This window comes from Pseudomonas sp. (assembly GCF_048265905.1).
GTDB lineage: Bacteria > Pseudomonadota > Gammaproteobacteria > Pseudomonadales > Pseudomonadaceae > Aquipseudomonas.
In genome coordinates this window covers 460,165-501,315 of record NZ_JBLXAP010000002.1, presented here as the reverse complement: position 1 = coordinate 501,315, position 41,151 = coordinate 460,165, and the positions used below count along the sequence as shown (strand labels likewise).

At 55.1% G+C, this 41,151-nt stretch carries 40 protein-coding genes (1 of these 40 only partly in view); 19 read left to right on the top strand and 21 right to left on the bottom strand.

The features are described 5' to 3' along the window. Positions 1-388 (top strand): TRAP transporter large permease subunit (locus tag ACN0UH_RS05510; RefSeq protein WP_417661096.1); only part of this gene is annotated, 388 nt, incomplete at its 5' end. 84 nt (positions 389-472) lie between these two features. On the opposite strand, the gene ACN0UH_RS05505 is transcribed toward ACN0UH_RS05510, so the two are convergent. Then, positions 473-2,107: an acyl-CoA synthetase gene (locus ACN0UH_RS05505; protein WP_417661095.1), complete on the bottom strand. Its 1,635-nt coding sequence runs from the start codon at positions 2,105-2,107 to the stop codon at positions 473-475. Between the two features lie 288 nt (positions 2,108-2,395). Here ACN0UH_RS05505 and ACN0UH_RS05500 point away from each other — a divergent pair, with 288 nt between their 5' ends. Continuing rightward, positions 2,396-4,303 (top strand): beta-ketoacyl synthase, encoded by a 1,908-nt coding sequence (locus ACN0UH_RS05500; protein WP_417661094.1) that lies wholly within the window; start codon positions 2,396-2,398, stop codon positions 4,301-4,303. A 140-nt stretch (positions 4,304-4,443) separates the two neighbouring features. Here the strand turns inward: ACN0UH_RS05500 and cysQ are convergent, their stop codons facing one another. Next, positions 4,444-5,265 (bottom strand): 3'(2'),5'-bisphosphate nucleotidase CysQ, encoded by an 822-nt coding sequence (cysQ, locus tag ACN0UH_RS05495; protein WP_417661093.1) that lies wholly within the window; start codon positions 5,263-5,265, stop codon positions 4,444-4,446. Continuing rightward, a complete protein-coding gene (gene nudE, locus ACN0UH_RS05490; RefSeq protein WP_417661092.1) occupies positions 5,262-5,828 on the bottom strand; it encodes an ADP compounds hydrolase NudE in 567 nt (188 codons plus the stop codon). Before nudE ends, cysQ begins: the two co-directional genes overlap by 4 nt. A gap of 148 nt (positions 5,829-5,976) precedes the next feature. On the opposite strand from nudE, the gene yrfG reads away from it, so the two are divergent. After that, a complete protein-coding gene (gene yrfG / locus ACN0UH_RS05485) occupies positions 5,977-6,639 on the top strand; it encodes a GMP/IMP nucleotidase (RefSeq protein ID WP_417661091.1) in 663 nt (220 codons plus the stop codon). A 112-nt stretch (positions 6,640-6,751) separates the two neighbouring features. Here yrfG and lysM read toward each other — a convergent pair whose 3' ends face one another. Next, on the bottom strand, positions 6,752-7,192 hold the full coding sequence (gene lysM / locus ACN0UH_RS05480; protein ID WP_089360338.1) for a peptidoglycan-binding protein LysM: 441 nt from the start codon (positions 7,190-7,192) through the stop codon (positions 6,752-6,754). Positions 7,193-7,399: 207 nt separating this feature from the next. On the opposite strand from lysM, the gene ACN0UH_RS05475 reads away from it, so the two are divergent. The 5 genes from ACN0UH_RS05475 to ACN0UH_RS05455 all read left to right on the top strand — a co-directional run bounded on the left by ACN0UH_RS05475 (position 7,400) and on the right by ACN0UH_RS05455 (position 12,943). Further along, positions 7,400-8,296 carry a LysR family transcriptional regulator gene (locus ACN0UH_RS05475; protein ID WP_417661090.1) on the top strand — a complete coding sequence of 299 codons (897 nt, stop codon included), beginning with the start codon at positions 7,400-7,402 and terminating at the stop codon, positions 8,294-8,296. 119 nt (positions 8,297-8,415) lie between these two features. Beyond that, entirely contained in the window at positions 8,416-9,252 is an 837-nt protein-coding gene (gene fdhD, locus ACN0UH_RS05470) for a formate dehydrogenase accessory sulfurtransferase FdhD (RefSeq protein ID WP_417661089.1), read from the top strand. Beyond that, positions 9,249-11,585: an FdhF/YdeP family oxidoreductase gene (locus ACN0UH_RS05465; protein ID WP_417661088.1), complete on the top strand. Its 2,337-nt coding sequence runs from the start codon at positions 9,249-9,251 to the stop codon at positions 11,583-11,585. The genes fdhD and ACN0UH_RS05465 overlap by 4 nt, the downstream gene beginning before the upstream one ends. A 303-nt stretch (positions 11,586-11,888) precedes the next feature. After that, entirely contained in the window at positions 11,889-12,368 is a 480-nt protein-coding gene (locus tag ACN0UH_RS05460) for a hypothetical protein (protein ID WP_417661087.1), read from the top strand. A gap of 152 nt (positions 12,369-12,520) precedes the next feature. Next, positions 12,521-12,943 carry a glycine zipper domain-containing protein gene (locus tag ACN0UH_RS05455; RefSeq protein WP_417661086.1) on the top strand — a complete coding sequence of 141 codons (423 nt, stop codon included), beginning with the start codon at positions 12,521-12,523 and terminating at the stop codon, positions 12,941-12,943. A gap of 76 nt (positions 12,944-13,019) precedes the next feature. Here the strand turns inward: ACN0UH_RS05455 and ACN0UH_RS05450 are convergent, their stop codons facing one another. From ACN0UH_RS05450 to ACN0UH_RS05435, 4 genes are all read right to left on the bottom strand, one after another. Next, positions 13,020-13,454, bottom strand: coding sequence for an acyl-CoA thioesterase (locus ACN0UH_RS05450; RefSeq protein ID WP_417661085.1), 435 nt, complete (start codon positions 13,452-13,454; stop codon positions 13,020-13,022). 39 nt (positions 13,455-13,493) lie between these two features. Beyond that, positions 13,494-14,657, bottom strand: coding sequence for an iron-containing alcohol dehydrogenase (locus ACN0UH_RS05445; protein WP_417661084.1), 1,164 nt, complete (start codon positions 14,655-14,657; stop codon positions 13,494-13,496). A gap of 69 nt (positions 14,658-14,726) precedes the next feature. After that, entirely contained in the window at positions 14,727-16,517 is a 1,791-nt protein-coding gene (locus ACN0UH_RS05440; protein WP_417661083.1) for an acyl-CoA dehydrogenase C-terminal domain-containing protein, read from the bottom strand. Next, on the bottom strand, positions 16,514-17,752 hold the full coding sequence (locus ACN0UH_RS05435; protein WP_417661082.1) for a 3-hydroxyacyl-CoA dehydrogenase NAD-binding domain-containing protein: 1,239 nt from the start codon (positions 17,750-17,752) through the stop codon (positions 16,514-16,516). The genes ACN0UH_RS05440 and ACN0UH_RS05435 overlap by 4 nt, the downstream gene beginning before the upstream one ends. Before the next feature lie 102 nt (positions 17,753-17,854). Between ACN0UH_RS05435 and ACN0UH_RS05430 the strand changes: the two genes are divergently transcribed. Together ACN0UH_RS05430 and ACN0UH_RS05425 are read left to right on the top strand one after the other, a co-directional pair. Beyond that, complete coding sequence (locus ACN0UH_RS05430) at positions 17,855-18,754, top strand: LysR family transcriptional regulator (RefSeq protein ID WP_417661081.1); 900 nt, start codon at positions 17,855-17,857, stop codon at positions 18,752-18,754. 131 nt (positions 18,755-18,885) lie between these two features. Beyond that, positions 18,886-19,140 carry a hypothetical protein gene (locus tag ACN0UH_RS05425; RefSeq protein ID WP_087518586.1) on the top strand — a complete coding sequence of 85 codons (255 nt, stop codon included), beginning with the start codon at positions 18,886-18,888 and terminating at the stop codon, positions 19,138-19,140. Between the two features lie 6 nt (positions 19,141-19,146). Here the strand turns inward: ACN0UH_RS05425 and ACN0UH_RS05420 are convergent, their stop codons facing one another. Continuing rightward, positions 19,147-19,587 (bottom strand): DUF3465 domain-containing protein, encoded by a 441-nt coding sequence (locus ACN0UH_RS05420; RefSeq protein ID WP_417661080.1) that lies wholly within the window; start codon positions 19,585-19,587, stop codon positions 19,147-19,149. Positions 19,588-19,766: 179 nt separating this feature from the next. Between ACN0UH_RS05420 and ACN0UH_RS05415 the strand changes: the two genes are divergently transcribed. The 4 genes from ACN0UH_RS05415 to ACN0UH_RS05400 are packed head-to-tail and all read left to right on the top strand — an operon-like array spanning position 19,767 to position 23,228. Beyond that, a complete protein-coding gene (locus ACN0UH_RS05415; RefSeq protein WP_417661079.1) occupies positions 19,767-20,912 on the top strand; it encodes an ABC transporter permease in 1,146 nt (381 codons plus the stop codon). Then, positions 20,909-21,697 (top strand): ABC transporter ATP-binding protein, encoded by a 789-nt coding sequence (locus ACN0UH_RS05410; protein ID WP_417661078.1) that lies wholly within the window; start codon positions 20,909-20,911, stop codon positions 21,695-21,697. The genes ACN0UH_RS05415 and ACN0UH_RS05410 overlap by 4 nt, the downstream gene beginning before the upstream one ends. Further along, entirely contained in the window at positions 21,697-22,611 is a 915-nt protein-coding gene (locus ACN0UH_RS05405) for an MlaD family protein (protein WP_417661077.1), read from the top strand. The genes ACN0UH_RS05410 and ACN0UH_RS05405 overlap by 1 nt, the downstream gene beginning before the upstream one ends. Further along, a complete protein-coding gene (locus ACN0UH_RS05400) occupies positions 22,608-23,228 on the top strand; it encodes an ABC-type transport auxiliary lipoprotein family protein (RefSeq protein ID WP_417661076.1) in 621 nt (206 codons plus the stop codon). The genes ACN0UH_RS05405 and ACN0UH_RS05400 overlap by 4 nt, the downstream gene beginning before the upstream one ends. A gap of 4 nt (positions 23,229-23,232) precedes the next feature. On the opposite strand, the gene ACN0UH_RS05395 is transcribed toward ACN0UH_RS05400, so the two are convergent. The 6 genes from ACN0UH_RS05395 to ACN0UH_RS05370 form a co-directional block, all read right to left on the bottom strand. Next, positions 23,233-25,164 (bottom strand): RecQ family ATP-dependent DNA helicase, encoded by a 1,932-nt coding sequence (locus ACN0UH_RS05395; protein WP_417661116.1) that lies wholly within the window; start codon positions 25,162-25,164, stop codon positions 23,233-23,235. An 876-nt stretch (positions 25,165-26,040) separates the two neighbouring features. After that, positions 26,041-27,384 carry a DUF1329 domain-containing protein gene (locus ACN0UH_RS05390; RefSeq protein WP_417661075.1) on the bottom strand — a complete coding sequence of 448 codons (1,344 nt, stop codon included), beginning with the start codon at positions 27,382-27,384 and terminating at the stop codon, positions 26,041-26,043. A gap of 448 nt (positions 27,385-27,832) precedes the next feature. Next, positions 27,833-28,546 (bottom strand): tRNA (guanosine(46)-N7)-methyltransferase TrmB, encoded by a 714-nt coding sequence (trmB, locus tag ACN0UH_RS05385; protein ID WP_417661074.1) that lies wholly within the window; start codon positions 28,544-28,546, stop codon positions 27,833-27,835. A 135-nt stretch (positions 28,547-28,681) separates the two neighbouring features. Further along, positions 28,682-29,476, bottom strand: coding sequence for a thiazole synthase (locus tag ACN0UH_RS05380; protein WP_417661073.1), 795 nt, complete (start codon positions 29,474-29,476; stop codon positions 28,682-28,684). Between the two features lie 120 nt (positions 29,477-29,596). Beyond that, positions 29,597-29,797, bottom strand: a complete 201-nt coding sequence (gene thiS / locus ACN0UH_RS05375; protein ID WP_087518595.1) for a sulfur carrier protein ThiS — start codon at positions 29,795-29,797, stop codon at positions 29,597-29,599. A gap of 127 nt (positions 29,798-29,924) precedes the next feature. Beyond that, positions 29,925-30,302, bottom strand: coding sequence for a DUF423 domain-containing protein (locus tag ACN0UH_RS05370; RefSeq protein WP_417661072.1), 378 nt, complete (start codon positions 30,300-30,302; stop codon positions 29,925-29,927). Between the two features lie 67 nt (positions 30,303-30,369). Here ACN0UH_RS05370 and mtgA point away from each other — a divergent pair, with 67 nt between their 5' ends. Then, positions 30,370-31,104, top strand: coding sequence for a monofunctional biosynthetic peptidoglycan transglycosylase (gene mtgA, locus ACN0UH_RS05365; protein WP_417661071.1), 735 nt, complete (start codon positions 30,370-30,372; stop codon positions 31,102-31,104). An 11-nt stretch (positions 31,105-31,115) separates the two neighbouring features. On the opposite strand, the gene ACN0UH_RS05360 is transcribed toward mtgA, so the two are convergent. From ACN0UH_RS05360 to ftsY, 5 genes are all read right to left on the bottom strand, one after another. Beyond that, positions 31,116-31,733, bottom strand: a complete 618-nt coding sequence (locus tag ACN0UH_RS05360) for a hypothetical protein (RefSeq protein WP_417661070.1) — start codon at positions 31,731-31,733, stop codon at positions 31,116-31,118. 57 nt (positions 31,734-31,790) lie between these two features. Further along, positions 31,791-32,645: an RNA polymerase sigma factor RpoH gene (gene rpoH, locus ACN0UH_RS05355; protein ID WP_087518599.1), complete on the bottom strand. Its 855-nt coding sequence runs from the start codon at positions 32,643-32,645 to the stop codon at positions 31,791-31,793. 111 nt (positions 32,646-32,756) lie between these two features. Beyond that, positions 32,757-33,773, bottom strand: a complete 1,017-nt coding sequence (gene ftsX, locus ACN0UH_RS05350; RefSeq protein WP_417661069.1) for a permease-like cell division protein FtsX — start codon at positions 33,771-33,773, stop codon at positions 32,757-32,759. Continuing rightward, the gene (ftsE, locus tag ACN0UH_RS05345) at positions 33,773-34,441 is read right to left on the bottom strand and encodes a cell division ATP-binding protein FtsE (RefSeq protein ID WP_010489490.1); all 669 of its coding nucleotides are present in this window, start codon (positions 34,439-34,441) and stop codon (positions 33,773-33,775) included. Before ftsE ends, ftsX begins: the two co-directional genes overlap by 1 nt. A gap of 79 nt (positions 34,442-34,520) precedes the next feature. Continuing rightward, positions 34,521-35,825: a signal recognition particle-docking protein FtsY gene (gene ftsY, locus ACN0UH_RS05340; RefSeq protein WP_417661068.1), complete on the bottom strand. Its 1,305-nt coding sequence runs from the start codon at positions 35,823-35,825 to the stop codon at positions 34,521-34,523. 374 nt (positions 35,826-36,199) lie between these two features. Between ftsY and ACN0UH_RS05335 the strand changes: the two genes are divergently transcribed. From ACN0UH_RS05335 to ACN0UH_RS05320, 4 genes are all read left to right on the top strand, one after another. Continuing rightward, positions 36,200-37,555: a M16 family metallopeptidase gene (locus ACN0UH_RS05335; RefSeq protein ID WP_417661067.1), complete on the top strand. Its 1,356-nt coding sequence runs from the start codon at positions 36,200-36,202 to the stop codon at positions 37,553-37,555. Continuing rightward, positions 37,548-39,011 carry a M16 family metallopeptidase gene (locus ACN0UH_RS05330; protein WP_417661066.1) on the top strand — a complete coding sequence of 488 codons (1,464 nt, stop codon included), beginning with the start codon at positions 37,548-37,550 and terminating at the stop codon, positions 39,009-39,011. The genes ACN0UH_RS05335 and ACN0UH_RS05330 overlap by 8 nt, the downstream gene beginning before the upstream one ends. Further along, positions 39,011-39,604 carry a 16S rRNA (guanine(966)-N(2))-methyltransferase RsmD gene (gene rsmD / locus ACN0UH_RS05325; RefSeq protein WP_417661065.1) on the top strand — a complete coding sequence of 198 codons (594 nt, stop codon included), beginning with the start codon at positions 39,011-39,013 and terminating at the stop codon, positions 39,602-39,604. Before ACN0UH_RS05330 ends, rsmD begins: the two co-directional genes overlap by 1 nt. A 93-nt stretch (positions 39,605-39,697) precedes the next feature. Then, positions 39,698-40,714, top strand: a complete 1,017-nt coding sequence (locus ACN0UH_RS05320; protein ID WP_417661064.1) for a hydrolase — start codon at positions 39,698-39,700, stop codon at positions 40,712-40,714. Here ACN0UH_RS05320 and ACN0UH_RS05315 read toward each other — a convergent pair. After that, positions 40,687-41,151 carry the 3' portion of a TetR/AcrR family transcriptional regulator gene (locus ACN0UH_RS05315; protein ID WP_417661063.1) on the bottom strand. The gene runs 195 nt beyond the window's last position, so the window shows 465 of its 660 coding nt (coding positions 196-660); the start codon falls outside the window, past its right edge — the gene reads right to left on this strand; it ends in the stop codon at positions 40,687-40,689. The two genes, ACN0UH_RS05320 and ACN0UH_RS05315, sit on opposite strands and share 28 nt — an antisense overlap.

Below are 41,151 nucleotides of genomic sequence, written 5' to 3'. Positions count from 1 at the left end.
CGTCACCTCAGCGGTGACCGGTATGCCGCTGACTCAGGTAATCCGCGCCGCATGGCCTTGGTTGATGCTGCTGCTGGTCGCCGGTGCATTCATGGAGCCGTCGGCGATCATTCTGATCCTGGCGCCGATCCTGTTCCCGATTGCGGTGCAACTGGGCATCGACCCGATCCACTTGGGCATCATCATGGTGGTCAACATGGAGATCGGATTGATAACCCCGCCGGTGGGCCTGAACCTGTTCGTCACCTCAGCGGTGACCGGTATGCCGCTGACTCAGGTAATCCGCGCCGCATGGCCTTGGTTGATGCTGCTGCTGGGCTTCCTGATGGTGATCACCTACATCCCAGCCGTTTCAATGGCACTGCCAAACTGGCTGGGTATGAACTAGGTCAAACGTATCGATTGCAACTCTTCAGCCCGGCCATGCGCCGGGCTTTTTTATCCCATCAATAACCTCAAGCGAGCACTCAAACTACTTCGGCAAGTTGCGTGCTTGTTCGCGTAGAACAAACTTCTGCACCTTGCCGGTGGAGGTTTTTGGCAGTTCACAGAACACTACTTTGCCCGGCACCTTGAAGCGCGCCATATGAGTCTGACAAAACCGCAGCATCGATTCTTCGGTTGATTCCGTTCCCGGTTTCAAAGTGATAAAGGCGCAAGGCGTCTCGCCCCACTTCTCACTTTCCATTGCCACCACCGCTGCCTCCAGCACATGGGGATGACGGTACAGAATGCCTTCCAATTCAATCGAAGAGATATTTTCGCCACCGGAGATGATGATGTCTTTTGAGCGGTCCTTAATCTCGACATAACCATCTGCGTGCCACACAGCCAGGTCACCTGAATGAAACCAGCCACCGGCAAAGGCTTCCGCTGTGGCCGTGGGATTTTTCAGGTAGCCCTTCATCACCACGTTACCGCGCATAAATATCTCGCCGATGGTTTCACCATCTTTGGGCACCGGCTGCAGGGTTTCGGGTTCAGCCACCATTAATTCATCCAGCAATGGCGCACGCACGCCTTGGCGTGATTTCAGCTTGGCTTGTTGTTCAGGCGACTGCTGATCCCATTCGGATTTCCACTCACAGGCAACGCTTGGGCCATAGGTTTCAGTCAGGCCGTAAACGTGAGTCACTTTAAATTCGAGCGCTTCCATCGCCTCAATCACCGCTGCGGGAGGGGCAGCGCCAGCCGTCAGTACTTTCACCGGCTGGGTTTTCAGCGCCTTCAGCTCGGGCGCGGCATTGGCGAGCATGTTCAACACAATCGGCGCGCCACAGAAGTGATCAACCCCGTGCTCGGCCAATGCCGGGTAGATCGCATCTGCGCGCACATGACGCAAACACACGCTTGTGCCGACATAAGCCGCCAACGCCCACGGAAAACACCAACCGTTGCAATGGAACATCGGCAGCGTCCAGAGGTACACCGGAAAGCGTGTCATGTCCCAGCACATTGCGTTCGACAGCGAGTTAAGGTGCGCGCCACGGTGATGATAAACCACACCCTTGGGATTGCCCGTGGTGCCCGAAGTGTAGTTGAGAGCAATGGCCTGCCATTCGTCCGCAGGCAAGCTCCAGGCATAATCCGCATCACCCTCAGCGAGCAGCGCTTCGTAATCAAACTCGCCGAGCAAAGAGCCCTCAAGATACTCAACATCATCAATGCCAATAACGAGTGGCCGCTCCGCCATTTGCCCCAACGCACGCTGCACTGTTTCGCTGAACTCCTTGTCGACCAGCAGTACTTTTGCCTCGCCATGCTGAAGGATGAACGCTATGGTTTCAGCATCAAGCCGGGTATTGATAGCGTTCAGCACTGCGCCGCACATTGGCACACCGAAATGCGCTTCGAACATGGCTTGGCCGTTAGGCGCAATAACCGCAACCGTGTCACCAAGACCGATCCCGCGCTGCGCCAAGGCCGAAGCAAAACGTACGCAGCGAGTGTAGGTTTCACCCCAGGTTTGGCGCAGAGCGCCATTAACCAGCGCGAGCTTCTGTGGATAAACTGACGCCGCTCGCTCAAGAAAACTTAACGGGCTTAATGCTTGAAAATTAGCCGCATCGCGCGGCATACCGAATTCATAAGGATTGCTGCTGTTCATTATTATTCTCCAGCGAAACCAGAAATAGCGCTTGTTTACACAACGCCTAGCCACACCGACAGAGCGGTCAATATCGCATGCGTATCACTCGAGTATTAACCCTAACAGGGGTAAGGTATTGTTGAACCGCTACATTGGTCGAAAACAGTGACTTACAAGTCAGCAAATGCGTCAGCATAGGCATCCGAAAATTTAAACACTGCTGCGCGCTCTCCGCGCATTCAAGACAGACTTCATTTCTTCAACTGTGTCGGTCTTGGTTTACCTATTCAAGGAGTTACCTGCGCCATGTCTCGTTTACCCGTTATTGTTGGTTTTGGTGGTTATAACGCAGCAGGACGCAGCTCGTTTCACCATGGGTTTCGCCGTACCGTAATCGAGTCGATGGACCTTGCCAGCCGTCAGGCAACTATCGCCGGACTGGCGGTGCTGATGAAGCTGATCAAAGTGGTTGATGGCCACTACCTGTCTCTGGAAGATGAAGCCCTGAGTCTCGAGCAAATCGATGAGCAGTTCTCGGCTTACATCTTTGCCTCAACATTGGTGCGCCGCATCGAGAAAAAGTACCTCGATGTCGATGCCGCCCATTGGCAAAAAAGCATCACCATTGATGCCACCGCCGGTAACCCGTTGAGCTTCATCACCCTGCGCAAGCAATTGCCGGAGCCGCTGCCGTCGGATTGGGCAGTTGAAGACCTGAGCCCAAGTGAAGTGCGGGTCACGCTTTATGATAGCTGTGATTTTAAAATCGACAGCTACCGCGCATTGCCGGTGAAATCAGCCGGTCAATTGCCTAATGGCTTTGAGCCAAGCGAACTCTATAACGCGCGATTCCATCCGCGCGGCCTGGCAATGACAGTCGTCGGCGCAACCGATGCGCTGCGCTCCACCGGGATTGACTGGCAAGTAATCAGCAAGCATGTCGCGCCTGATGAAGTCGCAGTGTTCTCTGGCAGCATCATGAGCCAACTTGATGAAAACGGTTATGGCGGCCTGATGCAGTCACGCCTCAAGGGCGGCCGCGTCACTGCCAAACAGCTGCCGCTGGGCTTCAATAGCATGCCGACCGACTTTATCAACGCCTACGTATTGGGCAGCGTTGGTACCACCGGCAGTATTACCGGCGCCTGTGCCACCTTCCTCTACAACTTGCAGAAAGGCATCGAACACATTCAGTCGGGCAAAGCGCGGGTCGCGTTAATCGGCAACAGCGAAGCACCGATCACCCAGGAATGCATCGAAGGCTATGGCGCCATGGGCGCATTGGCCACCGAAGAAGGCTTACGTCAGATCCAAGGCACTGACGATGTCGACTTCCAGCGTGCCAGCCGTCCATTTGGCAAGAACTGCGGCTTCACTCTCGCGGAGTCGTGCCAGTACATCATGCTGATGGATGATGAGTTGGCGATGAAATTGGGTGCAGACATTCATGGCGCCGTGCCGGACGTGTTTATCAATGCTGACGGTTACAAGAAATCCATTTCGGCACCGGGTCCGGGTAATTACCTGACCATGGCCAAAGCCGTCGCCTGCGCCAGCCAATTGCTCGGCAGCGAAGCGGTGCAAAAGCGCAGTTTCGTCCACGCTCACGGCTCCAGCACGCCAGCCAACCGTACAACTGAGTCTGACTTACTCAACCGCATCGCCAGCGCCTTCGGCATCGAAAGCTGGCCAATCACGGCGGTCAAGGCCTTTGTCGGGCACTCACTGGCAACCGCCAGCGGCGATCAGGTTATTTCGGCGCTGGGCACCTTCAAATATGGAATTCTGCCGGGCATTAAGACCATCGATGAAGTGGCTGACGATGTGCATCAGCAGCACCTAAGTATCGCCACCCAAGACCGCGACCTGGGCCAGCAGGCGATGGATGTATGCTTTATCAACTCCAAGGGTTTTGGCGGCAACAACGCCAGCGGTGTCGTACTGGCACCGCATATTGCTGAACGGATGATGCGCAAGCGTTATGGCGAAGCAGCATTCAATGCCTATTTACAGCGTCGCGAGAAAACCCGCGCCGCTGCCGCCGAATACGACCGCAAGGCCCTGCTTGGCCAGTTGGACATTATCTATAACTTCGGCAAAGACCTGATCGACGACAGCGAGATTGAGATCGGCCTCGAGCAAATCATCATCCCCGGATTTGAACAGCCTCTGACGTTCAAGAAAGACAACCGCTACAGCGATATGCTTGATTAGGCAGCCAGTGGTGGTGGAGATTTTCATCCACCACCACTTGTAGCGCTCTGCGAACGCCCGGATAACTAAACAAACCCAGGCGCTTCGCTGCCAGTTCCTTGCTGGACAAGTTTCGCGTTGTCCATCCTACGAGAAGGGTGCTAGCTCAGCTTGCGGGCCAAACTCAGGAGCTGGCCGCGCCACTGCGCAGAAGCAGGCAAGGCGAGAAAGAATGGGTTGAGCAGCGACTCCCGCGCCTCATAAGTCAGCGCATCGCCTTGCAGGGTCAGCACTTCGCCGCCAGCGCCTTCAAGTACGCCCTGAGCGGCTGCCGTGTCCCACTGCGAGGTCGGTGCCAGCCGCGGATAACAATCGGCAAGCCCTTCGGCCAGCTGGCAAAACTTCAGCGAGCTGCCGACACTCACCAACTGCAAATCACCAACCTGTTCAGCCAGACCGGTCAGCAGACTTTCTTGCTCCGGACTGGAGTGGCGGCGACTGGCGACCACAGTAAAGGCGCTGACTGGCGCCACGCGTACATGGATGGCTTGGGCCTCGCCCTGAGCATCTTCGCGCCAGGCGCCAAGCCCGGAGCCGCCGTAGAAACAAGTGTCGTTGACCGGCATGCCGACCACGCCGAAAACCACTTCACCCTTTTCAATCAGGGCGACGTTAACCGTAAACTCTTCACTACCGGCAATAAATTCCTTGGTGCCATCGAGCGGATCAACCAACCACCAACGGGTCCATTGCGAGCGCTCGCTGAGGGCGATATTCGCCGCTTCTTCCGACAGCACGGGGATGTTTGGTTCCAGCGCCTGCAAACCATCATTGAGAATATGGTGAGCGGCAAGGTCCGCCGCGGTGACTGGCGAAGCATCGGCCTTTTCTGTGACCTCGACACCTGCGCGCCAGTGCGGCAAGGTCGCCTCTCCAGCCTCGCGAACCAGCTTTACCACGGCTGCAATCAACGCATCATTCACTGAGTAAACTCCCCACGCTGGCTCAAAATATCACGCGCCAGATATAGCGCAGCCAACGCCCGCCCTTCGCTGAACAGCGGATGCTGGATCAAACTCGACAGCTCGCGCAGGCTGACTTTATCAACGCGCATGGGTTCGGGCTCATCACCGGGCAGGCGTTCTTCATAAAGGTCACTGGCCAGCACCACCTGAATTTTCTGGCTCATGTAGCCAGGTGACAAACTGAGTTCCGCAAGCAGTTCAAGCTTGCGTGCGCCGTAACCAGCTTCCTCTTTAAGCTCGCGATTGGCGGCATCGAGCACATCTTCACCGGGCTCAATCAAGCCTTTGGGCAGCGACACCTGATAGTCATCGGTGCCGCCGCAATATTCCTCGACCAGCACTGCATGTTCGTTATCAAGCATGGCCACAATCATCACCGCGCCATAACCCACGCCTTTGCCGACCAGCCGCTCGTAAGTACGCTCCACGCCATTGCTGAAACGCAGTTGCAGTTCCTCAACATGGAACAAGCGACTGCTGGCGACTATTTCTCGGGCGAGTACGGTGGGCTTCTGACGCATGAAGAGAGCTCCTAAACTGTTCTTGCGAGTTATCATACCGTGCTTGGTCGGATTATCAGCCCCGAAGATTGCGTAATCACGACTCTCGCTGGCTAAGCTTGCGTGAATCACCTTTCCCGAAAACTCACCGACCGACGATGAGCCGCAAATGACTGCACTGCCTTGGCACGAAATCGACACTGTTTTGCTGGATATGGACGGCACCCTGCTCGACCTGCACTTCGACAATCACTTCTGGCTGGAGCATTTGCCCCGGCGTTACGCTGAACACCACAAGATCAGCCGTGAGCTTGCCGATGCCGAGTTGATGCCACTGTTCAAGGAACATGCCGGACAGTTGAACTGGTATTGCACCGACTTTTGGAGCCGTGAGCTGAAACTGTCGATTCGCGATCTTAAACGTGAAGTAGCCGAACTGATCGCCCTGCGCCCAGACGCCGATACCTTTTTGGAAGCTGTACGCAGTGCCGGCAAACGAGTGGTGCTGATCACCAATGCACACCGTGACTCACTGTCACTCAAGCTTGAGCGCATCGAATTGGCAGGCTATTTCGAGCGCATGATCAGTTCCCATGATTATGGCTTCGCCAAAGAGAACCAACAGTTCTGGTTCGCACTCAAGCAGGATCTGGTATTTGATCCGGCGCGTAGCCTGTTCATTGACGACAGCTTGTCAGTGCTGCGCAGTGCCGCCCAGTTTGGCATAGCCCATCTGCTCGCCGTACGCGAACCAGACAGCCGCCAAGGGCCGCGAGACACTGGGGAATTTGCCGCTGTGGAAGATTACCGGACAATATTGCGGGGGTTGTAATCAAGCGGTTCACGCCACTTTGCATCATGACCTGAACTAGGCGCGCTTGAGACGTTCAGCACTCAAGCGCGCGAGCTACAGCCAGCCTTGAGGCTCGGCCAGCAGCAACTGCTTACTCCTGTGGAATACGCAGCACCTGACCCGGATAGATTTTGTCCGGATGGCTGAGCATTGGCTTGTTAGCCTCGAAAATCTTGTTATAGGCGTTGGCATTGCCATATTCAGCTTTGGCAATCGCGCTCAAGGTGTCGCCTTTCTTGACCGTTACAAAGCGTGCTTCAGGCGCTGGCGTTGCAACAGTAATCTTGTCTTCAACTTCAGAAACGCCTTCAACGTTGCCCAGAGCCAAGAGAATTTTCTCTTTCTCTTCCTGGCTGGCGACTTCACCGCTGGCAATTACCTTTTCGCCCTCAACGCTCAGTTGAATCGCAGGATTACCCAAGCCTACCTTTGCCACATGCGCTTGCAGCGACTCAGCAGCTTGCGCCTCCTGGCCAACCACTGACTCCCAGAGCTTTACCCCGGCTTCTTTGACGAAACTGAAAATACTCATCGCTATTCCTCTTATTCCTTGGAAAGTTTCCGGGCTGAAAATGCCCGGAAACTCAAGTCTAGCCCGAAATCAGCACGGGCATGACCCGCTGATCTGAAGAATTATGAAGATTGCCCTGCTTGCGGCGCCGAGCCTGGGCATTCACCAAATGATTGATTGAACTCCATCGACAGCACACTAGAATCGAATGCCAAACAGAGGTCTGTGATGGATATTAAACAACTCAAATTCCTTATCGCACTGGATGAAACCCGACACTTTGGTCAGGCTGCCGCTCGCTGCCACATTACCCAGCCGACCTTATCAATGCGCCTGCGTAATCTTGAACAAGAGCTGGGGCTTGAACTGGTTCAGCGCGGACAACGCTTTGAGGGTTTCAGCGAGGATGGCAAGCGTATTCTGGCTTGGGCGCGCACGGTCATCGCCGCCCATGACGGGCTTTATGCAGAGGCCGCTGCCTGTCGTGGCCAGTTGGTCGGCACCCTGCGTCTGGGCGTGGTGCCGCTTGCAGGCTTTGACCCGATGCGTTTGATAAAGCCGTTCGCCGAAGCACATCCGGGGCTGCGCTTTCAGCTATTTTCACTGAGCAGTGAGCAGATACTTGAGCGCTTGAGCAGCAACCAGATAGACCTTGGCTTGTCTTATATCGAGCACCTTGATCGTCAACACTACCAAAGCCTTGAGCTGGCCGAGTCGCGTATGGGGTTGTTATATGACCCACGCTATTTTCAACTTCCCAACCAACACCTGAACTGGGAAGACCTCACAGAGTTGCCGCTGGGGCTACTTTCCAGCGGGATGCACTTTCGCCAATCCATCGACCATAACTTGCGTTCACGCGGCATCACACCGGTGCCGCGACTCGAAACCGACGCCGTCCACCAATTGCTGCAAGCGGTCAGCGCTGGCACCTGCTGCGCAGTGATACCACTCAACAGCGGCATCAGTGATTTCACCGCGAACCTGATACTGACACCGATAGAGGACGCCCACACGCTCGCCCCACTCGGGCTCATAATACGCGGCAAAGGCCAACGCTCAGCACTGGCCCAGGCTTGCTTTGATCAAGCTAAAGATCTGTTATTAAAGGAACAATTAGCTTAAACGACAACCGATAGAGCGCATCGATCAAGGCATCAGCAATAGCGATTAGACGCCCATTGATTAAAGCAATAGGCTTACTGCAAACCAACGCACCGCTAACCTCTCTCGGGGAACCCTGTATGCCCCCTGCCAAGCCGAGCAAAGACACTGCTGAGATCGCAACTTCGCCAACCGATTACAGCTACGCCGAACTGACCGCAGACAGTGCCACTGATGCAGTGACGCTGGCCGACGAATGCGCGCTGGCCATCAGCTACAACGGTATCAACCATGCAGTGATGATGGTCTCACCGTCCTTCGTTGAAGACTTTATTGCCGGTTTCAGCCTGAGCAATGCCTTGATTGACAGCATCGACGAAATTTATGACATCCAGCTTGATCGCAAAGGGGATGCCCTCAACGCCCAAGTGACCCTGAGTAACCGTGCATTCTGGGCGCTGAAAGAACAGCGTCGACAACTGGCGGGCACCAGCGGTTGCGGCCTGTGTGGCATAGAAGCATTGGATCAGGCATTGCCTGCACTCAAGCCATTGCCAACCAGCCCGTTACCACCAGCCGAGCATCTTTTTGAGCTGCGCCAGCGCATCAGTGAGCAGCAACAACTGGCTCGCAGCAGCGGCGCGCTGCATGCAGCGCTGCTGGTTGATACACAAGGCGCAATCAGTCTGTGCCGCGAAGATATAGGCCGCCACAATGCGCTGGATAAACTGATCGGCGCCTTGCATAACAACGCTGCTGACAAGCAACACGGTTTCGCGGTCATCACCAGCCGCTGCAGTCTGGAACTCATTCAGAAAGCGATTCGCGCTGGAATCCACACGCTGGTCAGCTTATCAGCCCCAACCGCGCTCAGCGTGCAGTGGGCACAGCGACACAACCTCAACCTTATCCACCTGCCGCATCACAGCCCTCCAAGGGTTTTCAGCCCAGCACCGACAAGGGTACCAAGCCGATGAATATGCAGGTTGCACCCCCGCGCTACAAACCTTACACAGGCCCGGCGGCAGGCTGGGGTGCATTGCGTAGCGTGACGCGATTCTGGCTGGACAGTAAGCAACCGCTAAAGAACCTGCGCGCCCTGCTCAAGACCAACCAGAATGGCGGCTTTGACTGCCCCGGTTGCGCCTGGGGCGACTCCCCGGAAAGCGGCGCGGTTAAGTTCTGCGAAAACGGCGCCAAGGCGGTTAACTGGGAAGCCACCAGCCGAGCAGTCAACGCCGAGTTCTTCAAGCGCTACAGCCTCAGCCAGCTTCGTGAACAAAGTGACTATTGGCTCGAATACCAAGGCCGCCTGACTGAGCCAATGCGTTACGACGCAGCAACCGATCATTATGTGCCGATTGCCTGGGACGACGCATTCAAGCTGGTCGCCAAGCACCTCAATGCACTCGACAACCCGAACCAGGTGGACTTCTACACCTCGGGCCGCGCCAGCAATGAGGCGGCGTATCTTTACCAGCTGTTTGGTCGTGCGTTCGGCACCAATAACTTTCCCGACTGCTCAAACATGTGCCACGAGGCCAGCGGTGTTGCCTTGGGCCAAAGCATTGGTATTGGTAAAGGCACCGTCACCTTCGATGATTTCGACAAGACCGATGCAATTTTTGTGTTGGGCCAAAACCCGGGCACCAATCACCCGCGCATGCTCGAACCGCTGCGTGAAGCGGTAAAACGCGGTGCCCAAGTGGTGTGCTTCAACCCGTTGAAAGAACGCGGGCTTGAGCGATTCCAGCATCCGCAAAACCCTATTGAAATGCTCACCAACGGCTCTGAGCCGCTTAATACCAGCTTCTTTCGCCCAGCGCTTGGCGGCGACATGGCGGCCATGCGCGCCATTGCCAAGTTTTTATTGCAGTGGGAGCGAGAAGCCGCAGAAAACAACCTGCCGCGAGTTTTCGATCATGCCTTCATCCAGGCACATACTCATGGAATCGACGATTACATACACATGCTCGACGGCACCACTTGGCAGTCACTGACTGAACAATCTGGTTTGCCCTTGCAAGAGCTGGAACAGGCTGCGCGCCTTTACCGTCAGGCAGATCGGGTGATTATCTGCTGGGCAATGGGCATCACCCAGCATCGTCACTCGGTTGCAATCATTCAGGAAATCACCAACCTGCAACTGCTGCGCGGCAACATTGGCCGGCCGGGCGCGGGCCTGTGCCCGGTTCGCGGCCACAGCAACGTTCAGGGCGACCGCACCATGGGCATCGACGAACGCCCACCAACTGAGCTGCTTGATGCACTTGAGCAACGCTTCAAATTCCGCGCACCGCGCGAAGAAGGCCACAACGTGGTTGCAGCAATTGACTCTATGCTGGCTGGCAACACCCGAGTATTTGTCGCTTTGGGCGGCAACTTCGCCCAAGCAACACCCGACACGCCAGTCAGTCACAGAGCCCTGCAAAACTGCGGATTGACCGTACAAATCAGCACCAAGTTCAACCGAAGTCACCTGACCATTGGCAAGGAAGCGCTGATTCTGCCGTGTCTGGGTCGCACAGATATCGACCTGCAAGCGACTGGCCCGCAGGCAGTTACGGTTGAAGACTCCTTCAGCATGATTCATGCGTCTTACGGACAATTGACTCCACTTTCAGCGCAGATGCGCTCAGAGCCTGCGATCATCGCTGGCATTGCCAAGGCCACGCTGGGTGACAATCCGGTCAATTGGGATGAACTGATTGCCGACTACCGCGAAATCCGCCAATTGATTGCCGACACCATCCCCGGCTTCACTGATTTCAATCGGCGATTGGAGCAGCCAGGTGGCTTCTATCTGGGCAACTCAGCGGCGCAGCGCCAGTGGCAAACCCGCTCAGGCAAAGCCAACTTCAAGGCCAATCCATTACTTGATGATTTAATTCCAGAGCAAGCCAAGCGCAGCGGCCAAACGGCTGATCTAATCATGCAGACTTTACGCTCGCATGATCAATACAACACCACCATTTACGGTTTGGATGACCGCTATCGCGGCGTCACCGGCCAACGTAACGTGATATTTGCCAACGAAGCAGACATTATCCGCCTGGGCTTCAAGCCGGGGCAGAAAGTCGATGCAATATCGCTCTGGGATGACAAGCTTGAACGCAAGATTGTGGGTTTCACCCTGCTCGCTTTTGACATTCCTGCGGGTCAGGCTGCTGCTTATTATCCAGAAGCCAACCCACTGGTACCGTTGCATAGTTACGGCAGCGGCAGCTTTACTCCGACCTCAAAATTCATCGCCATCCAGTTGTTTGCAAGCGCGGTCGATAAACAAATAATTCAAAGCAAAAGCGCTTAACGCTTTGCTCTGGAACTGCTGTAAAAAAGCCTGAGTAGCGATTATTCGGGCTTTTTTTATCTGCGCGTTCAGGCCAATAAACCAACCCGCGATAATGGCAATTCGACCTCAAAAACAACCGCTGAATAGCCATTATCCAACCTGAGCAATCAGTCTCAGACATCCGCAAATACAACAAAGTTCTTCTTTGAAAACATATATTTACAATGTATACAAAATCCGGGTTATTGGTCGGATTTAGCTTGCACAGTTGGTTGCACAACAAGAGGATCGCGGCATCAACAACCATTGAGTGATTGTCGTATGAAGTACTCCTCAATTATTTTTCTGACCCTGAGTATGAGCAGTGCCAGCGCCTTCGCAGGTGGCACTGAAGCGGGCATCGGTGGTGCACTGGGCGGCTTATTGGGCGCTGCAGTCGGCGAGCAAATGGGCGGCAGCACCGGCGCAGCGATTGGCGCGGGTGTCGGCGGCGCAGCTGGCAGTGCCGCAGGTGCAGATCGACGCAACCGCACAGAAGCAGCCATTGGCGGTGGCCTTGGCGGTGCAGGTGGCAACGTTGCCGGACGCAGTGTTGGTGGCACCAGTGGCGGCTTGATTGGCGCTGCTTTGGGCGGCGGAGCAGGTGGCGCGCTGGGCAACTATTACGGCAACGAAAGCCGTGCTGATGACCGTGACGGTTATCGCAGGGACCATCATCACCGTGATCGCGACCGTCGCAGCTGGAAACGCGACAAACATCGCCACAAAAAGCACTGGAACCGCGGCTGGCGCCGTCGCTAGAACTGTATAGCGCAGTCTGATGCAGTACTCGCCAGGAACTTTTGCGGCCTTTTGCCATCAAACTGTCAACTAATGCTGTGTGGACCACCTTATGGATGAGACGCAGCCAATGCCCGCAGTGTTTGCGGCGCCTGAATTTCGAGGTTAGTTCTATGCGTACATTAATCACTGCAGTAGCGTTTAGCGCACTGACAGCCCCGATGGCTTTCGCCGATGACGGCAAGGTTGCTATCGGCAGCGGCGTCGGTGGTGCACTGGGTAATGTTATCGGCCAACAGGTTGGTGGTAGCACCGGCGCAGCGGTTGGTGCAGGTCTCGGCGGTGCAGCCGGTGGCGCCATGAGCTCACGCGACGGCAACAAGACCGAGTCAGCACTGGGCGGCGGCTTAGGCGCTGCTGGCGGTTCAGTACTTGGCAATCAGATCGGTGGCAGCACCGGCTCAGCGATTGGCGCTGGCCTAGGCGGCGCAGCCGGTGGCGCACTGGGCAATAACTTGGCAGACGATGACCGCGATCACGATCGCAATAAAGGCCATGGCAAGAACAAACACAAGAAGCACAAAAAACATCACTAAGCCCTTGTAAGGACTTGGCCCCGCATACAAAAAGCCCGCATGATTGCGGGCTTTTTAGTGGCTGTCAAAACAGTGCTTATTCGGTCAGAAGCTCAGCCAATGCAAGGCGTAACGGCTCAGGAATTGACACCGGACGATTGCTTTGGCGGTCGACAAATACATGCACAAAACGTCCCGCCGCGCAGGCCAGTTCTTCGCCCTGCTTGAACACAGCCAGCTCATATTGCACCGAACTATTGCCCAACTTACCTACGCGCAACCCGAGCTCGATCTGATCCGGAAATGCAATTGAGGCAAAGTAGTCGCAACTTGAACTGACCACGAAACCGACTACTTCGCCACTGTGAATATCCAAACCACCAACCTCAATCAAGTAGCTATTCACTGCACTGTCGAAGTAGCTGTAATAGGTGACGTTATTGACGTGGCCATAGATGTCATTGTCATGCCAACGCGTGGTGATCGCTTGTAAGTGCCGGTAATCCGTTCGCAGGTGTTGGGCTTGGTTCATGCAAAGTCCTTATCCGAAATAGCTATTTACGCGAGCCAATCAATACGCAGACTGATAAATCGCCAAGGCGTGCTGTTCAGTCATCTCACGCGGGTTATTGACCAGCAAACGTTGTTGCAGCATCGCGTCACGCGCCAGTTGCTCCAGCATGTTTTGCGCAACACCGGCATCTCGCAAGCGGGTTGGCAAACCACTGCGCTCACTGAAGTCTGCCAGTTCCATAATGAACTGCTCGGCTTGATCCATCGCCACGCCCGCGCGTAGTTTCTCACCCAACACCAGCGGCGCCAATTCAGCATAAAGCGGCGCTGCAACGCTGGCATTGAAACCCAACACATGCGGCAGCACCAATGCATTGCTCAAGCCGTGAGGGATATGAAAGTGACCGCCCAATGGATACGCCAGCGCATGCACTGCAGCAACCGGTGAATTGGCAAACGCCTGCCCTGCCAAACATGCACCCAGCAACATTGCCTGGCGGGCTTCGCGGTTGCTGCCGTTGTGCACAACTTCATCGAGGTTAGCCGCCAACAGCCGCAACGCTTCACGCGCCAGCATGTCTGAGAGCGGATTCTTCTTGTGCACGCTGGTGTAGGCTTCAATCGCGTGCACCATGGCGTCAATGCCCGTGGCGGCGGTCACCGCTGGAGGCAAGCCCAGGGTCAACTCCGCATCCAGCAGGGCTAAATCCGGAAGTAGCAACGGCGACACCGCGCCCATCTTGGTGGTTTCGCCGGTGGTAACAATCGCCACAGGGGTGACTTCTGAGCCGGTGCCAGCGGTGGTTGGTACCTGAATCAGCGGCAAGCGCTGGCCCGTCGCATTGCCGACGCCGTAGATGTCAGACAGTTGTTGCGTGTTATGCGGATGTGCCAGCAAGGCGATCAGCTTGGCGACATCCATCGAGCTGCCGCCACCAAAGCCAACAATCAATTCAGCCTTCAGCTCACGCGCTTGGGCAAGTGCGGCGTCAACTATTGCTTCGGGCGGATCAGCGACCACTTGATCAAACACCTCGAATGCAACCTGTTCACTGGCAAACCCCGGCAATACCGTACTCAACAAACCGAGCTTGGTGATGCCAGGGTCCGTCACGATCAATACACGTTTGGCGCCACGCTCGCGGCATAACTCCGCCAGACGATTGGAAGAACCTGTCTCGCAGATAATCTGTGCGGTTGTCGCAAAGCTGAATGGGCGCATGATCGATGTCCTCTTATTATCTGTTCTAGGCGTGCAGCACCGTGTAGCGGCGCTGCCTGGCGTTAGCCATTAAAACGCAAAACTGCTCTCAGGCATGGCCATCAGACAGTCGGCACCGCCCAATAACGCTTCACGGTGCATGCTCGCGCGCGGCAACACACGTTGCAGGTAAAAATTCGCACTGTGCAATTTGGCCTGATAGAACTCAGCCTCAGTAACACCAGCATCAAGTTGGTCTTGCGCGCGTGCGGCAGCCTGCAACCAAAAGCCCGCCAACAACACATAAGCCGAATACTGCAAGAAGTCCACTGAGCACGCGCCAATCTCCTGCGGATCGCGCTGGCATGCGCCAATAACTTGTTCGGTCAGTTCACGCCACTCAACAAAGCGTGCCTGCACGGTTGCAGCCATGGCTTGCAGTGTCGGGCGCTGCGCTTGCACAGCACACAACTGGCTGAACTCGTCACACAGCTCGGCCAACTGCTGGCCGCCGTCACCCAACAGCTTACGACGGATGTAGTCCAACGCCTGAATACCGTTGGTACCTTCATAAAGCTGAGTGATACGACTGTCGCGCATTAACTGCTCAATGCCCCACTCACGAATATAGCCGTGCCCGCCATACACCTGCACCGCGTGACTGGCGACCTCTTGGCCCATGTCGGTGAAGAATGCTTTGACGATAGGAATCAGCAGCGCCACCCGCTTACCCGCAGCTTTGCGCTCGGCGGCATCCGGGTGTGCATGCTCCAGATCGAGCAAGCGCGCCGTGTAGGCAGCCAACATACGTGAGCCTTCGACCAGGGTTTTCTGGGTCAACAACATGCGTCGCACATCCGGATGCACGATGATCGGATCAGCCGCTTTTTCAGGCGCAGCCGGGCCGGTCAGTGCCCGTGACTGCAAGCGATCGCGAGCATAGCGCAGCGCCCCTTGATAAGCGGCTTCAGCAACACCCAACCCCTGCAAACCAACCTGAAAACGCGCGTCATTCATCATGGTGAACATGCCCGCCAAACCTTGATTCGCTTCACCGATCAACCAACCGGTGGCGCCATCAAAATTCATCACGCAGGTCGCCGCGCCTTTGATCCCCATCTTGTGCTCAAGCGCGCCACAACTCAGCGCGTTACGCTGACCAAGACTGCCGTCTGCGTTAGCGATGAACTTGGGCACCAACAGCAAACTGATGCCTTTGACCCCGGCAGGCGCATCAGGCAAGCGAGCCAAGACCAAATGGACGATGTTTTCGCTGAGATCCTGCTCGCCGCCGCTGATGAAAATCTTATTGCCGCTCACCCGATAGCTGCCATCAGCCTGTGGTTCGGCCTTGGTCCGCAGCAAGGCCAGGTCGGTACCCGCCTGAGGCTCGGTCAGGCACATGGTGCCGGTCCATTCACCGCTGACCAACTTGTGCAAGTAAGCCTGCTTGAGTTCTTCACTGCCGTGCACATTGAGCGCCAGCACTGCACCTTCGGTCAGCCCCGAGTAAATCCGGAATGACAAACTCGCGCCCATCAACATTTCATGAAAGTTGCAGGCCAGCAGCTGCGGCAGCGCCTGCCCGCCAAAGTCAGCCGGGCCGGTCATGCTCGCCCAGCCGTTATCCACATATTGCTGGTAAGCCTCGCTGAAGCCATCCGGCGTAGTCACCTTGCCATCAACCAGACTGGCACCCTGTTCATCACTGTTGCGATTAAGCGGTGCAATCACCTCGCTGGCATAGCGTGCAGCTTCTTCAAGCACACCATCAACCAGTTCGCGGTCTAGGCCGTTACCCAGTGTTTGGCAATGTGCGCTGATGTCGAATAACTCATGCATGACAAAGCGCATATCACGCAGTGGCGCTTGATAACTCATAACGAACCCTCCTGCACATCAGCGAAGCCTTTATTGCTCGCAGCCAGTTGCGAAATCAACTGTGCGGGACGCCAATGCTCGCCACGGTTTTCCTGCAAATAGCGCAGACGCGCCTGAATATCTGCCACGCCCTGGCTATCGGCCCAGCTCATTGGCCCGCCTTTGTCAGCGGGGAATCCGTAACCGTTTAGATAGACCAAGTCGATATCGTGGCTGTTGGCAGCGATATTTTCCTGAAGAATTTTCGCCCCTTCGTTGACCAGCGCCAGCAAGCAACGCTCAAGGATTTCTTCTGCACCAATATCACGGCGCGTGAAGCCAAGTGTCTCGGAGACCTTGAGCACCAGCGCATCAACCTCAGGATCATGTTCAGCCTGACGACTGCCTTCGGCGTAACGGTAATAGCCCATGCCCGCCTTCTGCCCAAAACGGCCCAGCTCGCAAAGGCGATTATCAACTTGCACGGCAGGCTCATCCTGGCCCTTGCCCGCCAACTCGCGGGCGCGCCATTCGAGGTCGATACCGACCACGTCGTACATACGAAACGGGCCCATGGCAAAGCCAAAACCTTGCAGCGCAGCGTCTACCTGATGTGGATATGCGCCTTCAAGCAGCATCATCCGCGCCTCTCGCACGTATGTGTGAAGCATGCGATTGCCAATAAAACCGTCGCAGTTTCCAGCCACTACACTGACTTTGCCGATGCGCTTACCCAGCGCTAAAGCGGCGTCCAGCACCGCCTTGCTGGTTTTCTCACCACGCACAATTTCCAACAGCTTCATGATGTGCGCAGGGCTAAAGAAGTGCAGCCCCAGCACATGGTCCGGGCGCTGGGTCACAGCAGCGATTGCATCGATATCCAATGCCGAAGTATTGCTCGCCAGAATCGCGCCCTGCTTGAGCGTGGCATCCAAGGTGCGAAAGATTTGCTGTTTAAGTTCGAGGTTCTCGTACACCGCCTCGATCACCAGATCGGCATCAGCCAGCGCCGCGTAATCCGCAACCGGGGTAATACAGGAGAAACGCGCAGCCGACTGTTCGGCACTGATGCGTTCTAATTTGACGTTGTGTTCGTTGGTCTTCGCGACCACCGCCAGCGCCTGATCCAGCATTTGCGGGTTATTGTCGAGCCAAAGTACCTGGATGCCGGCATTCGCCAGACTCATGACAATCCCCCGGCCCATGGTCCCGGCACCAATAACGGCGACGCGCTGAATATCAAAAACACTGCTCATGCTTATCCCCCTTGTAATTGAGCGAGCTAAAGATCGCCCACCACCATAAGCAACACGCTACTATTATTGAAATTTAGTGTTGTGATACATAGTATTCAGCCAATGAATATACTCAGCTTCGACCTCAACCTGCTGCGGGTGCTGGATGCACTCATGCGCGAGCAAAATGTATCGCGGGCCGCTGAACGCTTGGCATTGAGCCAGCCAGCGGTAAGTAATGCGCTCAATCGCTTGCGGGTTTTACTTGATGACCCGCTGCTGGTTCGAACGGGTAGAAGCATGCAGCCAACACCTCGGGCGCAAGCACTTGCCGGGCCGATTCGCATGGCCTTGCAACAAATCGAGCAAAGTTTGACTGCGGGACAAACCTTTGACCCCGCCAGCAGCAGCCAGCACTTCAACATTGCGCTGACCGACTATGTCGAATTGATTTGCATGCCACAGCTGATGCGCAAGCTGAGTGACACGGCTCCGGGCATCCGTATTGATATTCATCATCTGAATCCGCGCTTGCCTGTCGAGGCGCTGGATAGCGGCGACCTGGATTTGGTGCTCGGCCGCTTCCAGGATATTCCAGCGCGCTTCAGCCGCCAGCACTGGGCCAGTGAAACCTTGCAGCTTGCCGTGCGCAAAAATCATCCGTTGGTCACTAATGGTGTTGATCTGCCGTTGTTTCTCAAACTGCGCCAGTTGTGGGTCCACGGTGGACAAACGCGCGGCATGGTTGATCAATGGTTAAATGAACAAGGGTTACAGCGTGACGTGGTTTACACCACTCCGAACTACCTGCAAGCAGCGCACATTGTTGCCACCAGCGATCTCGGCGCCGTGCTGCCCCAGCAACTGGCGCAGCACTTTGCAGCACTGCTACCGTTGCAGTTGTTCGACTTACCCTTCGAGCTGGAAGCCTTTCACCTCGAAGTGGTGAGCCTCAGCCAACGTCAACGCGACCCGGCTCTGCAATGGCTGATCGAGCAACTATTGAGTATTGCGGCTGACTAGTTATTGGCCGTATCGAGCGTGTAACACGACACTGTAATCGCTGCGCACAAGCCAGCTGCTGCGACTAGGCTTTGAGTACAACCAAACAAACCGAGCCCCAAGTCAGACACAACGTAAATGGAGTTACCTGAATGAAGCCGATCAAACATTTGTACCTGTACTTTCAAGACGGCCAGCGCTTGGCAATGCGTTTCCCCCAGCAAAGCTCAGATCCGGTCGAGGTTGCACGGGGAATTCGCAAGCAACTTGAGTCGCCGTTTTTATCCATCGAAGTCGATGGCGACTTACTGATGATTCCGCGTGAGAGCATCAAATACCTGCAAATCTCACCGGCGCCGGTATCTTTACCAGACCCCGTCATCTCCGGCGCAGAGATGATTGATTAGCCCCCGCTATTCGAAAGTCTTGCCGTCATGCTTGAGCCAACCATCAACATGACGGCGCCCGGGGTCACGGTGGGTCCAGTGCACGACGCCGCCCTTTTCGTTCCACTCATATTCACCATAAAACTCGACGCTGTCGCCTGCACGCAAGCCGTTTATACGCGGCGCCAAATCAATATTGTGGGCGACCAATACACTTGGCCCACCAGCAATTTTAAGGATAAATTTCTGGTGCCTTGAGCCTTTCAGATCATCGCGCAAAACCTTAATCACTTGGCCCTGACCCGCGACTTGAACATCGCTCTGCTGCCTGTTGTAGGCCTGCAATAGCGCGGCATTGGAGACCTCGGCTGAGTTTTGGCCGCTAAGATCCGGGATCGAAATCCCCTGCTCCTTGGCGAAGCCGTAGGCCAAGACCAATACAACAATCAGGTAAATAAATTTCTTCATCGTTATCTACAGTCCATGAGCCAGGCCGTATCCGGCCACGATCCTTTTGAATATTCAGCGATTCTAGCCTGCCAGCCAGATATTGCGCTGCAATTGGCGGGCAAACGCAGCTGAGCATTTATAGTGCCGCGCTGACTCTGTTACTGTTATCGACAAAGCGAGCAGGTTAAGCCAGACACATGACCCAAGCACCGTTTATCAACCCGCTTCAATTAGACCGCAAGGATGCTGGCTCTGGCTTGCAGATTGGCGGCGATTGGACGCTGGCGCATTTCGCTGCACTCGAGCCGCAAGTCATGCACGCACGTGAAGCTGTGGCTGCTGATACAACGATTGACCTTAGCGACATCAACCAATTGGATACAGCTGGAGCCGCTTTATTAGTCGAGTTGCTCGGCGAAGCGCGGTTACAGGAGCTTGAAACCAACTCACCACATTTGAGCGCCGAACGTCGGCAACTGTTGCAGAGCGTGGGGCACGCAATAACTGAGTCACGAAGAACCCCGCCAGCACCAAGCCCTTCAGCCATTACCGAGTTTTTTGGTCACATCGGCATGGCTGTCGATGACTTCCTTTGCAAGGCCCGCGAGTTGATCGGGTTCTTTGGGTTGACCGTCAGCACCATGCTCAGCGTACTGTTCAAGCCCAGTCGCTGGCGTATTACCTCGCTGACGTCACACCTTGAACAAGTCGGGCTCAATGCGGTGCCAATTGTGGCGCTACTGACCTTTCTGGTCGGCGCGGTCGTGGCATTTTTAGGTGCAACAATTCTGGCCGACTTCGGCGCCAGTATTTACACCATCAACTTGGTTGCGTTCTCTTTCCTGCGCGAATTTGGCGTGCTGCTCACGGCAATCTTGATGGCGGGACGCACAGCCAGCGCCTTCACCGCACAAATTGGCTCGATGAAGGCCAATGAGGAAATCGACGCGATCCGCACGCTCGGCCTCAGCCCGATTGAACTGCTGGTCGTACCACGGGTCTACGCCATGCTGATTGCCCTGCCCGTGCTGACATTCATTGCGATGATCTGCGGCATCGTTGGCGGCGCCATGGTCTGCGCCTTGACCCTGAATATCTCGGTCACCAGCTTTATCAGCATTTTCCACGAAAGCATCGAGCTGAAGCATTTTCTGGTGGGCATGGTCAAAGCGCCGATCTTTGCCTTTCTGATCGCCATTATTGGTTGCTTGGAAGGTTTTAAAGTCACCGGTAGCGCGCAGTCGGTTGGTGAGCGCACAACCTCCAGCGTGGTTCAGTCAATTTTCGTGGTGATTCTGCTCGATGCCATCTTCGCGTTATTCATGGTGGAGATGGGCTGGTGAGTAAGGAAACAGTGATTGAAGTGCGCGGGCTGTGTAACCGTTTCGGCGCGCAGAGTGTGCATGAAAACCTCGACCTCGATTTATACCGCGGTGAAGTGCTCGGCGTCGTCGGTGGTTCGGGTACGGGCAAGTCGGTGCTGCTGCGCTCGATTGTCGGTTTGCGCAAACCCAACGAAGGTAACGTCAATGTTTTTGGGCAAACCTTGCTGGAGCTGGACGAACACCAACGCTCATTGATCGAACGCCGCTTCGGTGTGCTCTACCAGCGCGGCGCGTTGTTCTCGTCACTAACCGTTACTGAGAATATTGCGCTACCACTGATCGAACACGCCAAACTCAGCCGCGCCTCGGCTGAGCGTCTAGCACGGGTCAAACTGGCGTTGGTCGGCTTACCCTGCGTGACCGGCGACAAATACCCGGCAGAGCTGTCAGGTGGCATGATAAAGCGTGCGGCGTTGGCCCGCGCCTTGGCGCTTGAACCAGATATTTTGTTTCTCGACGAACCCACCGCTGGCCTCGACCCGATTGGTGCAGCTGATTTCGATCAGTTGATACTGACCCTGCGCGACGCACTCGGCCTCAGCGTATTTCTGGTCACCCACGATCTGGACACGCTCTATACCATTTGTGATCGTATCGCCGTGCTCTCGCAAAAACGTGTGTTAGTCGCCGACACACTGGAAAACGTCGCCGCAACGGATGATCCATGGATTCAGCAATATTTTCACGGCCCGCGTGGACGCGCGGCCAAGCAGGCAGCGGATAACGCGCCACGGAGAGCTTAATGGAACCTCGCGCACATCATGTTTTGATCGGCCTGTTTACCGTGCTAGTCGTCAGCGCTGCACTGGTTTTTGCGATCTGGTTGAGCAAGCACTCCGCCGACCAGCAGTACAACGAATACAGCGTGGTTTTCAATGAAACAGTTAGCGGCCTTTCACGCGGCAGCGCTGTTCAATACAGCGGGATTACTGTCGGCGATGTCCAGCGCTTGTTCCTTGATCCCAAAGATCCGCGCAAGGTAATAGCCTGGATCCGTATCGCCAGCAACACCCCGATTAAAACTGACACCCGAGCTCGCCTGTCGATCACCGGCATTACCGGCACTGCGGTCATCCAAATGCACGGCGGCACCCCGCAAAGCCCACGTTTACTTAGTGAAGATGGCGAACGCGCTGAAATCATTGCTGATCGTTCACCACTGGCCAAATTGCTCGCCAATGGCGATGACCTCGTGTTCAACATCAATCACTTGATCAACCAAGCCAATCACTTGCTCAACGACGAGAACCTGACACAAGTATCCAAGACGCTGAAAAATCTTGAAGCAGTCACCGCAATGGTCGCGGAACAACGCGATACGCTGAACAAAACCGCGAAGGAAATCAGTATCGCCAGCACGGAAACAGCCATGCTGATGCGCAATGCCAATAGCCTGCTGAATAATTCAGGGCGCAAGAGCTTCGACAACATCGAGCGCATCAGTGCATCGCTGGAGCGCAGCAGCAGTAATATCGAACGCATCCTCAGCGAGAACCGTGATGCTCTCAGCCAAGGTATGCAGGGTGTCAGCAACCTGGGCCCGGCGATCAATGAACTGCGCGACACCATGAGCACCATCCGCTCGTTCTCACGCCGCGTCGAGGACGATCCGGCTTACCTACTGCGCAGCGATACCATTAAGGAGTTTCAACCATGAGCCGGTTTATAAGCGTCAGTGCCGTCATCTTCAGCGCGCTCATGCTCAGTGCTTGCTCTATCTTGCCGGAGCCTGAACAGCTGCATGTTTACCGCCTGCCAAGCGCCGAACCAAGCATCGGTTCAAGCGCAGCCAGTAGCGCCACGACTTTGCAGGTCAACCGCCCGAACAGTAACCAGATTCTCGATAGCTCACGCATTGTCGTGTTGCCAGATGGCGATCAGATCAGTACCTATCAAGGCGTGCGCTGGAGTGATCGCGCACCGACCATATTGCGTGATCGTTTGATCGACGGCTTCGTCAACGCCAACCGCTTTGCGGCGGTGAGCAGTGATGACAACCATTTGCAAACCGATCTGCAACTGGTCAGCAGCCTCCGGGCATTTCAAAGTGAATACCGCAATGGAGCGCCGCAGGTGCAAATTCAACTTGATGCGCAACTGGTCGACAGCCGCCAGCAGATTGTCGCCAGCAAACGTTTTAGCGTCAGCCAAGCGGCGACAAACGCCTCCGTTGGCAAGGTGGTTGAAGCCTTTGGCGGCGCGGCTGACAGCCTATCAAGCCAAATTATCGAGTGGACGGTCAGCCAGAGTAATAAAGCGCCTAAACAACCTTAAGCGGCTATGCCGAGGTCTCGACCCACTCACGCACCTGAGCGTATTGATAATCTTGCAACGCCGCGAATCCTGCCAGGTTGCGCGCCTTCAGCTTGGTCAGCAACGGCACGCTGATACCGCAGAAAAAACGGGTTAAGCATTCGCTACTCGGCGCTCCTTCCTTCGAACCCTGGTAACGCTGAATAAACTCACCGCCTAACGCACTAACCGACTGTTGATCGAGCGGCGCTAATACTGGCGGCTCAGGCAAGCGGGCAATCTGGCCTTGGCACACTGAACAATGACCGCACTGCAACGGCGCCTGCTCATCCCCAAAGTAGCTGGCGAGCCGCTGGCTGAGGCATGTATTACTGGCAAACAAGTCAAGCATGGCGTGAATACGCTTGATCTCGCTGTGCTCTTGTTGCTTGAAGTAGCGGTGCAGCTCTGCGCTTAGTTGGCCAGGATCAAACGCAGGATCAAGCAATGTATAAACCTCGGTCATTTGCTTGCTTTCAAGCTCGATCCAGGCGTTTTCCTGAAAGTAATCCAGTGCTTTTATCACGCGGGCGCGCTCGGCCTGGTGCTGCTGGTAAAGCTGATCGAAGTCGACAGTGCACCAAGTTCGCGCGCGCTTCGATGACTCGACCAATGCCTCAACAAAATCCCGGCGTTCACCCTCAAATTTGGCGCTTAGCTGTTCTGGCTCAATCAGATATTTGAAGCGATATTCCGCGAAGTAGGCATATTTAGGCGCGATAATTCGCCTAAGCTCCAGCTGCACCAACAACGTCTTCAAGGCCAGCAGACGGATATTGCTCTGTTCTGAAAGCGCATTAAGGGTCAGCTCCCACTGGCCATCAGTGCTACTGGTGAGCAGTTCGTCGAGCACCCAACGAATACCCTCAAGCTCCGGCGTGTCCCCGTAAACGAAATTTTCCAGCACATTGAGGCTGTCGCGGTTGGCCATTACCCAGCAATCTGAAGGCTGGCCATCACGCCCGGCGCGGCCGATTTCCTGGCTGTAGTTTTCCACCGACTTGGGTAAGTCGTAGTGCACCACATTGCGGATGTCACTTTTATCGATGCCCATGCCAAAGGCGATGGTCGCGACGATGCAGTTCAATTCCCCGCCCATAAACTGACGCTGGATCAACTCACGCCGCTCATGCGGCATTCCCGCGTGATAGGCACTGGCGGGAAAACCTCTCGCCGCCAGCAAATCAGCCACCTGCTCAGCGGTTTTCTGCTGGGTCACATAGACAATACTCGGTTGCCCGGCTTTGGCTGATAACCACTCAACCAAGCGCCGCTGCTTGTCAGCTCCGGCAACCGGTTCGACCAGTAAATTAAGGTTTGACCGATAAAAACCGGTGGTCACCACATCCGCCTCGGCTATCTCGAATTTCTGCTGCATATCAGCAATGACCGGCGGTGTTGCAGTCGCGGTAAGCAGCAACACCTGAGCAATGTTGAACTGGCGACGGTACTCCGGCAGCTTCAGGTAATCAGGCCGAAAATTATGCCCCCACTCCGATATACAGTGCGCTTCATCAACCACCAGCAGCGAAATCGGCACTTGCTGGATGAAGTTGCGAAAGCGTTCATTTTTCAGACGCTCGACCGAAATCATCAGGACTTTTAACTCACCACTCTTGGCGTCGCGCATCACCTGCGCAGCCTCTTCTCGACTCTGCGCAGAATCGATACTCGCCGCCTTGATCGAATGCCGCTGCAAAAATGCCAGTTGGTCCTGCATCAAGGCCAGCAGCGGTGAGATCACCAGCGTCAGATGCGGCAAATGCATGGCTGGCAACTGGTAACACATCGACTTACCCGAACCCGTCGGAAAGATTGCCGCGACTGAACGCCCCGCCATAATCGCCTTGATTGCAGCCTCCTGACCGGGGCGGAATTGCTGGTAACCAAAGGTGCGTTGCAAGCTGTCGTAAATCAACAATCTGTCCTCTTTTGTATATCTTCAGTTGGTTGAGCGCTAAGCGCGCCCATAGGCCAGCGAAAGCAGGGAATGTGACAGCTGCTGGTTCGCGCGCAAACCTATACGACGATCGGTCACTTGCTAATACGCGCTTGAACTCAAGCAAACCGCCCGTATTCACGGGCTTCGACAGCACGTTCAGCTGTTAAAGAAATATTAATTTTCTGGGTATGACTAAACCATCTAACGGCAAACGCTGCCATGGAGTAGATTGAGGTCATGAACAGTTGCACAGGAGCTTTATATGAAGGAATCGGTTTTTGCGGCAGCTTGACTGCTTTGAACTGAACCATCAACAAAGCGGGCCGAAGACCCTACGCACCTCATGCTCAGGCCTTGCTTGAGCCGGTACACGAGGCTAACGACCTTGCCACTGGTTGAGTATTGAAACCCTCAAGTTAGCCGACAACTGGGCCTGACAACTCCACGTAATGTGGTCATATCAATGTTCAGCACCAACAGTTTGTAGCGTCAAACCGGCATCTTGATGATGATTATCAGCCAATTTTAAGCCGGCAGTGCACAGACAAGTTGGATCCACTGCGCAGCGGCGAATGACGACGTTACTAAGTCTTCAGAGCACAGCACATAGGCAACACTTATAGCCGTGATGAGCGGCCCCTGTTTCACCTGTATCTCCATAGTTTCATCGCGTAACGTGTTAGGACTGTATCAGCAGTCACACACAAAAAGCCGCCTCAAGGCGGCTTTTCCGCGTCTGGCGATGCGCAAAATGCACCGCGCTTGAAACGAGCCGGTTAGATTAGGGCCCGTAAAACAAAACACCCTGCGAAGTTGAGCCTCGCAGGGTGCCGGATGAGTCGCTTAAACCAATCAGTTACCCGAGCGACGCAGCGCTTGCGGGGTGAAGTCACGAGGCGTCAGGCCAACCTTGAAGTTATACATGGGCTCATTGTTATCGAGGCCATCGACAAAGTAACGCTCACCTTTGAAGTCATAGATCGTTTCCAGCGTACTGCCAAACATCGGCACATCGTAGTAACTGATCGGATGGCTCTCTTGCAGGCCGCTCAACTCACCATCTTTGTTGTATAGATCAACCGCTAAAATTTGCCAGCTGTCTTCATCGATGTAGAAACGCCGTTTGGCATAAGGGTGACTAAAGCCCTTACGCAGGTCTGCTTCGACGATCCATACGCGGTGCAACTCATAACGCAGCAGTTCAGGGTTGATGGTGTTGCGCTTGAGGATGGTTTCGTAAGGAATACCTTTTTGATGCACCGCATAGCTGTTGTATGGCACCAGCATTTCCTGCTTGCCCAACAACTTCCACTCATAACGGTTTGGCGCGCCATTGTAGGAGTCGACGACGTCTGCAGTGGCCATGCCGTTGGTATCTGGCTGCAAGGTGTCATACGCCAACATCGGCAGGCGACGCACACGGCGCTCGCCACGGTTGAAGCGCCAGGCTTTGCGAATCGCCAAGACTTGATCAAGCGTTTCCTGCACGACCAGTGCCGAGCCTGCCAGCTTGGATGGCGCAATGACCTTGTATTTGTAATAGAACAAGGTGTTATCCAGATCTTTCGGCGTTACGCCCTCACGGCCGTATAGAAAGTACACATCTCGCTCAAGCTTGAGCAGGTTGTAGGCCCCGTTGGAGAGCACCGCCGCCTGGTTAGTCACAAAACTGATCTGGTCGCCACGGTATCGCATGATGTGGTTCCAGATGGCTTCTTGACCATTTTGCGGCAACGGGAACGGGATTCCCGAGGCAACGCCTAGCACGCCATTCCCCGCGGAAATCAGCTCGGCATTTACCGCGTTGTAACGCGTGGCATCGTAAATACGCTGAGGCGCAGCGGCGCTACGGTGAGTAGGGAAAACACGCAGATAGTAATCTGGATTGTTTTCCAGCAAGACTTTCAGACCCGCTGGCAACTGAGCTTGATACTGGCTTATGTTTTGGCTATTGACCCGATACAGCGGCTGCTCGCCAGCGTATGGGTCCGGGTGATGCATGCCCGACACATAGTTGGCTGGCGGCGTTGCTAGCCCACCCTCCCAGCGCGGGATGGAACCAGCGAGATTGCCGGCCACTTCCCCGCCAAGCGGAGTCAAGTCCTGGCCAAGCCGAGCAGCCTGAGCATTATCAACTTTAGCTTGCGCCTGCAGCGCCACTCCAGCCAACAACAGAATCGAAAGTTTTCGCAACACAGTACTCTCTCCCACAGCGCAGACTTCTTTCATGCACCGCTGTTTTTTATGCACAAGCAATGGCTTGGCTTTATTGGTCAGTCTTGGTGAGAAGCCATCCTGGCGCCGGGTTTTCCCGGTCTAACACTTCGTCCTTGAAATTGATGTTTTAGCTTTTTTGATTAACACCGCAGCCGCGAGTGCTAAAGGCAGACACATGCGACCCACAGCTAAAAGTCGGGCGCAGTTTACCCGTTCAAACAAGCATTTGCTTTGGGCGACCCATAAATTTATAGGACACCCACTGCGCAACCGTAGATACAGGGCCAGCAAGGCTTGAGTCACGGGGGCTGGCGCAGGCCAGTACAATTGCAATTTTTTGTAAATGCTACGATTTAGCCGGGTTGCTGAGGGTTAAGCACGGCGCCTTGCTGAGCCTGGTGAACAGCAAGGCTGCACTTGATACAGCTTAGTTCTGGCGTTCGAACTTGAGGTCCCAAACGCCGTGACCGAGACGTTCACCACGGCGCTCAAACTTGGTGATTGGGCGCTCTGCTGGGCGCGGAACGTATTGGCCATCATCCGCCATATTTCTGTAACCAGGCGCCACGTTCATCACTTCCAGCATGTACTCAGCATAAGGTTCCCAGTCGGTGGCCATATGCAGCACACCGCCGACTTTGAGTTTTTGCCGCACCAGTTCGGCAAATTCGGGCTGAACAATACGTCGCTTGTGATGACGGGCCTTGTGCCAAGGATCGGGGAAAAACAACATCAATCGGTCAAGGCTGTTGTCGGCGATGCAGTTACGCAGCACCTCCAAGGCATCGCAGCTATAGACCCGCACGTTATTCAGGTTTTGGGTCAGCAAACCATTGAGTAAGGCGCCGACACCCGGGCGGTGCACCTCAACCCCGATAAAATCATGTTCAGGCGCTGCGGCGGCCATCTCAAGCAAGGAATGCCCCATGCCGAAACCGATTTCGAAGGTCCGTGGCGCTTGGCGGCCGAATAAAGTATCGAAATCTTGCGGACCATCTTCAAGCTTTAAACCGAACTTGCTCAAGCCCTGATCCAGGCCCCGCTGCTGTCCTTCGGTCATGCGTCCAGCGCGCATAACAAAGCTCTTGATGGTGCGTAGCTTGGGCGAAGTTTCAGGCGTGGCCTGCGGGGAGTCAGTCATTTCGTACTCTTTAACTCGATCGGAATGCGTCTGTCGGCGCCAGGGCTATGGCTGACGCCGACAGGCAGATAAGGGAAAACGGAACTTAGGGGCCTTCTGAAAAAGGTAACGAGCGCCGTAGTTTTCAGGAGTTTCTTAGCGAATCATACCTTCCAGTGGCGACGATGCACTCGCATAAAGCTTCTTCGGCATGCGTCCTGCAAGGTAGGCCAGGCGGCCTGCTTCGATGGCGTACTTCATGGCTTCAGCCATCATCACCGGATTTTGCGCATGAGCAATAGCGCTGTTCATCAGCACGGCTTCGCAGCCTAGTTCCATGGCAATGGTGGCATCAGATGCGGTGCCGACACCGGCATCAACCAGCACTGGCACGGTAGCTTCTTCAAGAATGATGCGCAGGTTATACGGGTTACAGATGCCCAAGCCGGTACCAATCAAACCGGCCAGCGGCATTACCGCGATACAACCCATCTCGGCCAATTGACGGGCGATAATTGGGTCATCGCTGGTATAAACCATCACGTCAAAGCCATCTTTGACCAGAATTTCAGCGGCCTTGATCGTTTCGATCACGTTAGGGAACAAGGTTTTCTGATCAGCCAATACTTCAAGCTTGACCAGATTGTGACCATCGAGCAGTTCGCGAGCCAACCGACAGGTGCGCACAGCTTCGGCAGCATCATAGCAACCCGCGGTATTCGGCAGGATGGTGTAACGGTCTGGCGAGATCACGTCGAGCAGGTTTGGCTCGCCCGGATTTTGACCGATATTTGTGCGCCGCACCGCTACGGTGACAATCTCTGCACCAGAGGCCTCGATGGCAACACGGGTCTGTTCCAAATCCTGATACTTACCGGTGCCCACCAGTAAACGCGATTGATAGGTACGGCCGGCGAGCGTGAAAGGCTTGTCGTTACGAACTTGGCTCATCGAAAACTCCTCGTGCGGGTTGCGCTCTTTGAAGCCAGTCAAGACTTGCTGATGGCTTGCCTTTGAGCACCTGACAAAAATTGGCTGGGTGCGGACACTAACGTAGTAGCAAGGAAGTACTTAGCCGCCACCAATCGCGTGAACGACTTCAATCCGATCACCTTCAGATAACACCGTACTTGCGTGTTGACTGCGAGGCACAATATCCAGATTGAGCTCGACCGCAACGCGGCGGCCCGTCAGATCCAGCTGAGCAATCAGCCCAGCGACAGTCTGGCCATCGGCAAGCTCAAGCGGCTCACCATTCAATTGAATGCGCATGACGTAGCGGTCACAAATTTAGAGGGGTCAGCATTCTAGCCCGATCAACCGCGATGACCAAGGCTAAACAGTATCATTCATCCTCTTTTCTGACGTACGAGTCAGCTTGCAGTCATGCTCAGGTTTCTCAGTTCGGTGTTAAGCGCCAGGCTGCCAGGCCCAGGCATAGCCAACCAAGCAAAAAGGCCAAACCGCCAAATGGCGTGATGATGCCCAGCTTGCCAATTCCGCTCAGGCTCAACAGATACAAACTGCCGGAGAACAGCACTATACCGACGGTAAAAAATGCACCCGCCAACGTAACCCAACGCCCAGGCGCATAAAGCGCAAGCAGCCCAACACCGAACAATGCCAATGCATGAATCAACTGGTAATGAGTGCCGGTTTGAAATACAGCTAAATACTCAGCGCTGAGGGTTTTCTTCAAGCCATGGGCGGCAAACGCACCAAGGCCTACGCCACTGAAACCAGCTACAGCTGACAAGATTAACCACAAACGAGCCATCGAACACTCCAGACAAGACCTGTACGATCGTTATAATGGCTCGCAAACTCAGCCGGGCCAAGCACGCATGTTGCAAACCATTCGCCGCATCCTGATTAAATCCCTGCTCTGGTTCACGGTCGGCTCGGCCTTGCTGGTCCTGGTTCTGCGCTGGGTGCCGCCGCCGGGTAGCGCACTCATGGTCGAGCGCAAAGTGCAATCGTGGATGGATGGCAAACCCATTGATCTGCAGCGCACATGGCGGCCATGGCAAGAACTGCCTGATGATTTGAAGATTGCAGTAATTGCTGGCGAAGACCAGAAATTCGCTGATCACTGGGGTTTTGATTTAGCGGCGATCCGCGCAGCGATCGAGCACAATCAGGAAGGTGGCAGCGTGCGCGGCGCCAGCACCTTGAGTCAGCAAGTGGCGAAGAACCTGTTTCTTTGGTCTGGCCGCAGCTGGTTGCGCAAAGGCATCGAGGTTTGGTTCACCGGGCTAATTGAATTGCTCTGGCCAAAACAACGAATTCTCGAAGTGTATCTAAACAGCGTCGAGTGGGGCGATGGCGTATTTGGTGCACAGGCTGCAGCAGAGCATCACTTTGGAATTGGAGCGCCCTATTTGTCTGCCCATCAGGCGAGTTTGCTGGCGGCAGTGCTACCAAACCCGCGCCAATGGAGCGCCAGCCGGCCAACAGCATATATCAACCGTCGGGCAAACTGGATTCGCCGACAAATGCGTCAGCTCGGGGGCAGCCATTACCTGAATCAACTCAGCGCATCAAAGCCGCAGTGGCTGGCCGCCGCGCTGAACAAATAGACCTAGCAGCGCTATGGCGTAAGCAAACGCTGCGGCACCGCATATAACAGGTCAACATCGTCATCAATGGTATGCGCGGTCAAACCCAGCTGTGGGAAAACCAAGGCCTGACCGCCCTCTTTCAGTTCAAGACGTAGTTTAGGTTGGCCCAAGCTGCTGATTATTTGCTGCGTGGTGACGCTGCCCAACGGCTTAAGGCCAAGGTAAATGATTTGGTAATGCCCGAGCTGTCTGACCAGTTGAGTATTCAGTGGCTGCTCTTCACCTTTCTCGTCGACACCCGCTGCGGCCATCAGACTGACCAGCTCATCATCGCTCAACGCAACCCGGGCCTCGACAGTCCAGACTTGATCATCCGCCTCCAGCTCACCCCGATAAAGCAGTCGGGAACCGTCGAGACGCGGCTGCAACCACAGCTCACCCTCTTCCTCAACTTCATCACTCAGACGCGCCAGAGTCAGTTGATCAGCAGCCAATGGGTCAAAAATATCGGCCTGCCATTTCTGTAGCCATGCCAGCGGTTCGACCATTTGTGGGCCGCGCATCAGCCACGCGCCCCAGCTAAAAAAGATAACCGCGACACCTGCAAAAATTAACCAGTGCTGGGCTCGCAACGGCGGCAACTTCATACTTTTCCTCAGACAGAAAAAAGCCGCACTGATGTGCGGCTTCCTGAATCGCTATGTTTATGCGGCAATCGAACCTTTAAGCTTGCTCATCGCATTCTTCTCTAGCTGGCGAATTCGCTCAGCAGAGACATTGTACTTGGCAGCCAGATCATGCAGTGTGGCCTTCTCTTCAGACAACCAACGCTGATAGAGAATATCGCGACTACGCTCATCCAAGCCGTCCAACGCTTCATGCAAGTTGGCTGTAGAGCTGTCACTCCAGTCAGCGTTCTCGAGCTGTACCGCAGGATCGTAGCGGTGATCCTCAAGGTACTGCGCTGGCGTCTGGAATGCGCGGTCATCGTCATCGTCCGCCGCAGGGTCAAAGGCCATGTCATGGCCAGTCAGACGACTTTCCATTTCACGCACTTCACGGGGTTCAACACCCAGGCTTTCAGCTACTGCGTTGACTTCATCATTGTTCAGCCAGGCCAGACGCTTCTTCTGGCTACGCAGGTTAAAGAACAGCTTACGCTGAGCTTTAGTGGTTGCCACTTTGACAATGCGCCAGTTGCGCAGGATGAACTCGTGAATTTCGGCACGAATCCAATGCACCGCAAACGAAACAAGACGCACGCCCATTTCTGGGTTGAAGCGTTTTACTGCTTTCATAAGGCCGACGTTGCCTTCTTGAATCAGGTCAGCTTGCGCCAGACCGTAACCCGAGTAGCTACGTGCGATATGCACGACAAAGCGCAGGTGAGCGAGCACCATTTGCCGTGCAGCCTCTAAATTCTGGTGGTAGAAAAGGCTTTCGGCCAGCTCGCGCTCCTGCTCTGGAGTCAGCAGCGGGATGCTGTTGACCGCATGCACATAAGCCTCCAGGTTGGCGCCTGGAACTAACGCATGAACAGGTTGCAAGGAAGTGGACATTTGAATCCTCCGAACGACTTAACACGTGCAGTCTAGCACTGCTCGATATGACTTATAACCTCATTACAAGTTCAGTTACTAATAGTCAATATCAATCAAATCAATAACTTGCTACTTAGGAGCCAGCTCGCGCAAATGCCGCGCTACCGCAATCCAGGCGCCAATATAACCGAGCAGCACCGCGCCTAATAGTAGAGATAGACCATCGGCTATCGTTACACCGCCCAGACTGAAATCGCTGCCATACAAACCGGCCAGCCGCACTACCGAACCATCTAGCCAATTCAAGCCGTAAGCAAGCACTAACCAGGCGAGAACCCCGGCTCCAAGACCATAGAGCGCGCCCATATACAGAAAAGGCCTGCGCACATAGCTGTCAGTGCCGCCGACCAGTTTGATGACCTCAATTTCCGTTCGACGATTCTCAATATGCAGGCGGATGGTGTTACCGATCACCAGCAGCAGCGCCATGATCAGCAGCAACGTAAGGCCGAAAATAAAACGCTCGCCGAGTTTGAGGATCGCAGTCAACCGTTCCACCCAGAGCAAATCCAACTGCGCCTGCTGCACTTTGGGTAACGCAGCCAGTCGCGTTCGCAGCGCCTCAAGGCCAACTTTGTCGACCTCTTTCGGCGTTACCAGCACCACGCCAGGCAGCGGATTTTCAGGCAGTTCTTTCAGCGCTTGGCCCAGGCCGGATTGCTCTTGAAACTCCGACAAGGCTTGCTCGCGGCTGACCCAATCGGTCTGCGCCACATCATCCATTTTGTCGATTTGCTCGCGCAGCGTCTGACCATCTGCGTCACTCGCATCAATCTGCAGAAACAGCGAGATCTGCGCCGCACGCTGCCACGAGCCGCCCAAGCGCTCTACATTGTTAAGCAGTAGAGACAAGCCCATCGGTAAGCTCAGGGCGACTGCCATCACCAAGCAGGTGAAGAAGCTACCAATTGGCTGCTTGGCCAGACGGTGCAAGCTGTCAGCCAAGCTGGCACGATGATTTTCCAGCCAGGAGTGAAGCTGGGTTTTGAAGTCCGGCCCGTCCTCAAGACTGTTGTGTTCGGCTTTTTTAGGTGCAGCACCGACACGTTGTGCAGGCTGCGGGGGTGGCATACGGGTCGCACTCATTAGACGGCGTCTCCATCACCAATCAAACGGCCGCGCTGTAATGTCAGCATGCGGTGGCGCATGCGTGCGATCAGCGCCAAATCGTGACTGGCAATCAGCACGCTGGTGCCCAGCCGGTTAATGTCTTCAAACACACCCATGATTTCTGCGGCCAAACGCGGGTCGAGGTTACCGGTTGGCTCATCCGCCAGGAGTAACGCCGGGCGGTGGACAATGGCCCGGGCAATGCCGACCCGCTGCTGCTGACCGGTTGAAAGATCCCCCGGAAATTGCTCGGCTTTATCCGACAGCGCTACACGCTCCAGCGCAGAGCCAACACGCTCACCAATCTCGGCCTTGGACAAGCCGAGAATCTGCAGCGGCAAGGCAACGTTGTCGAAAACGCTACGATCGAACAGCAATTGGTGATTCTGGAACACCACGCCAATCTGGCGGCGCAAAAACGGAATCTGTGCATTGGTAATCTGGCCCAGATCCTGCCCTGCCAACAACAGCTTGCCGCTGGTTGGCCTTTCCATCGCCAAAATCAGGCGCAACAAAGTACTTTTGCCCGCGCCGGAGTGGCCGGTGACGAATAAAAACTCACCCCGACGCACACGAAAACTGAGTTCGTGGAGCCCGACATGTCCATTCGGATAACGCTTACCGACCTGCTCGAATCGAATCATCGAGAGAGTGTCCTAGTCAAAAACAATTGTGAATCCTTCGTATAACGACTGCGCTTGTCGAATGACCCTAGGCAGTGAACTAGCGTTCGGCAAACAGCGCCTTCACGAAGTCATCGGCGACAAAGGTACGCAAATCGTCAATTCCCTCGCCAACGCCGATATAGCGGATCGGCAAGCCAAACTGTTTGGCCAGAGCGAAAATCACACCACCTTTAGCGGTGCCATCCAGCTTGGTCAAAACTAAGCCGCTCAAGTTCACGGTCTGGTTGAATTGTTTCGCCTGATTGATCGCGTTCTGCCCGGTTCCTGCATCCAGCACCAGCAGGACCTCGTGCGGGGCAGTGTCATCAAGTTTGCCCATCACCCGGCGAACCTTCTTCAACTCTTCCATCAGATTGTCTTTGGTGTGCAGACGCCCCGCAGTATCTGCGATCAATACGTCCATCCCCCGCGACTTGGCAGCCTGTACCGCGTCGAAAATAACCGAAGCAGAGTCAGCGCCAGTATGTTGAGCAATCACTGGGATGCTGTTGCGCTCACCCCAAACCTGTAGCTGCTCAACAGCAGCTGCACGGAAGGTGTCGCCCGCCGCCAGCATGACTTTTTTACCTTCCTGTTGAAGTTTTTTCGCCAGCTTGCCGATGGTCGTGGTTTTACCCGCGCCATTAACCCCAACCACCAAAATCACATAAGGCGTTTTGCTGCTGTCGACTTTTAGCGGCTGCTCAACCGGTTTCAGCAGCGCTGCCAGCTCGTCTTGCAGTGACTTATAAAGCGCGTTGACGTTGGTTAGCTGTTTACGGGCAACCTTTTGAGTCAGGTTCTCGATAATCAGCGTAGTCGCTTCAACACCAACGTCTGCCACCAGCAAACGCGTCTCAATTTCGTCGATCAGGTCGTCATCGATCGTCTTCTGACCGAGAAACAAACCGGCCATGCCTTCGCCAAGGCCAGCACTGGTCTTCGACAAACCTTGCTTGAGGCGATTGAACCAACTGCTCTGGTTGCCCGATTTTTCCTGCTCAGCGGCGACCACTGGCGGCGTGGCAACAGGCTCAGTCGCAGGCGCGGCAACTGCAGGCGCGGCAACGCTCGGCTGAACTGGAGCAGGCACGACAGCTGGCGCTGATGGTGTAACCACCTCGCTAGCCTCTGGCTCCGGTGCAACGGGCTTGTCAGCGACTGGCTCAGCAGCAGGCGCAACTGATTCAGCTGGCGCAGGTGTCTGCACAGTGGGTTCAGCCGGAACAGGGGCAGGCTCTTGCGGTTTTTTACGCAACCAGCCAAACAGACCTTTCTTCTCGGCAGTTTTATCAGCAGTTTGCACGGGAATGTTCGTGTCAGACGCTGCTGGAGTCTTCTTATCTTCGTTGGAACCAAACATGGAGGCCGACTATCTCAAAGAAGCAACGCGCCAGTATCAGCACTAAAACCCCAACAATTGCAGGACAAATAGTCGCAGCTGACTGTTCGATGGTAGTTTTTAGTCACTTTTACAGGCATGGTCGCCAGTAAAACGGATGAGTATCCTAGCACCTCAGGACCTGCAGACGCTAAGACCTCGCGCATCTGACTGACCAGTCGCTGCTCGCAGCTGTTTAACCAGTGCCTGGTGTGTGATGATCGGCCTAGGCGCAGAATTGAGCTGGAGAAGAAACACTTGCAGGCTGAACATCAACCTCAAACGCTTCAGGCGCGCATGTTTGCGCTTCAGTCATTCTTGTTTGGCAAACCTTTATCTTCGGTGACCCCCTTCTTATGAATACGATTGCCCGCCGCGCTACCGGCCTGCTGATAGGCATGCTTTGCATGCCTATCTCTGCATTCGCAGCCGTCCCCCAAGCCACTCATGAATTCAGCCTCGACAATGGCCTCAAAGTGATTGTCCGTGAGGATCACCGTGCGCCTGTAGTGGTTTCCCAGCTCTGGTACAAAGTTGGCTCAAGCTTTGAAACGCCTGGCCGCACCGGTCTTTCGCACGCCCTTGAACATATGATGTTTAAAGGCAGCAGCAAGCTCGGTCCTGGCGAGGCCTCGCATATCCTGCGCGAACTTGGTGCTGAAGAAAACGCCTTCACCAGCGATGACTACACCGCTTATTACCAAGTACTTGCCCGCGACCGCCTGAATGTCGCGATGGAGCTTGAAGCAGACCGCATGGCCACACTGAAACTGCCTGCCGAAGAGTTCAAGCGCGAGATCGAAGTCATCAAAGAAGAACGTCGCCTGCGTACCGATGACAAGCCAACTAGCTTGGCGTATGAGCGCTTCAAGGCGATGGCTTACCCCGCCAGTGGTTATCACAATCCGACGATTGGCTGGATGGCTGATCTGCAACGCATGAGCATCGATGAACTGCGCCAGTGGTACGAGGCGTGGTACGCACCGAATAACGCCACGCTGGTGGTGGTCGGTGATGTCAGCGAAGCTGAAGTCAAAACGCTTGCTCAGAAATACTTTGGCGCAATTCCCAAGCGCGAAGTGCCTGCGGTCAAAATCCCCAAGGACCTTGATCAACCAGGCGAACGCCGCCTGACGCTGCACCTCAAAACCCAACTGCCAAGCCTGATGATGGGCTTTAACGTGCCGGGACTGGCCACCGCAGAAAAACCGCGCAGCGTACACGCCCTGCGCTTGATCGCCGCCTTGCTTGACGGCGGTTACAGCGCACGCCTGCCGACACACCTTGAGCGCGAGCAAGAACTGGTGTCGGGCGCATCTGCTTGGTACAACCCCTACCCGCGCGGCGATAGCTTGTTCATGTTGACGGCAACGCCCAACACGCAAAAAGGTAAAACCATCGAGGAGACTGAAGCGGGCCTGTGGAAAGAACTGCAAGACCTACAGAACAACCCGCCTTCAGCTGAAGAAGTTGCTCGCGTACGTGCGCAAGTGATCGCTGGCTTGGTGTACGAGCGCGATTCAATCACCAGCCAGGCCACCTCAATTGGCCAACTGGAAACAGTCGGTTTGTCTTGGAAGCTGATGGATAAAGAGCTCAGCGAGCTTGAAGCCGTCACGCCTGCGGATATCCAGGATGCGGCCAAGAAATTCTTCACTCGCGATCGCCTCAGCGTCGCTTACATTCTGCCAGAGGAGAAGAGCGATGAATAAGCGCAACCCCCTGCGTCCGGGCCTGTTGAGCCTGGCCCTGCTGTCGTTCCTCTCGATCACCAGCCTCGGCGCCAGCGCTGAAGCAACTAACGTTAAAAGCAGCAATAAACTGCAATCACTCAGCGAAATGAGCGAAACCGTCAGCCATCGCAAGCTGGATATCCAGACTTGGAAAACCAGCGAAGGCGCAAAAGTTTTGTTCGTCGAAGCTCACGAACTACCGATGTTCGACCTGCACCTGACCTATGCCGCAGGCAGCAGCCAGGATGGCGATGTTCAAGGCCTGGCGATGTTAACCAATGCCATGCTCAATGAAGGCGTGCCGGGGAAAGATGTTGGCCAGATTGCAGCAGGCTTCGAAGACCTCGGCGCTGAGTTCAGCAACGGCTCATACCGAGACATGGCGGTTACGGGCCTGCGTAGCCTGAGCGCGAAAAAAGAACGTGAACCAGCCCTGGCGCTGTTCAATCAGGTCATTGGTCAACCGACATTCCCAGAAGACTCCTTCATTCGAATCAAGAACCAAGTGCTCGCTGGTTTCGAATATCAAAAGCAGAACCCTGGCAGCCTTGCCGGTATCGAACTGTTTAAGAAGCTTTATGGCAAACACCCGTACGCGCACCCAAGTGACGGCACCGAGAAATCAATCCCGCCGATTACTATCGCGCAACTCAAAGCCTTCCACGCCAAAGCCTACAGTGCCGGCAACACGGTTATTGCATTGGTCGGTGACCTGACTCGCAGTGAAGCAGAGGCGATCACTGCAAAAGTCTCGGCAGCACTACCAAAAGGCCCGGCATTGCCCGCTATTGTTGAGCCGCAACAGCCAGCCGCAAGCAGCAATCATATTGAGTTCCCCTCCAAGCAAACTCACTTGATGCTAGCGCAACTGGGAATCGATCGTGCAGACCCGGATTACGCAGCGCTGTACATGGGCAACCAAATTTTTGGTGGCGGTGGCTTCGGTACACGCCTGATGGAAGAGGTTCGCGAGAAACGCGGGCTGACTTATGGTGTTTACTCCGGTTTCACCGCCATGCAGGTTCGCGGCCCATTTATGATCAACCTGCAAACGCGGGCAGAACTCAGCGAAGGCACGCTACAACTGGTCAAGGATCTGCTACGCGAATACTTGAAAAACGGCCCAACCGAGAAAGAACTGGATAATGCCAAGCGCGAAATGGCGGGTAGCTTTCCGTTATCGACTGCGAGCAACTCGGCGATTGTTGGCCAACTGGGCGCTATCGGCTTTTATAATCTGCCACTCGATTACCTCGAAACCTTTATGCAGAAGGTTCAGGATCTAACCGTCGAACAAGTTAAAACGGCCATGGCCAAACACCTCGACCCAGATGCACTGGTCATCGTCACCGCTGGCCCGACAGTTACTCAACAAGAGTTACCGCCACCAACTGACAACCCTGCCGAGCAACCGCTGGGCGTTCCGGAGCATTAATGAGTAAACAAGCTAGTAGAACAGGCGCCCACGGCGGGTTAGGTCATGTTCGCATTATCGGTGGCGAGTGGGGCTCACGGCGCTTCACTTTCCCTGATGCACAAGGTCTGCGCCCCACCCCAGACCGGGTGCGTGAAACCCTGTTCAACTGGTTAGCTCCGTACGTTGAAGGCGCACGCGTGCTCGACCCGTTTACCGGCAGCGGCGCGCTGTATCTGGAAGCACTGTCTCGCGGAGCTTCCAGTGCATTGGCGCTGGACCTGAACCCTGACTCAGTTGCATCACTGCGCGGCCACCTGCAGACGCTACGCTGTGAGAATGGCCAGCTACTGCAAAGCAATGCCATAACCTACCTGCAAACCCAACCTGCAACTGCGTTCGATCTAGTATTTCTAGACCCGCCATTTCATCAAGATCTACTGGTTCCAACCTGCGAGTTGCTTGAGTCCCGCGGCTGGCTGAGTGACGCAGCGTGGATCTACTGTGAGAGCGAAAAGGCGCCGTCAAAACTGGGATTACCGAGTAACTGGCGCTTACATCGCGAGAAAAAATCCGGGCAGGTGTATTACTCTTTATGGGAACGCAGTACCTAAGCTACCCGCTGCTTTAGGGAACCCCTGAAAAACAAATCCAGCCTCGTATTCAAACGTGCGGGGCTGAACCATACACGCCCACTGGCAACACCGATGAATAATTCCTTTAAGCCTGCATGGTGGCTTCCAAGCGCGCATTTACAGACGCTTTGGAACTCAATGTGCCGCACCCCTCCAACGCTCGAACGGCGGCGCGAGCGCATGTGGCTTAACGATGGCGACTTTCTGGATATGGACTGGTATGGGCCGCATCAAGCAGACACACCATTGGTCCTCCTGCTGCACGGCTTGACCGGCTCATCTAACTCGCTATACATCCTTGGCGTCCAACAAACGCTTGCCGCTCAAGGCTGGGCCAGTGTTGCGCTGAATTGGCGCGGCTGCTCCGGCGAGCCCAATCTGCTAACGCGCGGCTATCACTCCGGCGCCAGCGAAGATCTAGCTGAAACAGTCTGCCATCTGCGCGCGCAGCGTCCTATAGCGCCCCTCTACGCTGCGGGTTATTCACTCGGCGGCAATGTATTGCTCAAGTATCTTGGAGAGACGGGCGAAGACAGTCAGTTGCAAGGTGCTGTAGCAGTTTCGGTGCCGTTCAGACTCGACCAATGCGCTGACCGCATCGGCATGGGTTTCTCAAAGGTGTATCAGGCGCACTTTATGCGCGAGATGGTCGCCTACGTTAGAGACAAACAACGCCTGTTCAGCCACAGCGGCCAGGCTGACCAACTGTCGATACTCGAAAAGCTTGGCCCGCTCGACGGCATGCGTACCTTCTGGGATTTCGATGGCAAGGTCACCGCTCCGCTCCATGGCTTCAGCGATGCGCAGGATTATTACAAGCGTTCTTCAAGCCGCTACTTCCTTGGCAAAATTTGCACGCCAACCCTGTTAATTCAGGCCAAGGACGACCCGTTTGTGTTTGAGCACAGCCTTCCGGAGCCGAATGAGCTGGCAAGTTGCATTGAGTTTGAGCTGCACCCCAAAGGCGGCCATGTCGGCTTTATCGAGGGCACACCGCAGCGCCCGGGCTATTACCTTGAACGGCGTATTCCGCAATGGTTCAGTCAGAGCGCAGGACGTATCTATACCAAGGCCTCGAGCGGCACATAGTAGGTCTGATGCAAGGCTTCGATCTCAGCACGTGATGCAGGAGCTATCAACCCGACTTCTAGCGCCAGCACCTGATAAATGCCGCGCCGCAGCATCTCCTCACTGAGATCACCAGACTTATGTTGTGATGTGCACAAAAAGCGCACCCATGAAGTCAGGATGATCCAGCTATTAAGAGTGAGCGTCTCGATCTGCAGAGCTGTCATCACCAGAATACCGGCATCACAGAAGCCTTGATAAATAGTTTGCGCACCCTGCAGGCAGCGCTCAGAGAACAGTTGGTATCGTTCAGCCAACGATGGGTCATTGTCGAGCAAATGCTCAAGGTCACGGTGTAAAAACCGATAGCGCCACATCGCTTCGAGCAACGATTCCAGATAGAAGTTTTTGTCTTCAATGCTTGGTTCGCGACCTTCCGGCAGCCGCAAAAAACCGTC

Bases quoted from the DNA above. Each gene is read 5' to 3' on its own strand.
- ACN0UH_RS05505 (WP_417661095.1), bottom strand. From the start codon at position 2,107: ATGAACAGCAGCAATCCTTATGAATTCGGTATGCCGCGCGATGCGGCT.
- ACN0UH_RS05500 (WP_417661094.1), top strand. From the start codon at position 2,396: ATGTCTCGTTTACCCGTTATTGTTGGTTTTGGTGGTTATAACGCAGCA.
- nudE (WP_417661092.1), bottom strand. From the start codon at position 5,828: ATGCGTCAGAAGCCCACCGTACTCGCCCGAGAAATAGTCGCCAGCAGT.
- yrfG (WP_417661091.1), top strand. From the start codon at position 5,977: ATGACTGCACTGCCTTGGCACGAAATCGACACTGTTTTGCTGGATATG.
- lysM (WP_089360338.1), bottom strand. From the start codon at position 7,192: ATGAGTATTTTCAGTTTCGTCAAAGAAGCCGGGGTAAAGCTCTGGGAG.
- ACN0UH_RS05475 (WP_417661090.1), top strand. From the start codon at position 7,400: ATGGATATTAAACAACTCAAATTCCTTATCGCACTGGATGAAACCCGA.
- fdhD (WP_417661089.1), top strand. From the start codon at position 8,416: ATGCCCCCTGCCAAGCCGAGCAAAGACACTGCTGAGATCGCAACTTCG.
- ACN0UH_RS05465 (WP_417661088.1), top strand. From the start codon at position 9,249: ATGAATATGCAGGTTGCACCCCCGCGCTACAAACCTTACACAGGCCCG.
- ACN0UH_RS05460 (WP_417661087.1), top strand. From the start codon at position 11,889: ATGAAGTACTCCTCAATTATTTTTCTGACCCTGAGTATGAGCAGTGCC.
- ACN0UH_RS05455 (WP_417661086.1), top strand. From the start codon at position 12,521: ATGCGTACATTAATCACTGCAGTAGCGTTTAGCGCACTGACAGCCCCG.
- ACN0UH_RS05450 (WP_417661085.1), bottom strand. From the start codon at position 13,454: ATGAACCAAGCCCAACACCTGCGAACGGATTACCGGCACTTACAAGCG.
- ACN0UH_RS05445 (WP_417661084.1), bottom strand. From the start codon at position 14,657: ATGCGCCCATTCAGCTTTGCGACAACCGCACAGATTATCTGCGAGACA.
- ACN0UH_RS05440 (WP_417661083.1), bottom strand. From the start codon at position 16,517: ATGAGTTATCAAGCGCCACTGCGTGATATGCGCTTTGTCATGCATGAG.
- ACN0UH_RS05435 (WP_417661082.1), bottom strand. From the start codon at position 17,752: ATGAGCAGTGTTTTTGATATTCAGCGCGTCGCCGTTATTGGTGCCGGG.
- ACN0UH_RS05430 (WP_417661081.1), top strand. From the start codon at position 17,855: ATGAATATACTCAGCTTCGACCTCAACCTGCTGCGGGTGCTGGATGCA.
- ACN0UH_RS05425 (WP_087518586.1), top strand. From the start codon at position 18,886: ATGAAGCCGATCAAACATTTGTACCTGTACTTTCAAGACGGCCAGCGC.
- ACN0UH_RS05420 (WP_417661080.1), bottom strand. From the start codon at position 19,587: ATGAAGAAATTTATTTACCTGATTGTTGTATTGGTCTTGGCCTACGGC.
- ACN0UH_RS05415 (WP_417661079.1), top strand. From the start codon at position 19,767: ATGACCCAAGCACCGTTTATCAACCCGCTTCAATTAGACCGCAAGGAT.
- ACN0UH_RS05405 (WP_417661077.1), top strand. From the start codon at position 21,697: ATGGAACCTCGCGCACATCATGTTTTGATCGGCCTGTTTACCGTGCTA.
- ACN0UH_RS05400 (WP_417661076.1), top strand. From the start codon at position 22,608: ATGAGCCGGTTTATAAGCGTCAGTGCCGTCATCTTCAGCGCGCTCATG.
- trmB (WP_417661074.1), bottom strand. From the start codon at position 28,546: ATGACTGACTCCCCGCAGGCCACGCCTGAAACTTCGCCCAAGCTACGC.
- ACN0UH_RS05380 (WP_417661073.1), bottom strand. From the start codon at position 29,476: ATGAGCCAAGTTCGTAACGACAAGCCTTTCACGCTCGCCGGCCGTACC.
- thiS (WP_087518595.1), bottom strand. From the start codon at position 29,797: ATGCGCATTCAATTGAATGGTGAGCCGCTTGAGCTTGCCGATGGCCAG.
- ACN0UH_RS05370 (WP_417661072.1), bottom strand. From the start codon at position 30,302: ATGGCTCGTTTGTGGTTAATCTTGTCAGCTGTAGCTGGTTTCAGTGGC.
- mtgA (WP_417661071.1), top strand. From the start codon at position 30,370: ATGTTGCAAACCATTCGCCGCATCCTGATTAAATCCCTGCTCTGGTTC.
- ACN0UH_RS05360 (WP_417661070.1), bottom strand. From the start codon at position 31,733: ATGAAGTTGCCGCCGTTGCGAGCCCAGCACTGGTTAATTTTTGCAGGT.
- rpoH (WP_087518599.1), bottom strand. From the start codon at position 32,645: ATGTCCACTTCCTTGCAACCTGTTCATGCGTTAGTTCCAGGCGCCAAC.
- ftsX (WP_417661069.1), bottom strand. From the start codon at position 33,773: ATGAGTGCGACCCGTATGCCACCCCCGCAGCCTGCACAACGTGTCGGT.
- ftsE (WP_010489490.1), bottom strand. From the start codon at position 34,441: ATGATTCGATTCGAGCAGGTCGGTAAGCGTTATCCGAATGGACATGTC.
- ftsY (WP_417661068.1), bottom strand. From the start codon at position 35,825: ATGTTTGGTTCCAACGAAGATAAGAAGACTCCAGCAGCGTCTGACACG.
- ACN0UH_RS05335 (WP_417661067.1), top strand. From the start codon at position 36,200: ATGAATACGATTGCCCGCCGCGCTACCGGCCTGCTGATAGGCATGCTT.
- ACN0UH_RS05330 (WP_417661066.1), top strand. From the start codon at position 37,548: ATGAATAAGCGCAACCCCCTGCGTCCGGGCCTGTTGAGCCTGGCCCTG.
- rsmD (WP_417661065.1), top strand. From the start codon at position 39,011: ATGAGTAAACAAGCTAGTAGAACAGGCGCCCACGGCGGGTTAGGTCAT.
- ACN0UH_RS05320 (WP_417661064.1), top strand. From the start codon at position 39,698: ATGAATAATTCCTTTAAGCCTGCATGGTGGCTTCCAAGCGCGCATTTA.